The organism is Vibrio crassostreae (genome assembly GCF_041439375.1).
Taxonomy (GTDB): Bacteria; Pseudomonadota; Gammaproteobacteria; order Enterobacterales; family Vibrionaceae; genus Vibrio; species Vibrio crassostreae_D.
Genome location: NZ_JBGONY010000032.1, coordinates 1 through 57,671, shown reverse-complemented (window position 1 = coordinate 57,671; position 57,671 = coordinate 1). Strand labels below are relative to the sequence as shown.

Annotated in this window: 53 protein-coding genes, 1 pseudogene and 1 riboswitch (1 of these 55 running past the window's edge); of the genes and pseudogenes, 35 read left to right on the top strand and 19 right to left on the bottom strand. The window is 45.5% G+C overall.

The genetic code is table 11. The features are described 5' to 3' along the window. The 3 genes in view from hemG to ACED45_RS14300 are tightly spaced (at most 34 nt apart) and all read right to left on the bottom strand, a layout consistent with a single transcriptional unit that may run on beyond the window. On the bottom strand, nucleotides 1–105 hold the 5' portion of the coding sequence (hemG, locus tag ACED45_RS14310) for a menaquinone-dependent protoporphyrinogen IX dehydrogenase (RefSeq protein ID WP_060983437.1). It extends 423 nt beyond the left edge of the window; only the first 105 of its 528 coding nucleotides appear in the window; its start codon is at nucleotides 103–105; its stop codon lies beyond the left edge, outside the window. A 10-nt stretch (nucleotides 106–115) separates the two neighbouring features. Next, on the bottom strand, nucleotides 116–1,573 hold the full coding sequence (locus ACED45_RS14305; RefSeq protein WP_371714304.1) for a TrkH family potassium uptake protein: 1,458 nt from the start codon (nucleotides 1,571–1,573) through the stop codon (nucleotides 116–118). A 34-nt stretch (nucleotides 1,574–1,607) separates the two neighbouring features. Beyond that, nucleotides 1,608–2,231, bottom strand: a complete 624-nt coding sequence (locus tag ACED45_RS14300) for a YigZ family protein (RefSeq protein ID WP_210447671.1) — start codon at nucleotides 2,229–2,231, stop codon at nucleotides 1,608–1,610. 227 nt (nucleotides 2,232–2,458) lie between these two features. On the opposite strand from ACED45_RS14300, the gene fadB reads away from it, so the two are divergent. The 3 genes from fadB (at nucleotide 2,459) to acuI (ending at nucleotide 7,042) form a co-directional block, all read left to right on the top strand. Next, nucleotides 2,459–4,630 carry a fatty acid oxidation complex subunit alpha FadB gene (gene fadB, locus ACED45_RS14295; RefSeq protein ID WP_371714303.1) on the top strand — a complete coding sequence of 724 codons (2,172 nt, stop codon included), beginning with the start codon at nucleotides 2,459–2,461 and terminating at the stop codon, nucleotides 4,628–4,630. A gap of 26 nt (nucleotides 4,631–4,656) precedes the next feature. Further along, on the top strand, nucleotides 4,657–5,820 hold the full coding sequence (gene fadA, locus ACED45_RS14290) for an acetyl-CoA C-acyltransferase FadA (RefSeq protein WP_017058821.1): 1,164 nt from the start codon (nucleotides 4,657–4,659) through the stop codon (nucleotides 5,818–5,820). A 241-nt stretch (nucleotides 5,821–6,061) separates the two neighbouring features. Further along, nucleotides 6,062–7,042, top strand: a complete 981-nt coding sequence (gene acuI / locus ACED45_RS14285) for an acrylyl-CoA reductase (NADPH) (RefSeq protein ID WP_371714302.1) — start codon at nucleotides 6,062–6,064, stop codon at nucleotides 7,040–7,042. Nucleotides 7,043–7,177: 135 nt separating this feature from the next. On the opposite strand, the gene ACED45_RS14280 is transcribed toward acuI, so the two are convergent. Both ACED45_RS14280 and ACED45_RS14275 read right to left on the bottom strand, forming a co-directional pair. Next, entirely contained in the window at nucleotides 7,178–8,119 is a 942-nt protein-coding gene (locus tag ACED45_RS14280) for a LysR family transcriptional regulator (RefSeq protein ID WP_048657790.1), read from the bottom strand. A gap of 155 nt (nucleotides 8,120–8,274) precedes the next feature. After that, nucleotides 8,275–8,460, bottom strand: a complete 186-nt coding sequence (locus tag ACED45_RS14275; protein WP_048657791.1) for a hypothetical protein — start codon at nucleotides 8,458–8,460, stop codon at nucleotides 8,275–8,277. Nucleotides 8,461–8,609: 149 nt separating this feature from the next. On the opposite strand from ACED45_RS14275, the gene tusA reads away from it, so the two are divergent. After that, nucleotides 8,610–8,861, top strand: a complete 252-nt coding sequence (gene tusA, locus ACED45_RS14270; RefSeq protein WP_004736675.1) for a sulfurtransferase TusA — start codon at nucleotides 8,610–8,612, stop codon at nucleotides 8,859–8,861. Nucleotides 8,862–8,944: 83 nt separating this feature from the next. Here the strand turns inward: tusA and ACED45_RS14265 are convergent, their stop codons facing one another. Both ACED45_RS14265 and ACED45_RS14260 read right to left on the bottom strand, forming a co-directional pair. Continuing rightward, nucleotides 8,945–9,199: a hypothetical protein gene (locus ACED45_RS14265; RefSeq protein WP_017058818.1), complete on the bottom strand. Its 255-nt coding sequence runs from the start codon at nucleotides 9,197–9,199 to the stop codon at nucleotides 8,945–8,947. A 151-nt stretch (nucleotides 9,200–9,350) separates the two neighbouring features. Further along, nucleotides 9,351–9,905, bottom strand: a complete 555-nt coding sequence (locus ACED45_RS14260) for a TMEM165/GDT1 family protein (protein WP_017058817.1) — start codon at nucleotides 9,903–9,905, stop codon at nucleotides 9,351–9,353. Between the two features lie 92 nt (nucleotides 9,906–9,997). Next, a riboswitch (yybP-ykoY riboswitch) is annotated at nucleotides 9,998–10,115 on the bottom strand. A 210-nt stretch (nucleotides 10,116–10,325) separates the two neighbouring features. Between ACED45_RS14260 and glyQ the strand changes: the two genes are divergently transcribed. The 4 genes from glyQ (at nucleotide 10,326) to ACED45_RS14240 (ending at nucleotide 17,102) form a co-directional block, all read left to right on the top strand. Continuing rightward, nucleotides 10,326–11,240: a glycine--tRNA ligase subunit alpha gene (gene glyQ, locus ACED45_RS14255; protein ID WP_017632669.1), complete on the top strand. Its 915-nt coding sequence runs from the start codon at nucleotides 10,326–10,328 to the stop codon at nucleotides 11,238–11,240. 2 nt (nucleotides 11,241–11,242) lie between these two features. Next, nucleotides 11,243–13,309, top strand: a complete 2,067-nt coding sequence (glyS, locus tag ACED45_RS14250) for a glycine--tRNA ligase subunit beta (protein ID WP_371714301.1) — start codon at nucleotides 11,243–11,245, stop codon at nucleotides 13,307–13,309. Between the two features lie 201 nt (nucleotides 13,310–13,510). Continuing rightward, nucleotides 13,511–15,598 carry an alpha-amylase gene (locus tag ACED45_RS14245; RefSeq protein WP_371714300.1) on the top strand — a complete coding sequence of 696 codons (2,088 nt, stop codon included), beginning with the start codon at nucleotides 13,511–13,513 and terminating at the stop codon, nucleotides 15,596–15,598. A 250-nt stretch (nucleotides 15,599–15,848) separates the two neighbouring features. Beyond that, nucleotides 15,849–17,102 carry a valine--pyruvate transaminase gene (locus ACED45_RS14240; protein WP_057622115.1) on the top strand — a complete coding sequence of 418 codons (1,254 nt, stop codon included), beginning with the start codon at nucleotides 15,849–15,851 and terminating at the stop codon, nucleotides 17,100–17,102. A gap of 129 nt (nucleotides 17,103–17,231) precedes the next feature. On the opposite strand, the gene ACED45_RS14235 is transcribed toward ACED45_RS14240, so the two are convergent. Further along, nucleotides 17,232–17,666, bottom strand: a complete 435-nt coding sequence (locus ACED45_RS14235; RefSeq protein WP_371714299.1) for an Hsp20 family protein — start codon at nucleotides 17,664–17,666, stop codon at nucleotides 17,232–17,234. Nucleotides 17,667–17,808: 142 nt separating this feature from the next. Here ACED45_RS14235 and ACED45_RS14230 point away from each other — a divergent pair, with 142 nt between their 5' ends. After that, nucleotides 17,809–17,931, top strand: a complete 123-nt coding sequence (locus ACED45_RS14230; RefSeq protein ID WP_277814230.1) for a hypothetical protein — start codon at nucleotides 17,809–17,811, stop codon at nucleotides 17,929–17,931. A 238-nt stretch (nucleotides 17,932–18,169) separates the two neighbouring features. Here ACED45_RS14230 and gyrB read toward each other — a convergent pair whose 3' ends face one another. From gyrB to dnaA, 4 genes are all read right to left on the bottom strand, one after another. Then, complete coding sequence (gene gyrB, locus ACED45_RS14225) at nucleotides 18,170–20,587, bottom strand: DNA topoisomerase (ATP-hydrolyzing) subunit B (RefSeq protein WP_371714298.1); 2,418 nt, start codon at nucleotides 20,585–20,587, stop codon at nucleotides 18,170–18,172. Between the two features lie 17 nt (nucleotides 20,588–20,604). Further along, entirely contained in the window at nucleotides 20,605–21,684 is a 1,080-nt protein-coding gene (recF, locus tag ACED45_RS14220) for a DNA replication/repair protein RecF (protein ID WP_371714297.1), read from the bottom strand. Nucleotides 21,685–21,737: 53 nt separating this feature from the next. Beyond that, a complete protein-coding gene (gene dnaN / locus ACED45_RS14215) occupies nucleotides 21,738–22,838 on the bottom strand; it encodes a DNA polymerase III subunit beta (RefSeq protein ID WP_017058809.1) in 1,101 nt (366 codons plus the stop codon). A gap of 81 nt (nucleotides 22,839–22,919) precedes the next feature. Further along, on the bottom strand, nucleotides 22,920–24,341 hold the full coding sequence (gene dnaA, locus ACED45_RS14210) for a chromosomal replication initiator protein DnaA (protein WP_086712393.1): 1,422 nt from the start codon (nucleotides 24,339–24,341) through the stop codon (nucleotides 22,920–22,922). Between the two features lie 310 nt (nucleotides 24,342–24,651). On the opposite strand from dnaA, the gene ACED45_RS14205 reads away from it, so the two are divergent. The 24 genes from ACED45_RS14205 (at nucleotide 24,652) to ACED45_RS14090 (ending at nucleotide 46,692) form a co-directional block, all read left to right on the top strand. After that, nucleotides 24,652–25,401, top strand: coding sequence for an amino acid ABC transporter substrate-binding protein (locus ACED45_RS14205; RefSeq protein ID WP_146492798.1), 750 nt, complete (start codon nucleotides 24,652–24,654; stop codon nucleotides 25,399–25,401). Nucleotides 25,402–25,536: 135 nt separating this feature from the next. Continuing rightward, nucleotides 25,537–26,208: an amino acid ABC transporter permease gene (locus ACED45_RS14200; RefSeq protein WP_009848134.1), complete on the top strand. Its 672-nt coding sequence runs from the start codon at nucleotides 25,537–25,539 to the stop codon at nucleotides 26,206–26,208. Further along, nucleotides 26,205–26,942 (top strand): amino acid ABC transporter ATP-binding protein, encoded by a 738-nt coding sequence (locus tag ACED45_RS14195; protein ID WP_060983465.1) that lies wholly within the window; start codon nucleotides 26,205–26,207, stop codon nucleotides 26,940–26,942. The genes ACED45_RS14200 and ACED45_RS14195 overlap by 4 nt, the downstream gene beginning before the upstream one ends. A gap of 206 nt (nucleotides 26,943–27,148) precedes the next feature. Beyond that, nucleotides 27,149–27,283, top strand: coding sequence for a 50S ribosomal protein L34 (gene rpmH / locus ACED45_RS14190; protein WP_004735800.1), 135 nt, complete (start codon nucleotides 27,149–27,151; stop codon nucleotides 27,281–27,283). Nucleotides 27,284–27,328: 45 nt separating this feature from the next. Further along, nucleotides 27,329–27,652 (top strand): ribonuclease P protein component, encoded by a 324-nt coding sequence (rnpA, locus tag ACED45_RS14185; RefSeq protein ID WP_017055478.1) that lies wholly within the window; start codon nucleotides 27,329–27,331, stop codon nucleotides 27,650–27,652. Continuing rightward, complete coding sequence (gene yidD, locus ACED45_RS14180; RefSeq protein WP_004735802.1) at nucleotides 27,619–27,876, top strand: membrane protein insertion efficiency factor YidD; 258 nt, start codon at nucleotides 27,619–27,621, stop codon at nucleotides 27,874–27,876. Before rnpA ends, yidD begins: the two co-directional genes overlap by 34 nt. A 2-nt stretch (nucleotides 27,877–27,878) precedes the next feature. Further along, nucleotides 27,879–29,501 carry a membrane protein insertase YidC gene (gene yidC, locus ACED45_RS14175; protein ID WP_060983466.1) on the top strand — a complete coding sequence of 541 codons (1,623 nt, stop codon included), beginning with the start codon at nucleotides 27,879–27,881 and terminating at the stop codon, nucleotides 29,499–29,501. Nucleotides 29,502–29,631: 130 nt separating this feature from the next. Next, nucleotides 29,632–30,993 (top strand): tRNA uridine-5-carboxymethylaminomethyl(34) synthesis GTPase MnmE, encoded by a 1,362-nt coding sequence (gene mnmE / locus ACED45_RS14170; RefSeq protein ID WP_029235098.1) that lies wholly within the window; start codon nucleotides 29,632–29,634, stop codon nucleotides 30,991–30,993. A gap of 50 nt (nucleotides 30,994–31,043) precedes the next feature. Beyond that, entirely contained in the window at nucleotides 31,044–31,478 is a 435-nt protein-coding gene (mioC, locus tag ACED45_RS14165; RefSeq protein ID WP_146492797.1) for an FMN-binding protein MioC, read from the top strand. Nucleotides 31,479–31,960: 482 nt separating this feature from the next. Continuing rightward, nucleotides 31,961–33,856 carry a tRNA uridine-5-carboxymethylaminomethyl(34) synthesis enzyme MnmG gene (mnmG, locus tag ACED45_RS14160; RefSeq protein WP_146492795.1) on the top strand — a complete coding sequence of 632 codons (1,896 nt, stop codon included), beginning with the start codon at nucleotides 31,961–31,963 and terminating at the stop codon, nucleotides 33,854–33,856. Next, nucleotides 33,856–34,488, top strand: a complete 633-nt coding sequence (gene rsmG, locus ACED45_RS14155; RefSeq protein WP_371714296.1) for a 16S rRNA (guanine(527)-N(7))-methyltransferase RsmG — start codon at nucleotides 33,856–33,858, stop codon at nucleotides 34,486–34,488. Before mnmG ends, rsmG begins: the two co-directional genes overlap by 1 nt. Before the next feature lie 14 nt (nucleotides 34,489–34,502). Continuing rightward, nucleotides 34,503–35,276 carry a ParA family protein gene (locus ACED45_RS14150; RefSeq protein ID WP_019825554.1) on the top strand — a complete coding sequence of 258 codons (774 nt, stop codon included), beginning with the start codon at nucleotides 34,503–34,505 and terminating at the stop codon, nucleotides 35,274–35,276. A gap of 23 nt (nucleotides 35,277–35,299) precedes the next feature. Continuing rightward, nucleotides 35,300–36,181 (top strand): ParB/RepB/Spo0J family partition protein, encoded by an 882-nt coding sequence (locus tag ACED45_RS14145; protein WP_371714295.1) that lies wholly within the window; start codon nucleotides 35,300–35,302, stop codon nucleotides 36,179–36,181. Between the two features lie 192 nt (nucleotides 36,182–36,373). Further along, complete coding sequence (locus ACED45_RS14140) at nucleotides 36,374–36,763, top strand: F0F1 ATP synthase subunit I (RefSeq protein WP_060983471.1); 390 nt, start codon at nucleotides 36,374–36,376, stop codon at nucleotides 36,761–36,763. Nucleotides 36,764–36,771: 8 nt separating this feature from the next. Beyond that, nucleotides 36,772–37,569 carry a F0F1 ATP synthase subunit A gene (gene atpB, locus ACED45_RS14135; RefSeq protein ID WP_009848124.1) on the top strand — a complete coding sequence of 266 codons (798 nt, stop codon included), beginning with the start codon at nucleotides 36,772–36,774 and terminating at the stop codon, nucleotides 37,567–37,569. A gap of 50 nt (nucleotides 37,570–37,619) precedes the next feature. Then, a complete protein-coding gene (gene atpE, locus ACED45_RS14130) occupies nucleotides 37,620–37,877 on the top strand; it encodes a F0F1 ATP synthase subunit C (RefSeq protein WP_004411110.1) in 258 nt (85 codons plus the stop codon). Between the two features lie 58 nt (nucleotides 37,878–37,935). Next, the gene (atpF, locus tag ACED45_RS14125; RefSeq protein WP_010433231.1) at nucleotides 37,936–38,406 is read left to right on the top strand and encodes a F0F1 ATP synthase subunit B; all 471 of its coding nucleotides are present in this window, start codon (nucleotides 37,936–37,938) and stop codon (nucleotides 38,404–38,406) included. Nucleotides 38,407–38,421: 15 nt separating this feature from the next. After that, nucleotides 38,422–38,955 carry a F0F1 ATP synthase subunit delta gene (gene atpH / locus ACED45_RS14120; RefSeq protein ID WP_048618352.1) on the top strand — a complete coding sequence of 178 codons (534 nt, stop codon included), beginning with the start codon at nucleotides 38,422–38,424 and terminating at the stop codon, nucleotides 38,953–38,955. Nucleotides 38,956–38,968: 13 nt separating this feature from the next. Next, nucleotides 38,969–40,510 (top strand): F0F1 ATP synthase subunit alpha, encoded by a 1,542-nt coding sequence (gene atpA / locus ACED45_RS14115; protein WP_010433235.1) that lies wholly within the window; start codon nucleotides 38,969–38,971, stop codon nucleotides 40,508–40,510. A 48-nt stretch (nucleotides 40,511–40,558) separates the two neighbouring features. Next, nucleotides 40,559–41,425 carry a F0F1 ATP synthase subunit gamma gene (gene atpG, locus ACED45_RS14110; RefSeq protein WP_016794171.1) on the top strand — a complete coding sequence of 289 codons (867 nt, stop codon included), beginning with the start codon at nucleotides 40,559–40,561 and terminating at the stop codon, nucleotides 41,423–41,425. Between the two features lie 34 nt (nucleotides 41,426–41,459). After that, nucleotides 41,460–42,863, top strand: coding sequence for a F0F1 ATP synthase subunit beta (gene atpD / locus ACED45_RS14105; RefSeq protein WP_048610850.1), 1,404 nt, complete (start codon nucleotides 41,460–41,462; stop codon nucleotides 42,861–42,863). An 18-nt stretch (nucleotides 42,864–42,881) separates the two neighbouring features. Further along, complete coding sequence (locus ACED45_RS14100) at nucleotides 42,882–43,304, top strand: F0F1 ATP synthase subunit epsilon (protein WP_004735742.1); 423 nt, start codon at nucleotides 42,882–42,884, stop codon at nucleotides 43,302–43,304. A 183-nt stretch (nucleotides 43,305–43,487) separates the two neighbouring features. Beyond that, nucleotides 43,488–44,846 carry a bifunctional UDP-N-acetylglucosamine diphosphorylase/glucosamine-1-phosphate N-acetyltransferase GlmU gene (gene glmU / locus ACED45_RS14095; protein WP_017631548.1) on the top strand — a complete coding sequence of 453 codons (1,359 nt, stop codon included), beginning with the start codon at nucleotides 43,488–43,490 and terminating at the stop codon, nucleotides 44,844–44,846. A 220-nt stretch (nucleotides 44,847–45,066) separates the two neighbouring features. After that, nucleotides 45,067–46,692: a sensor domain-containing diguanylate cyclase gene (locus tag ACED45_RS14090; RefSeq protein WP_371714294.1), complete on the top strand. Its 1,626-nt coding sequence runs from the start codon at nucleotides 45,067–45,069 to the stop codon at nucleotides 46,690–46,692. 71 nt (nucleotides 46,693–46,763) lie between these two features. Here ACED45_RS14090 and punC read toward each other — a convergent pair whose 3' ends face one another. Continuing rightward, the gene (gene punC, locus ACED45_RS14085; RefSeq protein WP_146492792.1) at nucleotides 46,764–47,975 is read right to left on the bottom strand and encodes a purine nucleoside transporter PunC; all 1,212 of its coding nucleotides are present in this window, start codon (nucleotides 47,973–47,975) and stop codon (nucleotides 46,764–46,766) included. Between the two features lie 163 nt (nucleotides 47,976–48,138). Between punC and punR the strand changes: the two genes are divergently transcribed. Next, nucleotides 48,139–49,053 carry a DNA-binding transcriptional activator PunR gene (punR, locus tag ACED45_RS14080; RefSeq protein ID WP_017058788.1) on the top strand — a complete coding sequence of 305 codons (915 nt, stop codon included), beginning with the start codon at nucleotides 48,139–48,141 and terminating at the stop codon, nucleotides 49,051–49,053. Between the two features lie 97 nt (nucleotides 49,054–49,150). On the opposite strand, the gene ilvA is transcribed toward punR, so the two are convergent. Genes ilvA through ilvG form a run of 5 tightly spaced genes read right to left on the bottom strand, consistent with a single transcriptional unit; the run spans nucleotide 49,151 to nucleotide 55,486 of the window. After that, nucleotides 49,151–50,695 carry a threonine ammonia-lyase, biosynthetic gene (gene ilvA / locus ACED45_RS14075; RefSeq protein ID WP_146492791.1) on the bottom strand — a complete coding sequence of 515 codons (1,545 nt, stop codon included), beginning with the start codon at nucleotides 50,693–50,695 and terminating at the stop codon, nucleotides 49,151–49,153. 2 nt (nucleotides 50,696–50,697) lie between these two features. Further along, nucleotides 50,698–52,539 carry a dihydroxy-acid dehydratase gene (ilvD, locus tag ACED45_RS14070; protein ID WP_017071778.1) on the bottom strand — a complete coding sequence of 614 codons (1,842 nt, stop codon included), beginning with the start codon at nucleotides 52,537–52,539 and terminating at the stop codon, nucleotides 50,698–50,700. Nucleotides 52,540–52,572: 33 nt separating this feature from the next. Next, complete coding sequence (locus ACED45_RS14065) at nucleotides 52,573–53,541, bottom strand: branched-chain amino acid transaminase (protein ID WP_371714293.1); 969 nt, start codon at nucleotides 53,539–53,541, stop codon at nucleotides 52,573–52,575. Nucleotides 53,542–53,553: 12 nt separating this feature from the next. Next, on the bottom strand, nucleotides 53,554–53,838 hold the full coding sequence (gene ilvM / locus ACED45_RS14060; protein ID WP_017055442.1) for an acetolactate synthase 2 small subunit: 285 nt from the start codon (nucleotides 53,836–53,838) through the stop codon (nucleotides 53,554–53,556). Between the two features lies 1 nt (nucleotide 53,839). Next, entirely contained in the window at nucleotides 53,840–55,486 is a 1,647-nt protein-coding gene (ilvG, locus tag ACED45_RS14055; RefSeq protein ID WP_146492788.1) for an acetolactate synthase 2 catalytic subunit, read from the bottom strand. Nucleotides 55,487–55,958: 472 nt separating this feature from the next. Here ilvG and ACED45_RS14050 point away from each other — a divergent pair, with 472 nt between their 5' ends. Then, nucleotides 55,959–57,482, top strand: coding sequence for a YifB family Mg chelatase-like AAA ATPase (locus tag ACED45_RS14050; RefSeq protein WP_019825526.1), 1,524 nt, complete (start codon nucleotides 55,959–55,961; stop codon nucleotides 57,480–57,482). A 64-nt stretch (nucleotides 57,483–57,546) separates the two neighbouring features. On the opposite strand, the pseudogene ACED45_RS14045 reads toward ACED45_RS14050, so the two are convergent. Continuing rightward, a pseudogene (locus ACED45_RS14045) lies at nucleotides 57,547–57,618 on the bottom strand (DUF2860 family protein); the annotation flags it as partial. Between the last annotated feature and the right edge of the window lie 53 nt (nucleotides 57,619–57,671).

Sequence of the window (57,671 nt, the reverse complement as noted above, 5' to 3'; positions counted from 1 at the left end):
ATCTTGAAGCTCACATTCAAACTCATTCATTTCTTCTTTTATATAGTTCAAGATTTTCTTGGTCTGCCCTTCACGGCTTGAATACAAAAATAGAGCTTTTGCCAAAATGTTGTCCTTAGCTACGCCAAAACGTAGGGGTCAATAAAATTAATAAGGTGAATATCTCTAAACGACCAAACAGCATAGATACGATCAACACCCACTTAGCCTTGTCATTCACATCGCCGAAGTGCATTGCCACTTCACCTAAGCCCGGGCCAAGGTTATTCAATGTTGCCGCTACGGCAGAGAAAGCACTCAGCTCATCCATACCGGTTGCAATCAGAGCCAACATACAAACCACAAAAACCAATGCGTATGCAGAGAAGAAGCCCCACACCGCATCCACGACACGCTGTGGTAGTGCCGAACCGCCAACCTTGATGGTATAGACAGCTCGCGGGTGGACAAGGCGCTTCATTTCACGAGCACCTTGCAAGGTAAGCAGTAATATTCGAATGACTTTCATACCGCCACCCGTTGAACCTGCACAGCCCCCTATAAAAGAAGAGAACAGAAGCAGCACAGGTAAGAATAACGGCCACTCAGAGAAACCTGTGGTGGTGAAGCCTGCGGTTGTTGAAATAGACACCGTTTGGAACAAGGCTTGATCAAAAGCATCGTAATACGAGTCATAAGAGTGGTGATTAAGCAGTAATAAGAAACAAACTAAGAACAAGACTGCTTGAATAAAGATAAAGGCGCGGAATTCAGGATCTTTCCAATAATACTTAGGATGCACACCACCAGAAGCAAATGCAGCAAAGTGAAGCGAATAGTTACACGCAGAGATAAGAAGGAACACGACCGTAATCATGTTGATAGCCGGGCTGTTGAAATAGCCCATACTCGTATCGTGAGTCGAGAAGCCACCAATCGCAATAGTAGAGAAGCTATGACTTATAGCATCAAAGAAGCTCATCCCTGCAAGCCAAAACGCCACCGCACAAGCAATCGTTAGACTCAGATAGATGTACCAAAGCGCTTTTGCCGTTTCAGCAATACGTGGAGTCATCTTACTGTCTTTTACAGGGCCCGGGATTTCTGCACGATATAGCTGCATACCACCGATGCCCAGAACCGGAAGGATGGCTACCGCCAATACGATGATACCCATACCACCAAACCATTGCAGGAACTGGCGGTAAAACAGAATCGCCTTAGGCAGATCATCGAGGCCGACAATAACGGTCGCGCCCGTGGTTGTTAATGCAGAAAAGGATTCGAAGAAAGCATCGGTTACCGACACATTAGGGTTATCGGCGATCAAAAACGGCAGCGCACCAGCACTACCGATTACCGTCCAGAATAAAACAACAATCAAGAAGCCATCACGCGCTTTCAATTCATGCTTATAACGTCGGTTTGGAAACCAGCAGGTTGCTCCACAGAATAAGAGAACAAAAAAGGTCGTCACAAATGGCACACCCGCACCATCTCGATAGATCAGTGCGACGAGCGCAGGCGCGAGCATTGATACACTAAAAAGTGCTAATAATAATCCGACGATTCGAATAATTGAGCGAAATTGCATGAGCTATTGAACGAAGCGAAATGCTTCACACTTCCTAGTTGTCTTTGACTTTCGTTACCAGTGCCTTAGCACCGCTTTTATTGATCATGGTTTGGGTAAACGAATCTACCTGAAGGAGCTCTATTTCAATAATAAGCTCAACTTGAACACCATAATCCGCTTGGACTTCAACAGCCTGATGCTGAGCCATGATGGATTGTGCAATCGGCACAAAGCCATAGTCTAACTCTAGCCGTAATTTTGTGGTTATTTTTTTCTCGATAGTTTGAAGCAGCTTGAGAGCTTGTTGTACTCCACCACCATAAGCCTTAACTAAACCACCAGTACCAAGCTTAATTCCACCTGAATAGCGAGTGACTACAGCCGTTAACTCGCCAACACCCGAACCAGACAGTTGCGCCAAGATAGGCTTTCCAGCAGTACCCGAGGGTTCGCCATCATCACTAAAGCCCCACTTCATCGAGTCTTCAGGTCGCCCTGCAGCAAAGCCCCAACAGTTATGTCGCGCTGAAGAGTGCTCTTTTTTTACCTGCTCTACGAATTGTTTAGCAGTTTCTATACTTGGTGTATGAGCAAGGTGCGTAATAAAGACGCTCTTTTTTATCTCTTCTTCAAACAGAGCTGACGCTGACGGTATTAAATAGGGCTGTTCATTCATATCGTTAACTTAGTAAATAAGAGCGGAGAAGTGTATCACGCGTGAATAATAAGGGTTAGAGGATCTGTGCTATCGCACAATGTTAAACAATTGTTTAAAAAATGTATTGAAATTAATCAACCACAGGTACAGACTAAGATAACTGGTCTTACCAGGTATTCTACAATAATAGAAAGATAACAAGATTCTCTCAAACAATCGTGGATTGTATGTCATGGAGATAGACAATGATTTACCAAGCTAACACCCTACAGGTAAAGGAATTACAAGATGGTATTGCGGAATTAAGCTTCTGTGCACCAGCCTCTGTAAACAAACTCGACCTTGCTACTTTAGAATCACTAGATAAAGCGTTAGATGCTCTTAATGCTCATGCAGGATTACGTGGTTTAATCTTAACTTCAAACAAAGACGCGTTCATTGTAGGCGCAGACATCACAGAATTCCTTGGCTTATTTGCTAAGCCAGAAGCAGAACTTGATGAATGGTTAAGATTCGCTAATTCAATCTTCAGCAAGCTAGAAGACCTTCCTGTCCCAACTCTTTCAATGATGCGTGGCCATGCCCTTGGCGGCGGCTGTGAATGTGTACTCGCTACCGATTTCCGTATAGGTGACAAGACCACCAGCATAGGTCTGCCTGAAACCAAACTCGGTATCATGCCTGGTTTTGGTGGTTGTGTGCGCCTGCCTCGTGTTATCGGTGCTGACAGCGCAATGGAAATTATCACTCAAGGCAAAGCATGCCGTGCTGATGAAGCGCTAAAAGTTGGCTTGTTAGATGCGATTGTAGAAACAGACCAGCTGCTAGAGTCGGCAATCAACACCGTATCTCTGGCTGCCAATGAAAAACTAGACTGGCAGTTACGCCGCAAACAGAAAACATCAGCATTGTCGCTTAGCAAACTAGAAGCGATGATGAGCTTTACCATGGCTAAGGGCTTAGTCGCTCAAAAAGCCGGACCTCATTATCCAGCGCCAATCACTTCTGTGATTGCAATTGAAGAAGCGGCACGAAGCGATCGTGATGCTGCACTCGATATCGAACGTAAGCACTTCGTCAAGCTAGCGAAATCAGAAGAAGCTAAAGCACTAGTCGGCTTATTCCTAAATGACCAATACATCAAAGGCCTAGCGAAGCAAGCGGGTAAGTCTGCAAACAAAGCAACTGAGCGTGCAGCCGTACTCGGCGCAGGCATCATGGGCGGCGGTATTGCTTACCAATCAGCGTTAAAAGGCGTGCCCGTGATGATGAAAGACATCGCACAAGCGTCTCTTGACCTTGGTATGAACGAAGCTTCTAAGCTGTTGAATAAACGCTTATCACGCGGTCGCCTAGATGGATTCAAGATGGCAGGCATTCTGTCTTCTATTACTCCAAGTCTGCATTATGCAGGTGTTGAACAATCAGATGTGATTGTGGAAGCGGTTGTAGAAAATCCTAAAGTAAAAGCAGCAGTGCTGAGTGAAGTTGAAGGTCTCGTGGGTGAAGACACAGTTCTTACATCAAACACCTCAACGATTCCGATCAACCTGTTAGCGAAATCTTTGAAGCGCCCAGAAAACTTCTGTGGCATGCACTTCTTTAACCCAGTACATCGCATGCCTTTGGTTGAGATCATCCGTGGCGAGCATACTTCAGAAGAAACCATTAATCGCGTAGTCGCTTACGCAGCGAAGATGGGTAAATCCCCTATCGTTGTTAACGACTGCCCAGGCTTCTTCGTAAACCGTGTACTTTTCCCTTACTTTGGCGGTTTCAGCATGTTGCTACGTGACGGTGCTGATTTCACTAAGATCGATAAAGTGATGGAGCGTAAGTTCGGTTGGCCAATGGGCCCAGCTTACTTGCTAGACGTTGTGGGTCTAGACACAGCACACCACGCACAAGCTGTAATGGCACAAGGTTTCCCTGAGCGTATGGGTAAAGAAGGTCGTGATGCGATCGACGCACTTTACGTTGCTGAAAAATACGGTCAGAAGAACGGCAGCGGTTTCTACACATACAGCTTAGACAAACGCGGTCGTCCTAAGAAGACCTTCTCTGAAGACATTCTTCCTATCTTGGCTGACGTATGCCAACAACCGCAAGACTTTGATGACCAAACAATTATCCAGCGCGTGATGATTCCAATGATCAACGAAGTGGTGCTTTGTCTAGAAGAAGGCATTATCGCGACACCGCAAGAAGCGGATATGGCACTGGTTTACGGTTTAGGCTTCCCTCCATTCAGAGGCGGCGTATTCCGCTACTTAGACAGTGTGGGCATTGGTAACTTCGTTGAAATGGCGAAAGGCTACCAAGACTTAGGTGCAATGTACCAAGTACCTCAGCTATTGCTTGATATGGCAGCGAAGGGCGAAAGCTTTTACGACAGCCAACAAGCCAGTTCTCTGTAACCCACATTTGGAAAAGGAATAGCAAAATGAAAAATGTAGTTGTTGTTGATTGCCTTCGTACCCCAATGGGACGTTCCAAAGGTGGAGCTTTCCGTCACACTCGTGCTGAAGATCTGTCGGCACATTTGATGAAAGGCATTTTAGAGCGCAACCCAGAAGTAAACCCTGTCGAAATTGAAGATATTTACTGGGGTTGTGTACAACAAACGCTAGAGCAAGGCTTCAACGTTGCACGTAACGCTGCCTTGCTTGCTGGTCTACCGATTGAGATTGGTGCGGTGACGGTCAACCGTTTATGTGGTTCATCTATGCAAGCTCTGCATGATGCAACTCGCTCTATCATGGTTGGTGATGCTGAAATCTGCCTGATCGGTGGTGTGGAGCACATGGGGCACGTACCAATGAACCACGGTGTTGATTTTCACCCTGGCATGTCGAAACACGTAGCGAAAGCTGCCGGTATGATGGGCCTAACCGCTGAGATGCTAGGTAAAATGCACGGTATTAGCCGTGAAGACCAAGATGCATTCGCAGCACGCTCACATGCTCGCGCTCAAGCAGCAACAGTTGAAGGTCGTTTCAAAAATGAAATCCTGCCAACCGAAGCTCACGCAGCAGATGGTTCTCTATTTACCCTAGACTACGACGAAGTGATTCGTCCTGAAACCACGGTTGAAGGCCTATCCCAACTGCGTCCTGTATTTGACCCAGCAAACGGTACGGTAACAGCAGGTACTTCATCAGCATTGTCTGATGGTGCTTCTGCAATGCTTATCATGAGCGAAGAGAAAGCCAACGCACTTGGCCTTAAGATTCGTGCTCGCGTGAAGTCGATGGCTATCGCAGGCTGTGATCCTTCAATCATGGGTTACGGCCCAGTACCAGCAACCCAAAAAGCACTAAAACGTGCGGGCCTAACCATTGAAGATATGGGTGTGATTGAGCTAAACGAAGCGTTTGCCGCTCAATCTCTTCCGTGTGCGAAAGACCTAGGTCTACTGGATGTGGTTGATGAGAAAGTAAACCTTAACGGCGGTGCGATTGCTCTTGGTCACCCACTAGGCTGTTCTGGTTCTCGTATCTCGACGACCCTAATCAACCTAATGGAAGCACAAGATGTGAAATACGGCTTAGCGACCATGTGTATTGGTTTAGGTCAAGGTATTGCAACGGTATTTGAACGCCCATAGCGATCACTGACGGTAATACTTGAAGAGTAATCTTTTGTGCAGCTATATTTATATGGCTGCACTTTTTATTATTCGGCATCCAATAATCTATCAATTCGTTCAGCAAACCTAGCGAGAGAAAATCACCACTTATATCTATGCACAGAACGCATAGATTCAATGTTGATGTTTCATTATTTTTTCTCCAACGATTCAACTACAGTTACTTCAGTTTCCTAATATTTCTCCCATGGAGCAGATCATGTTTAAAGCACTTGTACTAAACCAAGAAGACAAAAAAACTATCGCATCAGTTTCTCAAATTGAAGAGTCTCAATTACCAGAAGGCAACGTGAAGATCGATGTAAGCTACTCTTCTTTGAACTACAAAGATGGTTTGGCGATTACAGGTAAAGGGCGCATTGTTCGCAACTTCCCGATGGTTCCTGGTATCGACCTTTCTGGTGTGGTTTCACAATCTGATGACCCACGCTACAAAGCGGGCGACGAAGTTGTTCTAACGGGTTGGGGTGTTGGTGAAGGTCACTGGGGCGGCATGGCTGAGAAAGCAAGCCTAAACGGTGATTGGTTAGTACCAATGCCTGCAGGTCTTGACGCTAAGAAAGTAATGGCGATTGGCACAGCTGGTTTCACTGCGATGCTTTGTGTGCAAGCTATCGTAGATGCAGGCATCAAACCTGAAGACGGTGAAATCCTAGTAACAGGCGCAAGTGGCGGTGTAGGCAGTGTATCTATCACTCTACTAAACCAACTGGGTTACAAAGTCGCAGCAGTTACTGGCCGTGCTTCTGTAAACGGTGAACTACTTAAATCATTAGGCGCGACACGTATTGTAGAGCGTGCTGAACTAGAAGAACCAGCGAAACCACTAGAGAAACAACTGTGGGCTGGCGCTATCGATACCGTAGGCAGCAAAGTGCTTGCGAAGGTATTGGCGCAAATTGATTACAACGGTGCAGTTGCGATGTGTGGTCTAGCAGGCGGTTTTGACTTACCAACAACGGTAATGCCATTCATTCTGCGTAACGTTCGCCTACAAGGTGTGGATTCAGTAATGTGCCCTCGTGAAAAACGTATTAAAGCGTGGGAGCAACTGGCTGAGCTACTACCAGAATCTTTCTACACTCAAGCAACCAAAGAAGTGCATTTAGACGGTGCAATTCAAGCCGCAGAAGACATCACTAACGGTCAAATCACTGGTCGCGTAGTCATTAAACTATAGATTCTCAATCACAAAGTTATCAAACCTTAAGCGCCAGCGTTAGGCTTGGATAACCAAAAACAACAAAGGGCTGATTTATATCAGCCCTTTTGCGTTTTTGTCATTTGGGTCGAGTGAATCTAAACCAAGTCTTAGCTAACCCAAGCCGACATCCGCAATCCGTTTTTGAATCAACTCACCACATTCCTCTTTGACCACTCTTCTCAACCATTGTTGTGAAGCAGAAGAGTCGCAACGCGAGTGCCAGATCAGTGAGTAATCAAACGGCATAAACTCGAATGGCAGCGGCTTGACGACTAAGTCATAACGCTCAGCGACCAAATAAGCCAAATCAGCAGGTACAGTGATCACCAACGGCATTCTATCAACAATCGCCAATGCGGCTTCAAGGTGATAAGCACGCAACACCATTTTTCGAGGCTGTTGATTAGCTAACGCGTTGTCTAATAAAGCCTTAACACCATCACTGATCGCAATCATCGCATGCGGGAGTGATACATAGTCTTCAAGGCTTAAAGGCTGGTCCGCCAATGGATGGTTTTTAGATAACAGACACGACACACCAACCGGCCCCAAGACCTCTTGATGAAGTGGTGCAATGCTGCCACTCGGACGACAGATCGCCATATCAACGCGTTCGGTGCTGAGTTGCTTAAACAAATGTTCATGCTGCAGCGGTGCAAACTCCAAAGAGATGTTCGGCGCTTGCTCATAAATCTTCGGTAGTGCATAAGGTAGGATGGTTTGCATCGCGTAGTCAGTGGTCGCAATCAGGAAGCGCTCACTGCAGTAGTAGGGGTCAAAATCACTCGGGCTAAGTAATTGGCGGAATGATTCTAAAGGCTGATCAATGCGTTGGCTGATCTCAAGTGCTTTTTTGGTGGGGATAAGGTGCTGACCTTGTCGCGTAAACAAGGGATCGTTGAGTAACTCTCTTAAGCGCCCTAATACTCGGCTGGTTGCCGACTGACTTAAGTTAAGACGAATCGCGGCCTGGCTAACACTGCCCTCTTCAATCAATACCTTTAAAGCGACCAATAAATTCAGGTCTCTACGATAGATGTCTTCTAATTCCACACCACTTACCTAGCTGTATACGATTGTCATTGATCACTAAGTTGTTTATAGCATGCTTTAGATAAAAAAATCCCGCAATTACGCGGGGAAGCCCAAGAAAATCTGGGGATAGTGTCGGAATGTTGTCGTATCGGAATTTGCTTGTTGTATTCGGGTTAGTGCTCTCGCTCTTCGGCTATACCTTGCCAACGGCGCATCTCCACCCAAATACCAATAATCGTTGCTACTATGCCAAAAATAGGCATCAGTGAGGTCTCTGTCGATGAACGTAGTACTAACGCACAAAAAGAAATAAAACAGAGAACCGAATAAATTGTTAATCTATCTAATCCTGTCAACATCGCCACTCCTTAGCTAGTTGCCTTTGCTTTAAGTTGTTATCAACTTGTTAACTAAGTTATAGGAAATGATTCTGTTTGCCAAGCACTTATTGCATATTTTTTCTGCAGACGTATTATTCACTCGTTAGATAGATATAGAGATACAAACCATGACATTCAAACCTGAACTGGCAACCCATACTTTAGAAGCTGAAGGCCTGCGTTGCCCAGAGCCAGTAATGATGGTCAGGAAGACAATTAGAAACATGCAGGATGGCGATGTGTTACTGGTAAAAGCTGACGACCCTTCGACAACTCGAGATATTCCGAGCTTTTGTCGATTCATGGATCACCAGTTGGTAGGCCAAGCAACAGAAACGTTGCCTTACCAGTATTTGATCAGAAAGGGATTGGAGGCGTAGCGCCCCACCGACTATCAAGTATCAAAAAAGCCGCTGGTACCTTATGTTCTTAAACAGAACTCAGAGTACCAGCGGCTTTTTGTTTATTCGCTTCTAGACTTGTTTTGCAGATGCTCTAGCTGATGCTGAATTTCTCGGATATCTTTGCGCATCGGAATAATATGCGCGACCCGAATCCAAGCCTCTACCGCAAGCGCAGTCATGATGATGGCACCCGCGACCATTGGCAGCCACATGTCCGTCAACACCATGCCTAATAATGTAAGTGCAAGACCAAAGGTAAATAGATAACTTTGGCTTTGTGGAGTAATACCCATATAACGCGTCAACATAATCATGCCCTCGTGTTCTTAACTCACAAGATTAAAATATCATGACAAGTATGACAGTTATATGTCCGTTCGCTCGATAAACCCCACAATACTGTAAGAGTATGACCTACAACACATTACTCTACTGATTGAGTATAATAAGACTCAATACCACCTATCAATAGAAAGCCGCAGCGATAGCTAAACCCACGAATAACAAGGCTGTGATCTTACGAATCAGATCAAGAGGCATCTTATCAGCAGACAGCTTACCGATGATCACCACAGGCACATTTGCCAGCAACATACCAATGGTTGTACCCAGAATCACCCACGCTAATGCATCCGCATATTGAGCCCCTAGGATAGAGGTCGCAATTTGGGTTTTATCGCCGATCTCAGCAATAAAGAAAGCGATAAAACTGGCGACAAACGGTCCTCGGTTTGAGATCTGTTCATCGTCATCTAACTTATCGGGAATCAAAATCCAGCCAGCCATCGCAATGAAACTGACCACCAGCACCCACTTTAATACTTCAGGTGAAAGATAATCAGCAACCACGACCCCGAGCCATGCTGCAAGGGCATGATTGGCAATGGTGGCAAAGAAGATAGCTGCGATGATAGGTATCGGCTTGCGATATCGACTGGCTAATAAAAGAGATAGCAACTGAGTCTTATCACCGATCTCGGCTAAGGCGACAGTTGTAATTGAAATTGCTAAAACGCTCACGACATGCTCATTTGGGATGGGGATTATTATATTTAACCAAAGACAAACCTCGCGCCCCATCCCGGTTCACGATGCTTGTCTATGGTCTTGCTAAGCACCACCAAGGTGGTGGTTGCCTCGAACGCCATGATGATTTTGCATCAATTATGTTGACGAACGAACTCATTCAATAGGATATGAATAAGTAAGCTACTCCCCAAAGACCGCGAGATTTTAATAGCCCATGCTTTCAAACACAAGTGTCAAAGTTATCAAAATATCCACTTGTGCCGAAAAACAAACATTAAAGGCACAAAAATCCACTAAACGACATTTTAGACCACTAATTAAACAAGATTACCCCTACTCGCTTTACAAATATCTCGGTATACTCAGAGGTTATTTTTCTCATTCATTTAAAAGAATCGCGCGAACCTGACTATGCAAAAATACGATATCAAAACCTTCCAGGGAATGATCCTCGCGCTGCAGGATTACTGGGCTCAAAACGGTTGTACCATTGTTCAACCTCTAGATATGGAAGTTGGTGCAGGCACCTCTCACCCAATGACATGTCTACGAGCACTTGGCCCAGAGCCAATGTCTACAGCTTACGTACAACCTTCACGTCGTCCTACTGATGGCCGTTACGGTGAAAACCCTAACCGTCTGCAGCACTACTACCAATTCCAAGTAGCGCTAAAACCATCGCCAGACAATATCCAAGAGTTGTACCTAGGCTCCCTAGAGGTTCTTGGTGTTGACCCACTTGTTCACGACATTCGCTTCGTTGAAGATAACTGGGAAAACCCAACACTAGGTGCATGGGGCCTTGGTTGGGAAGTATGGCTAAACGGCATGGAAGTAACTCAGTTTACTTACTTCCAACAGGTTGGCGGCCTTGAGTGTAAGCCAGTAACCGGCGAGATTACATACGGTATCGAGCGTCTAGCAATGTACATCCAGGAAGTAGATTCTGTTTACGACCTAGTATGGAACGTAGCACCAGACGGTTCTAACGTGACTTACGGTGACATCTTCCACCAAAACGAAGTTGAGCAATCAACGTACAACTTCGAGCACGCAGACGTAGATTTCCTATTCACTTTCTTCGATCAGTGCGAGAAAGAATGTAAAGAGCTACTTGAGCTTGAGAAGCCACTTCCGCTTCCAGCTTACGAGCGCATTCTAAAAGCAGGTCACGCATTCAACATCCTTGATGCGCGCAAAGCTATCTCTGTAACAGAGCGTCAACGTTACATCCTTCGAATCCGCAACCTGACTAAATCAGTTGCAGAGGCGTACTACGCGTCACGTGAAGCGCTTGGCTTCCCAATGTGTAAGAAGGATAAATAATCATGGCGAAGAATTTTCTAATTGAACTGGGTACGGAAGAGCTTCCACCAACAGCACTTCGTTATCTAGCAGAAGCCTTTGCTTCTAACTTTGAAGCGGGTCTTAAAACTGCTGAGCTTTCTCACGAAGGCATCAAGTGGTACGCAGCACCTCGCCGTCTAGCACTTAAAGTAACTGCACTGGCTGAAGGTCAAGCAGATAAAGTGGTTGAGAAGCGTGGTCCTGCTATTTCTGTAGCATTCGATGCAGAAGGTAACGCAACTAAAGCTGCACAAGGTTGGGCTCGTGGTAACGGTATTACTGTTGAGCAAGCTGACCGTCTGAAAACAGACAAAGGCGAGTGGCTTCTTTTCAAACAAGAAGTGGCTGGTAAACCAGTTCAAGAATTGGTGATGGACATTGCTGCGAAAGCACTAGCTGGTCTACCGATTCCTAAAGCAATGCGCTGGGGTAACTCAGACATTCAATTTATCCGTCCAGTGAAAACACTGACAGTACTATTAGGTGATGAGCTTGTTGAAGGCGAAATCCTAGGTGTAGCTTCTGCTCGTACTATCCGTGGTCACCGTTTCATGGGCGAACAAGAGTTCACAATCGACTCTGCTGACCAATACCCTGCGATCTTAGAAGAGCGCGGTAAAGTAATGGCAGATTACGAAGCGCGTAAAGCAATCATTCTTGCTGATGCTAAAAAAGCAGCAGACGCGGTTGGCGGTATTGCTGACCTAGAAGATGACCTTGTTGAAGAAGTCACCTCTTTGGTTGAATGGCCTGTTGTTCTTACTGCTAAGTTTGAGCAAGAGTTCCTAAAAGTGCCTTCTGAAGCTTTGGTTTACACCATGAAAGGTGACCAGAAGTACTTCCCAGTGTATGACGCTGATAAGAACCTTCTACCAAACTTCATCTTCGTTTCGAACATCGAGTCTAAAGAGCCTCGCCACGTTATCGAAGGTAACGAGAAAGTTGTACGCCCGCGTCTAGCGGATGCTGAATTCTTCTTCAACACAGACCGTAAGCGTCCGCTTATCGACCGTCTTGCTGAACTAGACCAAGCTATCTTCCAGAAGCAGCTGGGTACTATCAAAGACAAGACAGACCGCATCACAGAACTAGCTGGCTACATTGCCGAGCAAATCGATGCTGACGTTGAGAAATCTAAGCGTGCTGGCCTACTGGCTAAGTGTGACCTAATGACATCAATGGTATTCGAATTTACGGATACTCAAGGTGTGATGGGCATGCACTACGCAACTCACGATGGTGAAGACGAGCAAGTTGCACTAGCACTTTACGAGCAGTATATGCCTCGTTTCGCTGGTGACACACTACCAAGCACAGGTATCTCTTCTGCAGTCGCAATGGCAGACAAGCTAGACACTATCGTAGGTATCTTCGGTATTGGCCAAGCACCAAAAGGTTCTGACCCATTCGCACTACGTCGTGCATCACTAGGTGTGCTACGTATCATCGTTGAAAACGGCTACAACCTAGACCTAACCGATCTTATCGGTAAAGCGAAAGAGCTACTAGGCGACAAGCTGACTAACGAAAACGTAGAAGCTGACGTTATCGACTTTATGCTAGGTCGTTTCCGCGCATGGTACCACGATGCTGGTTTCAGCGTTGATATCATCCAAGCAGTACTAGCACGTCGTCCAACTAAGCCAGCTGACTTTGACCAACGTGTTAAAGCGGTTTCTCACTTCCGCGAACTGGAAGCAGCAGAAGCACTAGCAGCAGCGAACAAGCGTGTAGGTAACATCCTTGCGAAATTCGACGGCGAACTACCAGCAGAAATCGACCTAACTCTTCTTCAAGAAGACGCAGAGAAAGCACTGGCTGAGAACGTTGAAGTAATGACGGAAGCACTAGAACCAGCATTCGCAACAGGCAACTACCAAGAAGCCCTAAGCAAGCTTGCTGATCTACGTGAACCAGTAGATGCATTCTTCGATAACGTAATGGTTATGGCGGATGACGAAGCGCTTAAGAAGAACCGTCTAACGCTACTGAACAACCTACGTAACCTGTTCCTACAGATTGCTGATATCTCTCTACTGCAAAAGTAAGCACGAAAGAGACCGTTGATCGAAGCTATGCTTTAAGCAACTAAAGATAAACACCCAAAGGGAAGCGAAAGCTTCCCTTTTTGTTTTTGTGAACTGAGTAATTATTTGTAGAGGTAATATTAGATAACCGAATGAATTAGCACTCAGACTGTAGGTCCCCTTATTTGTTATAAATGTCCTGTTTATTCGGGGAAGGACACAATGAAAAAAACAACACTCGCGCTTTCAATTCTCGCACTCAGCGCATGCAGCCAAACCACAGACAACAACTTATTACTCACCATAGATAACGAGACTCTTACCTTTCAGTCGACAGGGCAAGGCACGTTATTAGCAGAACATGAGCTAGCAAAAGGCAGTTATGCTTTTTCTATCGGTGATGCTCAGCAAACCTGTGGTACCAACTACTCTCTAGCTGAAGAAAGTCGCATCAAGTTCAATAAACCCCTTCGCTTAGACGATTGCGCCGAAAAATCTGAAATCAACATAAAAGTATTTCGTCCTAATACCTACCAGTTCACATTAAACCCACAAACGAATGAACTCACGATTAAGATCAAACCAAAACAGAAAGAAGTCCAAAGCTTCACATGCCCCGTTCCAAGTGATTCACCCACCACTATCAATGTGGCAAAAACCTTTGATGACGGCACCCTAGTGAGAGACGCACTTTCTGGTACACAAGCTACTGTAACCAATGGTAGCGTCACCATGCAGCCAGCAGAAGACAGTCAAGGTGTATTACTACTAGAAAAAGTAGAAACCAAAACCAAGCCGGATTTTAGTTGGGATAATGCTACGGTTTACTTTGTCATGACCGACCGTTTCCACAACGGCAATCCAGACAACGACAACAGCTATGGTCGCAGCCAAGATGCTCAAGATGAAATAGGTACTTTTCATGGTGGTGACTTAGCTGGTTTAACAGAAAAGCTCGACTACATAGAATCACTTGGTGCAAACGCTATTTGGATAACCTCTCCTTTAGAACAAATTCACGGCTGGGTCGGCGGTGGTGACAAAGGTGACTTCAAACACTATGGTTATCACGGCTACTACCATCAAGATTGGACCAAACTTGATGACAACATGGGCACTGAAGACGAGCTAAAAACTTTCATCGATACTGCGCATAGCAAAGGCATTCGTGTCGTTTGGGACGTGGTAATGAACCACACTGGCTATGCGACACTTGCTGATATGCAAGAGTTCGACTTTGGTAAGCTCAACCTCACCGATGAACAAGCCAAAAAAACACTTGGCGAAAACTGGACAGACTGGCAACCCGCTAAAGGCCAGAACTGGCACTACTTCAATAACTACATCTCATACAGCGATAAAGAAGCGTGGGAAAAATGGTGGGGCAAGGCATGGCTACGCAGCGATATCGGCGCTTATGACTCTCCGGGTTACAACAACCTAACCATGTCTTTGGCGCACCTGCCCGATTTCAAAACAGAATCGACAGAAACCACCGGGCTACCGAACTTCTACCGCAATAAGTCCACCAGCGCGATTGATGAACTCAAAACACCTCGCGACCACCTAATCACTTGGTTATCTGATTGGGTGCGTGAATACGGCGTTGATGGCTTTAGGGTTGATACCGCCAAGCACGTTGAACTGGACGCTTGGGCAGAGCTTAAAGAGAGCACCAATCAAGCGCTTGCAGAATGGAAGCAAAACAACCCAGACAAAGCCTTGGATGACCTACCATTTTGGATGACAGGTGAAGTATGGGCACACAGCGTGGTTAAATCCGATTACTTCGCTAACGGCTTTGATTCGATCATCAACTTTGAATTCCAGAGCGACATCGCCCCTAAGGCGCTTAAGTGCCTATCTGATCTTGATGCTGATTACCTTCGCTACGCTGAGAAGATCAACAATGACAGCGAGTTCAACGTGTTGAGTTACCTATCGTCTCACGACACCTCGCTATTCTGGACGCAGCACGGCAGTGACTTTGCCAAACAGACCAAAGCAGCGAATGCATTAATGCTGGCTCCCGGCGCAGTGCAGATCTATTACGGGGATGAGATTGCGCGCGGTTTCGGCCCAACAGGATCGGACCCAATGCAAGGTACTCGTTCAGATATGCCTTGGGATAAAATTATAGGCGAACGAGCGGAGTTGCTGGAACACTGGCAAGCGCTTGGTCAATTCCGCCAACGCCACCCAGCGGTTGCTCAAGGCAAGCACATCATCCGCAATAGTAAGGGCTACTATGCGTTCGAACGCCAATACCAAGATGACAAGGTGTTGGTTGTGTATACTGGATCGAAATAAGCCCACGGATTTGAACAGTCAAAATTTATGGAGAAGCTTCGGCTTCTCCTTTTTGATCTCAAAAACCAGTGCAATAAGCAAGCAGTCACTCATTAGCCAAACTTTATAGAAGTTTTTTCCGTGTTAGAGCATTTGGCGCTATGCGTCGCAAAAACATTGCGGTATGTTCAAGGAATACACTGATGGCAGACATAAGGTCTGCCTTAATGACACGTAACAAGCAATCACAATGAATTAGGTAAAATAAGTAATGCAGTTCTCTAAGTTTGGTGAAAAGTTTAATCGTTACTCTGGAATCACTCGTTTAATGGATGATTTGAATGATGGCCTGCGCACTCCTGGCGCAATCATGCTTGGTGGTGGCAACCCAGCCGCTATCCCTGCCATGCTCGATTACTTTAACCAAGCCAGTGCAGACATGCTCGCCAGTGGAGAACTCATCGCCGCCCTCGCCAACTACGATGGCCCACAGGGCAAAGACAGCTTCATTAAGTCATTAGCTGCAATGCTAAAAGAGACCTATGGCTGGGACATCAGCGAGAAGAACATCAGCCTGACTAACGGCAGCCAAAGTGGCTTCTTCTACCTATTCAACCTGCTAGCTGGCCAACAACCTGATGGTTCACACAAGAAAATCTTGCTGCCGATCGCTCCTGAATACATCGGCTACGGTGACGCAGGGATTGATGACGACATCTTTATCTCTTACCACCCAGAGATCGAGCTGCTAGAAAACCGACAGTTCAAATACCACGTCGATTTCGAACAGCTAAAAGTCGATGACTCAGTAGCTGCTATCTGTGCGTCTCGCCCAACCAACCCAACCGGTAACGTACTGACCGACGAAGAAGTACGTAAACTAGATAAGCTGGCGCGTGAGAACAATATCCCACTGCTGATCGATAACGCGTACGGCCTGCCATTTCCAAACATCATCTTTGAAGACGTTGAACCGTTCTGGAATGAAAATACAATTCTGTGCATGAGCCTATCTAAGCTTGGTTTGCCAGGCGTACGCTGCGGTATCGTGATTGCGAGCGAAGAGGTTACCCAAGCGCTAACTAACATGAATGGCATTATCAGCTTAGCGCCAAGCAGTGTTGGGCCTGCTATCGCAAACCACATGATTGAGAACGGTGACTTACTACGCTTAAGCAGCGAAGTGATTAAGCCTTTCTATAAAGAGAAGTCTTTGCGCGCCGTTGAACTACTGCAAGATGCTATCGATGACCCGCGTTTCCGTATCCACAAGCCTGAAGGCGCTATCTTCTTATGGCTATGGTTTGATGAACTGCCAATCACCACAATGGAACTGTACGACAGATTGAAAGCTCGCGGTGTATTGATTGTTCCGGGTGAATACTTCTTTATCGGCCAGGAAGACGAGTGGGATCATGCTCATCAATGCCTACGTATGAACTACGTACAAGACGATGAAGCAATGCAGAAAGGTATTGCGATCATTGCTGAAGAAGTGAAAAAGGCTTACAGCGAAAGCAAATAGAGATTCCCTACTCGGTCGTTCCTCCCTCTATGGAATGACGCTAACAGGACAAACAAAAAAGAGCACCTCATAAGGTGCTCTTTCACTTTTACTTCCCGATAGTTTTTAGCTCTAAGGAGCTAACAGTAATTAACCTTCTAGTAGGCTATTACTATTAATAGCAATCTTACGTGGTTGCATCGCTTCTGGGATTTCGCGTTCTAGGTCGATGTGAAGAAGACCATTTTCCATGCTTGCACCTACCACTTTTACGTAGTCAGCCAGTTGGAATTTGCGCTCAAAATCGCGCTCTGCAATACCTTGATATACGAAGGTTTTCTCTGCTTCTGCTTTACGCTCACCTTTCACAATTAGCATGTTCTCTTTTTGAGTTAGATCTAATTGGTCATCAGCAAAACCAGCAACGGCCATAGTAATACGGTAGTTGTTCTCGTTTTTTTGCTCGATGTTGTATGGAGGGTAACCGCCAGAAGAGTTCTTCGATGTGTTCGCTTCCATCATGTTGAATAGACGATCGAAGCCGATTGCGTTGCGGTAAAGTGGAGTGAAATCTACAGTTCTCATAATGCTATCCTTTTAGTAAGCAATAGTCTTAGCTGTGAATTTTACTTAGATCGAACCTGTGTATGACCCAGTAAACAGCTAAGAGATTCAATTCGCATTCCTCGGGTTTCACCTCTATTGGCGACAACACTGGGACATGGCAATGAATCAATTTTTAAGTTGTGTGCTGCCAAAGTTATCCTCTATTGAGCGACACTCTAGCAACGGTTATGAAGGTTCTGTTTCTTCTCTTGTAGAGCAAGACAGTCATCCTCTTCACAACTAGATATGTGGATTGAGCAAAATAGTTTCAAGGGATTATTTTCAATTATTTTTCCAATCCAATATTTTTCAATACCTTACAAATACAAAAAAGCACTATCCAAAGGACAGTGCTTTTTAAAATTTTAGTTTTTTGAGACGAAGCTATTTCGTTTTAGTTCAAGGAAGAGGCGCGGAGCATACGAATGTATGTGAGCACCTCTGACACAGAAATTAAGCGAAAGAGCGAAGTATCAAAGATACTAAACGTCTAGGTTAGCTACTTTCAGTGCGTTCTCTTCGATGAAGTTACGACGAGGCTCAACTTGATCACCCATTAGCGTCGTAAACAACAGATCAGCACCAACAGCGTCTTCGATCGTTACTTGCATCATACGGCGAGTTTCAGGATCCATTGTGGTTTCCCAAAGTTGATCTGGGTTCATCTCACCTAGACCTTTGTATCGCTGTAGGCTTAGACCACGACGAGACTCTTTCACTAACCAGTTCAGAGCTTCAACGAAGCTAGACACTTCTTGAGTACGCTCACCACGCTTAATGTAAGCGCCTTCTTCAATCAAGCCATCAAGAGCTTCAGACAAATCAGCTAACTTCGCAAACTCTTTAGAGTTAATCAGGTCAATGCTCAGTACGTGTTCATGAGTCACACCATGAGTACGAACCACAATCTTAGGAACGCTTAAACCTAATTCTTCGTGTTTTTCAACTTCAAGGCTGTATTGGCTTGCACCTACTTCTTTCGCATTTAGCTGCTCAACAAGCTGCTTACCCCAAGCTTCAACTGCCGCGTCATCATGACACTGCTCAGCAGTTAGACGAGGAACGTAAATCAGTTCGTGAACCAATGCGCGTGGGTAACGGCGGCTCATACGATCAACTAGCTTGATGCCTGCATTGTATTGCTGAACAAGCTTCTCTAAACCTTCACCTGCAAATGCTGGCGCTTCAGGGTTTACGTGCAGTTCTGCATTGTCTAAAGCTAAAGATACTTGATACTGGTTCATCGCATCTTCATCTTTAATGTACTGCTCTTGCTTACCTTTCTTCACTTTGTAAAGTGGTGGTTGAGCAATGTAGATGTAGCCGCGTTCAATCAGCTCTGGCATTTGACGGTAGAAGAACGTCAATAGCAGAGTACGGATGTGAGAACCATCGACATCGGCATCGGTCATGATGATGATGTTGTGGTAACGCAGTTTATCTGGGGTGTATTCGTCACGGCCAATACCACAACCAAGGGCTGTGATTAGCGTTGCTACTTCTTGAGAAGACAGCATTTTATCGAAACGTGCTTTCTCTACGTTAAGAATTTTACCTTTCAGCGGTAGGATTGCTTGGTTCTTACGGTTACGCCCCTGCTTAGCTGAACCGCCAGCAGAGTCTCCTTCCACAATGTATAGTTCAGACAGTGCAGGGTCTTTTTCCTGACAGTCAGCAAGCTTACCTGGAAGACCCGCTAAATCTAATGCGCCTTTACGACGTGTCATCTCACGAGCTTTACGCGCCGCATCACGAGCACGTGCTGCATCGATAATTTTAGAACAAACGATTTTAGCTTCACCTGGGTTCTCAATTAGGAACTCAGACAGTTTCTCACCCATCGTAGACTCAACGGCAGACTTCACTTCTGAAGAAACCAGCTTGTCTTTAGTTTGGCTTGAGAATTTAGGATCTGGCACTTTCACCGAAACAATCGCTGTCAAACCTTCACGAGCATCATCACCTGATGTTGAAGTCTTCGCTTTCTTCGAGAAGCCTTCTTTGTCCATGAAGCTATTTAATGTACGTGTTAGTGCACCACGGAAACCCGCTAAGTGAGCACCACCATCACGTTGAGGGATGTTGTTGGTGAAACAATAAATGTTTTCTTGGTAACCGTCATTCCATTGCATAGCAACTTCAACGGTAATACCGTCTTCACGCTCATGATCGAAATGGAATATTTTCTGAATAATCGGTGTTTTGTTGGTGTTTAAGTGCTCAACAAACGCTTGGATACCGCCTTCGTATTCGAAGTGATCCATTTTGTCTTCTTCGCGCTTATCAATTAGCTTAATTGACACGCCTGAGTTCAAGAATGATAGCTCACGTAGACGCTTAGCTAAAATGTCGTAATGGAACTCGATGTTAGTGAAGGTTTCTTCACTTGGCCAGAAACGAATCTCTGTACCTGTTTTATCCGTGTCACCGATAACTGCTAGTGGCGCTTGAGGCTCACCGTGGCTGTAGGTTTGAGTGTGGATTTTACCACCACGGTGGATAGTAAGAGTAACTTGCTTAGAAAGTGCGTTAACTACTGAAACACCAACACCGTGCAGACCACCAGATACTTTGTACGAGTTATCATCGAACTTACCACCAGCGTGAAGAACCGTCATGATTACTTCTGCTGCTGATACGTTTTCTTCTGGGTGCAATTCTGTTGGAATACCACGGCCGTCATCGCTCACAGACACAGAACTATCTTCATGGATAGTTACAATGATGTCATTACAGTGACCAGCTAGCGCTTCATCAATAGAGTTATCTACCACCTCAAAAACCATGTGGTGCAGACCGGTACCATCATCCGTGTCGCCAATGTACATTCCAGGACGCTTACGTACCGCATCCAGACCCTTCAGTACTTTAATACTCGATGAATCGTAATTATCTGACATAGTTACTCTCTGACTAATTATCCTTGCTCTATTTTGCCATGTTCCACATGAAACATCCTGCTATTTTCGTCATGCATATCTGCAATCTGATCAGCGGTAATAGAGCTTACAAAAACTTGAGCCTCGGTCGCCTTTAAGCACTCAGCAAGACGTGCGCGGCGTTGGCTATCTAATTCGGAAGCGAAGTCATCTATTAAATAGATACACTGCTTACCTGTCATTTGAGTGAGGTGTTGCCCTTGTGCTACTCGTAGCGCACACACCATCAACTTCAATTGACCTCGTGACAAGACATCTTCCACTGGAGTGCCGTTCACTTTTATCTTCAGATCCGCTTTGTTTGGCCCACTAAAGGTGTAACCAAGCTGCTGATCCCTTTCAAAATTCTTTTCTAATATCTCAGCGTATGGGGTGTCTTTGTCCCAGCCACGATAATAGTTAATCTTTATCTCAAACTCAGGAAGGAAGGTCGCACAGATTTCTTCGGCGACTTCTTTGAGCTGATCAACGTAGGTGGCACGCCACTGACTGATGCTTTCGGCTAAACGGGCCAGTTCTTGGTCCCAATAGCTCAGCTCTCGATAGTGCGTTGCCGTTTTCAATAAGGCGTTTCGCTGCTTATTGAGGCGCTTTACCCTACCCCAAGCATCATAGAAGCCCGACTCACTGTGGAAAACTCCCCAGTCAATGAATGCTCGGCGATGCTTAGGCCCATCTGTCAGTAAATCAAACCCTTCGGGGTGAATCAACTGCAAAGGTAAGACTTGAGCTAACTGAGCCAACTTTTGCCCAGTTTGACCGCTTATTTTAACCTTTGTCGTGCCATCGCGCTGCTTATTAATGCCAATTGGCAGCTCAAATTGATCCGAGGTCATAAAACGGCCATGCACAAACAGCTCACTACACTCATTTTGTATAATACGACCGGTGAGTGAACTCTTGAATGAGCGACCGTGTCCGAGCAAATACACCGCTTCAAGGACACTGGTTTTGCCGCTTCCGTTAGCCCCTATAAGAAAGTTAAAGCCTGATGACGGTTGAATGTCACAGGCTTCAATATTTCTAAACTGCTTAACGATTAAGCGCGATAAAGGCATAACGTCTTCATATTAATCTTCAATCACGACTCGATAGGTCAACATTTGGCAGCTTATAAGCGAATAGGCATAACAACGTACATCGCGCTGTCATCTTGTGCGTTTTCGATAAGAGCACTCGCATTTGCGTCTGACATTGAGATGCGAACCTGTTCACAACGCAGTGTGTTCAGAACATCCAATACGTAACTTACGTTGAAGCCAATCTCTAGTGCGTCGCCGTCGAAGTTAACATCGAGTACTTCTTCTGCTTCTTCTTGCTCTGGGTTGTTCGCTGTAATACGCATCTCACTATCAGCAAGGTTAACGCGAACACCACGGAATTTTTCATTGGATAGAATCGCAGCACGAGAAAATGCTGAACGTAATTCATCACAACCCGCTTCAAGCGTCTTGGTGGTATTTTGCGGCATTACGCGGCGATAATCAGGGAAACGACCATCAACCAACTTAGAAGTGAAGACATAGTTGTTCACTTCAGCACGCACGTTAGAGTTACCAATTTGCAGCGTTACTGGTTGTTCAGGTGCATCCAATAACTTCACTAGCTCTTGAACACCTTTACGAGGAACAATGATCTGCTTCTGAGCAAAATCTGCCCCTAGCTGTGCTTGAGATACTGCCATACGGTGGCCATCGGTCGCCACGCTGCGCAAGATAGAACCTTCAATCTCAAACAACATACCGTTGAGGTAGTAACGAACATCTTGGTTCGCCATTGAGAATTGTGTTTTCTCGATAAGACCGCGAAGTTCAGCTTGTGTCACTGACACTTCAACTTCGCTGCTCCAGTCTTCAATATTTGGAAAATCTGCCGCAGGTAATGTTGCTAATGAGAAGCGGCTACGACCAGAGCGAACCTGAATGCGGTCACCATCCAATACCACAGTAATCACTGAGTTATCTGGCAATCCACGACAGATATCCAGAAACTTACGTGAAGGTACGGTGATACTGCCCGCTTCGAAATCACCTTCAAGCGTTACACGGCTGATCAGTTCAACTTCTAGATCCGTCGCTGTCATCGACAACACGTTATCTTCTACTTTAATCAGTAGGTTTCCTAGAATTGGAAGCGTTGGCCTGCCACCGAGTGCGCCAGATACTTGTTGTAATGGCTTAATCAGATGACTACGTTCAATGGTAAATTTCATATCTTGCTCTTACGGTCTAAATGGCACTGCGTAATAGTACGTGGCCAAGATTCTGCTTATTAAGGTTAAGAATACTGTGTATTAAGAAGAAAGGGTACGAATCAAGTTCGAATAATCTTCTTTAATGTCGTGACTCTCTTCACGCAGCTGAGCAATCTTACGACAAGCATGCAGCACAGTTGTGTGGTCACGACCACCGAATGCATCGCCAATCTCAGGCAAACTGTGGTTTGTTAGCTCTTTAGCCAATGCCATCGCCAATTGACGTGGACGAGCAACTGAACGAGAGCGACGTTTAGACAATAGATCAGCGACTTTGATTTTATAGTACTCGGCTACTGTCTTCTGAATGTTATCAATGGTGACCAGCTTCTCTTGCAGTGCAAGTAGATCACGCAGTGCTTCACGCACAAAATCAATCGTGATCGGGCGGCCAGTGAAGTTTGCATTTGCAATAACACGGTTCAATGCGCCTTCCAGTTCACGAACATTAGAGCGTAAACGCTTGGCAATAAAGAACGCCACTTCATCCGCAAGGTGAATTTGGTGGTCTTCTGCTTTCTTCATCAAGATCGCAACACGAGTCTCAAGCTCTGGTGGCTCAATCGCTACCGTCAAACCCCAACCGAAGCGAGATTTAAGACGATCTTCTACCCCATTGATCTCTTTTGGATAACGGTCTGAAGTGAGGATGATCTGTTGGTTGCCTTCAAGCAGCGCATTAAAGGTATGGAAAAACTCTTCTTGAGAACGCTCTTTATTAGCAAAGAATTGGATGTCATCGATAAGCAATGCATCAACACTACGGTAGTAGCGCTTAAATTCTTCGATCGCGTTGTTTTGCAGTGCCTTTACCATATCCTGAACAAAACGCTCTGAGTGCATGTAAACCACTTTCGCATTCGGCTTATTATCAACAATGGCGTTACCCACCGCATGCAACAAGTGCGTTTTACCTAGACCAGTGCCGCCGTATAAGAACAACGGGTTGTAGGCTGTTCCTGGATTATCAGAAACCTGACGTGCCGCAGCCAAACCTAGTTGGTTAGACTTACCTTCAACAAAGTTGTTGAACTTATGTTTTGGGTTCACGTTTGAGCGGTGGTTAAGGTCAACCGCTACAGGCTCTTCATCACGCCAGTTATTATGGACAGGCTTGCGAGCTTGTAATTGCGCAGGTGCCGAAGACTCAGCGGCCACGTCGGCTGCAGTGCGAGTACGAGTCGGGGCCGGTGTCGCAGGCTTTGGTGCAATCACACGCTTGCTTCCCACTTCAAAATGAAGATGTGGGATATCGTTACCGCAATATTCTTGCAGTAAGCGGTTAATGCTATTTAGATACTTATCACGAACCCAATCGAGTACGAAACGGTTCGGGGCAAATAGAGTTAGAGTATTGTCATTGAGTTCCGCTTGTAACGGACGAACCCACATACTGAATTCTGTAGCTGGTAACTCTTCTTGAAGCTGTTGCAAACACTGCAACCAAAGCGAAGATGACACGGTGCCCTCACTCTATTTAAGTAATATGAAATGACTGCTAATTTTACCTGTTGATAAGTCAGATCACCAGCAATTGATCACAGTTCCAGTGAATAAGATCCAAGTTATTCACAATAAATTTGTAATTTATCGGTGGATCCACACATCTTGCCCCTAATTTACTCACACAATGATCCACTTATGCCCGGATCCTTGCTAGTTATCCCCAAATCGGGAATTCAATCTGGTTATGGTTAATAACATCTGGTTATTTATTCTATTGAGCATTTTCCCAGTAACATCCAATCCCATAAATATAAGGAGTTACCAAATGAATAACTGGATTAAGGCTGCAATTGCGGCTATCGCACTCTCTGCTGCTACTGTTCAAGCTGCGACTGAAGTTAAAGTCGGCATGTCTGGTCGCTACTTCCCATTTACTTTCGTTAAGCAAGACCAGCTACAAGGTTTTGAAGTGGATTTATGGGATGAGATCGGTAAACGTAACGACTACAAAGTTGAATACGTAACAGCTAACTTCTCTGGTCTGTTTGGTCTTCTTGAAACGGGTCGCATCGACACCATTTCAAACCAAATTACAATGACGGATGCACGTAAAGCGAAATACCTATTCGCAGACCCATACGTAGTAGACGGCGCACAAATTACCGTTCGTAAAGGTAATGACAGCATTAAGGGGATCGAAGACCTTGAAGGCAAGACGGTTGCAGTAAACCTAGGCTCAAACTTTGAACAACTGCTTCGCAGCTACGACAAAGATGGCAAGATCAATGTAAAAACCTACGATACAGGTATTGAGCATGATGTCGCACTGGGCCGTGCCGATGCATTCGTAATGGATCGCTTATCAGCACTAGAGCTTATCAAGAAGACTGGTCTACCATTACAACTAGCAGGACAGCCATTCGAAACCATTGAAAACGCTTGGCCTTTCGTGGACAACGATAACGGCAAAAAACTGCAAGCCGAAGTAAACAAAGCATTAGCAGCAATGCGCGCAGATGGTACGTTAGAAAGTATCTCTCAGAAATGGTTTGGTGCAGACATTACTCAGAAGTAATCACTCACTTTCACCATTCAAGGCCCACTGCTTTATACAGCGGTGGGCTTTTTGCTTTTGTGCACTGATTAAAAAACCTGATAGAACAGTACTTCCAAATAGAACAACACTTCCAATAAAAATACGAGATAGATTATGGGATTTGACTTTAATTACATGCTAGAGCTGTTGCCGATACTACTGAAGTATTTAGGCACCACGATGGAGATGGCGACTTGGGGCTTGTTCTTTGCTCTGATCCTGTCTCTGATACTGGCGAATATTCGTGTATTCAAAATCCCAGTACTTGACCAATTGAGCCAGCTGTACATTAGCTTCTTCCGAGGTACACCATTGTTGGTACAGCTGTTCCTCCTTTATTATGGCTTACCACAAGTATTCCCGTGGATGGTTGGGTTGGATGCATTCAGCGCCGCTGTGATTGGCTTAACCCTGCACTTTGCCGCGTATATGGCAGAAAGTATTCGTGCCGCGATTATCGGTATTGATCGCAGCCAAATGGAAGCCAGTCTTTCGGTAGGTATGACCACCAGTCAAGCCATGCGTCGCGTGATCTTGCCACAAGCAACTCGCGTGGCACTGCCATCATTGATGAACTACTTCATCGACATGATTAAATCGACTTCACTTGCATTCACCCTAGGTGTCGCCGAAATCATGGCTAAAGCTCAGATGGAGGCTTCTTCAAGTTTCCGCTTCTTCGAGGCTTTCTTAGCGGTGGCGCTGATTTACTGGGGCGTGGTGGTTATCCTCACTCGTATTCAAATCTGGGCCGAAGTGAAACTGAATAAGGCATATGTACGATGATCAAATTACAAAATATCCACAAGCAGTTTGGTGACACCGAAGTTTTGAAAGGGATCGACCTAGAAATCAAACAAGGTGAGATTATTGTCATCATAGGCTCAAGTGGTACTGGTAAGTCTACCCTGCTGCGTTGTGTGAATTTTCTAGAGCAAGCCGATCAAGGCACGATTTCGATTGATGACATCAAGGTAGATGCTCAGAAACACACTAAGGCGGAGGTGCTTGCACTGCGTCGTAAGACCGGTTTTGTATTCCAAAACTATGCACTGTTCGCTCACCAAACCGCGAGACAGAATATTGCTGAAGGTTTAATTACCGTTCGTGGTTGGAAAAAGCAGCAAGCCCATGAAAAAGCACAACAAATACTTGATGATATTGGCTTAGGTGATAAAGGTGATAGCTACCCAGCCGCGCTCTCAGGTGGCCAACAACAACGGGTGGGTATTGGCCGTGCAATGGCACTACAACCAGAGCTTTTACTGTTTGATGAGCCGACTTCAGCGCTCGATCCTGAGTGGGTTGGCGAAGTGCTTAACCTAATGAAAAAACTGGCAAATCAGCATCAAACTATGCTGGTGGTTACCCATGAAATGCAGTTCGCTAGAGAGGTCGCAGACCGAGTGATCTTCATGGCTGACGGTCATATTGTCGAGCAGGGATCTCCACAGGATATTTTTGGTAATCCACAGGATCCTAAATTAAAAAAATTCTTAAATAAGGTTGGGATCGACTAAGGATCCTTGTGATTTTAGTTATTCTACGTATAATCCCCCGACCGGAATTTTAGTTAACCCAATCATTGACACTTTTTGTGACAGTGATTACAATTCCGCCTCTTTGTTGAGAGGCGTCGGTTTTCCTTTCTTATATAAAGAAGAGAAAAAATGCCCACGCCGGGTTTAACAAAAACCTAAAACTACTGATCAGTAAGGTAATTACAATGAAACGCACTTTTCAACCTACAGTTCTAAAGCGTAAGCGTACTCACGGTTTCCGTGCTCGCATGGCTACTAAGAACGGTCGCGCAACAATCAATGCACGTCGTGCAAAAGGCCGTAAGCGTCTTTCTAAGTAATCTTTGATTATTTTGAATAAGCTAGCCTTCGGTCGGGAGTTACGCTTGTTAACTCCCGAACATTATCAAAATGTCTTCAAGCAAGCTCATCGAGCAGGCTCCCCTCATTTCACCATCATTGCCCGAAATAACTCTCTTTCAAATCCTCGTCTTGGATTAGCCGTTCCGAAAAAGCAGATTAAAACCGCCGTGGGTCGTAACCGATTCAAGCGTCTTACTCGTGAAAGCTTTCGTAACACTCAACACAAACTTCCTAACAAAGATTTTGTTGTAATCGCTAAGAAGAGCGCGCAAGATTTAAGCAATGAAGAAATGTTCAAGCTACTCGACAAATTATGGCTTCGCCTGTCTCGCCCTTCGCGTGGATAGCGCTAATACCCATCTATTTTTATAGATGGTTTATTAGTCCACTCATCGGCCCACGCTGCCGATTTACTCCAACCTGCTCTTTATATGCGATAGAAGCGTTGAAAGCTCACGGTTTTGTAAAAGGGTGTTGGTTATCAGGCAAACGTCTATTAAAATGCCATCCTTTGAACGAAGGGGGCTTTGACCCCGTTCCACCAGTCCAAAAACAAGACAGAGATAAATAACGATGGATTCTCAACGTAATATCCTGTTAATCGCATTGGCTTTGGTTTCTTTCCTACTGTTCCAACAATGGAACGTAGCTCAGAATCCAGCACCACAAGCGGTTGAGCAGGCACAATCTGGCAGCACCCTACCAGCGCCATCTTATGCAGATGATCTAGACCCGGCTCCTGGTCAAGTTGCTTCTTCTGCTAAAACTATCACAGTAACAACTGATGTACTGACTCTGTCAATTGATACGGTTGGTGGTGATGTCGTTAAAGCAAACCTAAACGATTACTCTGCTGAGTTCGATTCTGAAGATACGTTTGTTCTTCTTAAAAATGAACCAGGTCACCAATTTATCGCTCAAAGCGGTCTAGTGGGTCCTCAAGGTATCGATTTAAGCAGCACTAACCGCCCTAGCTACACGGTTTCAGCAGATAGCTTTACGCTAGCTGAAGGTCAAGATGAACTACGCATCCCAATGACTTACCAAGCGAACGGCCTTGATTACACAAAAACATTCGTACTTAAACGCGGCAGCTACGCGATTGACGTTGAATACGATGTAATCAACAACTCTGGCAATAACGCAACATTCGGCATGTACGCTCACCTACGTCAAAACGTTATGGATGACGGTGGTAGCCTAACAATGCCAACTTACCGTGGTGGTGCTTACTCTACGGAAGATACGCGTTACAAAAAATACAGCTTCGACGATATGCAAGATCGCAACCTGTCTCTTAACCTAGCAAACGGTCAAGGTTGGGCAGCGATGATTCAGCACTACTTTGCAAGTGCTTGGATTCCACGCGACGAAGCAGGCAGCAACCTTTACACTCGTGTCATTGGTAACCTTGGCGATATCGGTGTTCGCATGCCGAACAAGACCATTGCTACTGGCGACGAAGCAAGCTTCAAAGCAACGCTTTGGGTTGGTCCTAAACTTCAAGACCAAATGGCTGCTGTTGCACCAAACCTAGACCTAGTAGTTGACTACGGTTGGTTATGGTTTATTGCTAAACCACTTCATACTCTGCTTTCATTCATTCAAGGCATCGTTGTGAACTGGGGTCTGGCAATCATCTGTCTAACTTTCATCGTTCGTGGTGCTATGTACCCACTAACGAAAGCTCAGTACACGTCTATGGCGAAAATGCGTATGCTTCAGCCTAAGCTGACTGCAATGCGTGAGCGTATTGGCGACGACCGTCAACGCATGAGCCAAGAAATGATGGAGCTTTATAAGAAAGAGAAAGTAAACCCACTAGGTGGCTGTTTACCTATCCTTCTACAAATGCCTATCTTCATTTCGCTATACTGGGCACTAATGGAGTCTGTTGAACTGCGTCACTCACCGTTCTTCGGTTGGATTACTGACCTTTCAGCACAAGACCCATACTACATCTTGCCACTTCTGATGGGTGCTTCAATGTTCCTAATCCAGAAGATGAGCCCGACAACTGTAACGGATCCAATGCAGCAGAAGATCATGACCTTTATGCCGGTTATGTTCACATTCTTCTTCCTGTTCTTCCCTTCAGGTCTGGTTCTTTACTGGCTAGTATCGAACATCGTAACTCTGATTCAGCAAACGCTTATCTACCGCGCGCTGGAAAAGAAAGGCTTACATTCTAAGTAAGTTCGATAATAGAAAGAGATAAAGAAAGGCGACCAAAAGGTCGCCTTTTTGTTTTTAGCTGATTACAATTCAGCTAATTGATTAATCGTGAGCGCCCCTTTTTGGCTTTCACATGCTAGCAGGCACAACTATGACTACAGATACGATTGTTGCTCAAGCGACTGCACCCGGCCGTGGCGGCGTCGGTATTATTCGCGTTTCAGGCCCACAAGCAGCCCAAGTTGCGCTTGAAGTTACCGGCAAAGTGCTGAAACCACGTTACGCTGAGTACACCCCTTTTAAATCTCACGATGGTTTAGAGCTAGACCAGGGCATCGCGCTTTACTTCCCTAACCCGCACTCGTTTACCGGTGAAGACGTATTAGAGCTACAAGGCCACGGTGGCCCTGTGGTAATGGATATGCTCATCAAACGCATCCTCGCGATTCCAGGGCTACGCGCAGCACGCCCAGGTGAATTTTCGGAGCGTGCCTTCTTGAACGACAAGATGGATTTAACCCAAGCAGAAGCCATTGCCGACCTCATTGATGCCAGTTCAGAAGAAGCGGCGAAATCAGCCCTGCAATCGCTGCAAGGTGAGTTCTCAAAACGCATTAATACGCTGGTGGATTCTCTGATTCACTTACGCATCTATGTTGAAGCCGCTATCGACTTCCCAGAAGAAGAGATTGATTTCCTTGCTGACGGTAAAGTAAGTGCTGACTTACAAGCTATCATCGACAACCTCGAAGCGGTTCGCCAAGAAGCCAATCAAGGTGCCATCATGCGCGAAGGCATGAAGGTGGTGATTGCAGGTCGTCCTAATGCCGGTAAGTCGAGCTTACTGAATGCATTATCGGGTAAAGACTCCGCGATTGTGACTGATATTGCTGGTACCACGCGTGATGTACTGCGTGAACATATACATATTGATGGTATGCCACTGCACATTATTGATACCGCAGGCCTGCGTGAAGCCTCGGATGAAGTAGAAAAAATCGGTATTGAACGCGCTTGGGAAGAAATTGCCCAAGCCGATCGCGTTTTATTTATGGTCGATGGTACCACTACCGATGCAACCGACCCGAAAGATATCTGGCCCGATTTCGTTGATCGTCTACCGAATAATATCGGAATGACCGTGATTCGTAACAAAGCCGATCAAACAGGTGAAGATCTTGGAATTTGCCATGTTAATGATCCAACTCTGATTCGACTGTCAGCAAAAACGGGACAAGGCGTTGATGCACTACGTAATCACTTAAAAGATTGCATGGGCTTTGCTGGCGGTAATGAAGGTGGCTTCATGGCACGTCGTCGCCACTTAGATGCCCTAGAACGCGCATCTGAGCACCTAGATATTGGTCAGCAACAGCTCGAAGGCTATATGGCAGGTGAAATCTTGGCAGAAGAGCTACGTATAACGCAGCAACACCTTAACGAGATTACTGGTGAGTTCAGCTCCGATGACCTACTCGGCCGTATCTTCACCTCTTTCTGTATTGGTAAATAACCTTTAAAGGCTAGCTCATGCTGGCCTTTTTCTTTAGTAAGGACAGCTTAATGATCCACATTATTACAGGTAGCACCTTAGGTGGTGCTGAGTACGTTGGCGATCACCTTAATGATCTTCTTGAAGAACAAGGTCATGAGATAAGCCTTCATAATCAACCTGAATACAATGACATCCCCCAACAAGGTTTTTGGTTGCTGGTGACTTCTACTCATGGTGCTGGCGAATTTCCAGATAATATTAAGCCATTTATCGACGGACTGACCCAGCAATCTCCAGATTTAAGCCAGGTTCGCTTTGCTGTCGTAGCGCTTGGAGATTCGAGTTACGATACCTTCTGCTTGGCGGGTAAATCAGCCCACAGCCAGATGAAAGAGCTCGGTGCTCAACCTATTTGTGACTGTTTTACCATCGATGTATTGGAAACTCCGGTACCAGAAGACGCTGCAGAAGCGTGGTTTAACGATCATAGCGACCAGTTTTAACCTCTACCTTCTCTAAAAAAGCGGCTTATGCCGCTTTTTTTGTCTCTGAACAACGCGATTGTGAATAACTTTTTTTCAAAAACATCGAAAATTAGCGATCTATTTTCAATTTCTTCTGTGGATAAGATCATACATATACGGTGATTAACCTATAGTTATCCAAATAACAAGTTTTAGGTTAATTTCCTCCTGTGAATAAGTAGCTATTTTGATCCCAGCTAATCCTCATCCTGATCAAAGTTAGATCACATCATTTGATCCAAAAAAGATCCATGATCTCGTTGATCATTTTCGAGTTATCCACAGATGACCTCGATCCTAATAATAGATCTAATAAAAGATCTCCTTAAAGATCTTATCTATATTAATTAAAAACAGCTTTTTCGAAAAATCCCAAAAACGTTTTCTCAGGCTATGAAAACAGGTAGAATATCGCTCCTTTTTATCAATCTAGAAAACGTTTGAATACCTGAGGTCGGTTCATGCTTTATCACGAAAAATTTGACGTCATCGTTGTTGGTGGTGGCCATGCAGGAACGGAAGCCGCACTCGCATCTGCACGTACTGGTCAAAGTACGTTATTACTTACTCATAATATCGATACATTAGGACAAATGTCTTGTAACCCAGCTATTGGCGGGATCGGTAAGGGCCACTTGGTAAAAGAGGTCGATGCAATGGGTGGATTAATGGCGCAAGCTATTGATCATGCAGGTATTCAGTTCAGAACATTGAACGCATCAAAAGGCCCAGCAGTTCGTGCTACTCGTGCACAAGCTGACCGCGCACTTTACAAAGCTTTTGTTCGTAACGTTCTTGAAAACACGCCAAACCTGACTTTGTTCCAACAGTCGGTTGATGACTTGATCGTTGAACAGGATCAAGTGGTGGGTGTGGTAACACAGATGGGTCTTAAGTTCCGCGCAAGAGCTGTGGTTCTGACTGTGGGCACATTCCTAGGTGGAAAGATCCATATAGGTATGGAAAGTTCTTCTGGTGGTCGTGCTGGCGATCCACCATCGATCGCACTGGCTGACCGTCTTCGTGATCTTCCATTCCGAGTTGATCGCCTGAAAACAGGTACACCTCCTCGTATCGATGCGCGTAGCGTTGATTTTTCTGAGCTTGAGGTTCAGCACGGTGATAATCCGACGCCTGTTTTCTCGTTCATGGGTAGCCGAGCTCAACAACCTCGTCAAATTCCATGTTACATCACGCATACCAATGAAAATACGCATGACGTAATTCGCGCTAATCTCGATCGTAGCCCAATGTATGCGGGTGTTATTGAAGGTATTGGCCCTCGCTACTGTCCTTCAATTGAAGACAAAGTGATGCGTTTTGCTGACAAGAACAGCCACCAGATTTTTATTGAGCCTGAAGGTCTAACGACTCATGAGCTATACCCGAATGGTATCTCTACCAGTCTGCCTTTTGATGTACAGGTTCAAATTGTTCGTTCGATGAAGGGTTTTGAAAATGCTCATATCGTTCGCCCTGGCTATGCGATTGAGTACGATTTCTTTGATCCTCGCGACCTTAAGCTGACTTACGAAACTAAGTTTATCAAAGGTCTATTCTTTGCGGGTCAAATCAACGGTACCACTGGCTACGAAGAAGCAGCTGCACAAGGCTTAATGGCGGGTCTGAACGCGAGTTTGTTTACTCAAGGCAAAGAAGGCTGGAGTCCGCGTCGTGACCAAGCTTACATGGGCGTGCTTATTGACGACCTATCGACCATGGGTACCAAAGAACCTTACCGCATGTTTACGTCTCGTGCGGAATACCGTTTGCTGCTTCGTGAAGACAATGCTGATATCCGTTTGACTGAAAAGTCGCGTGAACTTGGCCTTGTCGATGACGCTCGTTGGTCTCGTTTCAACGAGAAGATGGAAAACATGGAGAAGGAGCGTCAACGTCTGAAAGAAACATGGATTAATCCAAAATCTGAAGATATTGATCAACTGAACCAAATTCTGAAAACACCGATGTCTCGTGAAGCGAGTGGTGAAGATCTTCTTCGTCGCCCGGAAATGACTTATTCACAGCTAACCGCACTGGATCGTTTTGGTCCTGCATTGGAAGATCAACAAGCGTCTGAGCAAGTTGAGATCCAAGTGAAGTACGATGGTTACATTCAGCGTCAACAAGACGAAATTGAAAAATCACTGCGTCATGAAAACACCAAACTGCCTGCTGATATCGATTACAGCAAGGTGAAAGGACTTTCTAACGAAGTGGTTCTTAAACTAACGACAGCTAAGCCTGACTCAATTGGTATTGCTTCGCGAATTTCAGGCATTACACCTGCAGCAATCTCAATTCTGTTGGTCTACTTGAAAAAACACGGCCTGTTGAAAAAGGGTGAGGAAGCATAATGAACGCATTACGCGAAAAACTGGATCACCTGATTGGCCAGACTGAACTTGAAGTATCTGAAAAACAACGTGGCCAATTGGTTGGCTACGTTGAGTTACTGAACAAGTGGAACAAAGCTTATAACCTAACATCTGTTCGTGACCCGCAAGAAATGATGGTGAAACATATCTTAGATAGCATCATTGTTAGCACTCACTTACAAGGTAAGCGCTTTATCGACGTTGGCACGGGACCTGGTCTTCCTGGGATTCCGCTCTCAATCATGAATCCAGACTGCGAGTTTTACTTGCTAGACAGCCTAGGTAAGCGTATTCGTTTTATCAAACAGGTGATTCATGAATTGGGTATCGACAACGTGGTACCGGTTCAAAGTCGCGTTGAGGAGTTTCAACCAGAAGAAAAGTTTGATGCAGTGCTCAGTCGCGCATTTGCGTCAATGACAGACATGGTAGAGTGGTGTCACCATTTACCTAAAGAGCAATCCGGTGTATTTTTGGCTCTTAAGGGACAACATCCTAGAGATGAAATCGACCTGTTACCTGAATGGTGTTCAGTGACAGACATTAAAGCTTTGCAAGTGCCAGAGCTTGATGGAGAGCGTCATCTAGTTACTTTATCGCGTCAGGGATAATCAGCGAGGCCATAGTGGGTAGAATCGTAGCAATTGCCAACCAAAAGGGTGGCGTAGGAAAAACAACAACTTGCATTAATTTGGCAGCATCAATGGCGGCAACAAAACGCAAGATATTGGTTGTTGACCTCGATCCTCAAGGTAATGCCACTATGGCGAGCGGTGTCGACAAGTATCAAGTTGAAGCAACTGCTTACGATTTGTTGGTTGAAGACACCCCATTTGATGAGGTAGTTTGCCGGAGTACATCTGGCAATTATGACCTCATCGCCGCTAACGGTGATGTTACTGCGGCAGAAATCAAGCTGATGGAAGTGTTTGCTCGTGAAGTTCGTTTAAAAAATGCACTCGAATCCATTCGCAATAACTATGATTTCATCTTTATTGATTGCCCACCTTCATTAAACCTTCTTACAATCAACGCGATGGCTGCGGCCGACTCCGTATTGGTTCCTATGCAATGTGAATACTTTGCTTTGGAAGGTTTGACTGCATTGATGGATACCATCAGTAAGCTAGCGGCTGTTGTAAACGAGAACCTGAAGATCGAAGGTCTTCTGCGTACTATGTACGATCCTCGCAACCGCTTATCGAACGAAGTATCTGATCAACTCAAAAAACACTTTGGTAGCAAAGTCTACCGAACTGTGATCCCTAGAAATGTGCGTCTGGCAGAAGCCCCGAGTCACGGCAAGCCAGCAATGTACTACGACAAATATTCCGCAGGAGCTAAGGCTTACCTTGCTCTTGCTGGCGAAATGTTGCGTCGTGAAGAAGTCCCAGTATAGGTCCAACCAAAGGAATTCGCTCAATGTCTAAGCGTGGTTTAGGAAAAGGGCTAGATGCATTGCTTGCAACTAGCTCATTGGCTCGTGAAAAACAGCAAGTTGCTTCTCATAGTCAGGCGTTGTCGGCTGATGGTGAGCTTATTGAACTGGCTGTTGGTTGCTTGAAGCCTGGTGTATATCAACCGCGTAAGGATATTGCGCCTGAAGCGCTAGAAGAGCTGGCAGCATCAATTCAATCTCAAGGCATTATCCAACCGATCGTAGTTCGCCCATTGGCGCACGACCAGTTCGAGATTATTGCTGGTGAACGTCGTTGGAGAGCGGCTCGTCAAGCTGGCCTTAAACAAGTGCCATGTTTGGTCAAGAGAGTCGAAGACAAAGCCGCTATCGCGATGGCGTTGATTGAGAATATTCAGCGTGAAGATCTGAATGTTATCGAAGAAGCACAAGCGCTAGAGCGCCTACAGAACGAATTTGAGCTGACACACCAACAAGTCGCTGATGTGATCGGTAAATCGAGAGCAACGGTGAGTAACTTATTACGTCTAAATCAGCTCGAAAATGAAGTGAAAGGTTTAGTTTCCAATAAACAACTGGAAATGGGGCATGCTCGAGCACTGCTTGCGCTTGAAGGTGATACCCAGGTTGAAGCTGCAAATACTGCGGCAACCAAAAAAATGACCGTGCGTCAAACTGAGCAACTTGTCAAAAAGTGTTTAAAACCAGACGTTGAAGCTGAATCGAAGTCTGAAGACACAGAAGCTATCGAACTTTCACGAAGACTCACGGAAAAATTGCAAGCAAACGTTTCAGTTACTCGTTCTGTTAGTGGTAAGTCAAAAGTAATAATTACTCTTGATGAGCCTCACAAATTAGAGCAACTTATTGCTAAACTAGAGTACTAAATGAGATAATTGATTTAGGTCAATTATGTAATAAAAAAGTGATTTCGTACAAAAGTTGTCGGTTTGTATGCAAAAATGTAAATGATTGCTGCGTTGTTGTTGCAATCAATTTGGCTGAACGTATAATTTTCGCCAATTTCTCGGCACGCTTTTAAGCGAGTGGTAAAGTGGGCTTAAAAGAGGAACGAATACATGGTAGCGGCGTTAGCAAGACCAGGACGAGTGCTTGCAAAGCAAATGTTATTGATCGAGCTTAGCGCGGTTATATTAGTGGCGGTAGGGTTAGGTTTAGCTGTTAATCCTGATTGGGGTTTTGCTGCATTAATCGGTGGCGGTATTTTTGTCATCGCGAATGTAGTGTTTTGTGTGTGTGCTTTCCTATTTTGTGGAGCTCGTGCAACTAAGTTAGTTGCGGCGTCGTTCTATGCAGGCGAAGCGCTAAAAATTCTAATCACAGTTCTACTATTCTCTATTGTCTACATGTATATGCAGGTGGAATTAATTCCCCTCAAACTGACCTATTTACTGGTTCTAGGTATTAATATCTTTGCGCCAGTGCTTTTCATTAACAATAAAAAATAGGATGAGTTATGGCTGCGCCAACAGCATCCGGATACATTGAACACCATTTACAAAACCTTTCTTTAGCTAAGTTTGGTCTTGTAGAGGAGACAAGTTTCTGGAACGTACATATAGACAGTCTGTTTTTTTCGGTGTTGACAGGGATGTTATTCCTTTGGGTTTTTCGCTCAGTCGCTAAGAAAGCAACAGTAGGTGTACCTGGTAAGCTTCAGTGTTTTGTTGAAATGGTAGTGGAATTCGTTGGTGACAACGTTAAAGAAACTTTCCATGGCCGCAACCCTCTGATTGCCCCACTAGCACTGACTATATTCTGCTGGATTATCATTATGAACTTGATGGACTTAGTGCCTATTGATTTCTTACCATATCCTGCAGAGCATTGGCTAGGTATCCCTTACTTGAAAGTGGTTCCTACAGCTGATGTAAATATAACAATGGCAATGGCTTTAGGTGTTTTTGCTCTGATGATCTACTACAGCATCAAAGTGAAAGGTCTAGGCGGATTTGCTAAAGAATTGGCACTGCATCCATTTAATCACCCAATCATGATTCCATTTAACTTGGTACTTGAGGTAATTTCGTTATTAGCGAAGCCACTATCTCTAGGTATGCGTTTATTTGGTAATATGTTTGCGGGTGAGGTGGTGTTTATTCTTATCGCGGCAATGCTACCGTGGTACTTACAATGGGTAGGTGCACTACCTTGGGCTATCTTCCATATCTTGGTTATTTTGATTCAAGCGTTTGTTTTCATGATGTTGACAATCGTTTACTTATCAATGGCTCATGAAGATAGTGATCACTAAAAAAAATTTTAAGCTTTATTCTAACTATTAATGTTAATCGGAGAACGTAAATGGAAACTGTACTAAGTTTTTCAGCAATCGCTGTTGCTATTATTGTTGGTCTTTGTGCCGTAGGTACTGCAATTGGTTTTGCTATTCTTGGTGGTAAATTCCTAGAAGGCGCTGCGCGTCAACCTGAAATGGCTCCAATGCTACAAGTTAAGATGTTCATCATCGCTGGTCTACTGGATGCTGTTCCAATGATCGGTATCGTAATCGCACTACTATTCACGTTTGCTAACCCATTTGTTGGTCAACTAGCAGGCTAATTAACTCTCAATAGTTAATTAAATTTTTGTAGTTGATTCTTAACGAGGGGTAGCTGTTGTGAATATGAACGCAACTCTGTTAGGTCAAGCAATTGCTTTTTCATTGTTTGTTTGGTTCTGCATGAAATATGTATGGCCACCAATCATGCAAGCAATTGAAGAACGTCAGAAAAAAATTGCTGACGGTCTAGTAGCCGCTGAACGCGCTGCTAAAGACTTGAACCTGGCACAAGCCAACGCTTCTGAGCAAATGAAAGAAGCAAAGCGCACTGCAACTGAGGTTATTGATCAGGCAAACAAACGTAAAGCTCAAATTATTGATGAAGCACGCGAAGAAGCTCAGGCAGAACGCCAGAAAATCTTAGCGCAAGCTGAAGCAGAAATTGAAGCAGAGCGTACACGTGCCCGTGATGACCTGCGCAAACAAGTCGCAACTCTGGCTATAGCTGGTGCTGAGAAAATCCTTGAGCGTACAATCGATAAAGATGTACACGATGATCTTCTTAACAACATTACTGCAAAACTTTAAAGCAAGGGGCTGTATATGTCTGATTTGACTACAATCGCACGCCCCTATGCTAAAGCAGCGTTTGACTTTGCGGTAGATAAAGGTGAGCTAGACCAATGGGGTCAGATGCTTACTTTTGCTGCCGAAGTGGCACAAAATGATGATGTTCATAATTTATTAAGCGGTTCTATGACTGCTGAAAAATTAGCTGAAGTATTCATTGTAATTTGTGGCGAACAATTTGATGAATTCGGTCAGAACTTAATTAAAGTGATGGCAGAGAATGGCCGCTTAATGGCTTTTCCTGATGTTTGTAAAGAGTTCTTTATACTCAAAAAAGAGTATGAGAAAGAGATCGACGTTGAAGTAACTTCAGCGGTTGAACTTTCTGAAGAACAATGCGCAGAGATCAGCAGCAAATTGGAACAGCGCTTAGCGCGCAAAGTTCAGCTGAATTGCAGTATAGATGAGACTCTACTTAGTGGAGTTATTATTCGAGCCGGAGACCTAGTCATCGATAACTCAGCGCGCAGTCGTTTAGACCGCCTGAGCGATGCATTGCAGTCTTAATGGGGATTGGAGCATGCAACTTAATTCCACTGAAATTAGCGATCTAATTAAACAACGTATTGAATCTTTCGACGTTGTTAGTGAAGCTCGCAATGAAGGTACTATCGTTTCTGTAAGCGATGGCATCCTTAGCATCCACGGCCTAGCGGACGTGATGCAAGGTGAAATGATCGAACTACCGGGTGGCCGTTACGCTCTAGCACTAAACTTGAACCGTGATTCGGTTGGTGCTGTTGTAATGGGCCCGTATGCTGACCTACAGGAAGGCATGAAAGTTACAGGTACTGGTCGTATTCTAGAAGTACCAGTAGGTCCTGAAATGCTTGGTCGTGTTGTAAACACGCTAGGTGAGCCAATTGATGGTAAAGGTCCAATCGAAGCTAAATTGACTTCGCCTGTAGAAATTATCGCACCAGGTGTAATCGACCGTAAATCGGTAGATCAACCTGTTCAAACTGGTTACAAGTCAGTTGACTCAATGATCCCTATCGGTCGTGGTCAACGTGAACTAGTAATCGGTGACCGTCAGACTGGTAAAACAGCAATGGCGATCGATGCGATTATTAACCAAAAAGATTCTGGTATTTTCTCTATCTACGTAGCTATCGGCCAAAAAGCGTCGACTATTGCTAACGTAGTTCGCAAACTAGAAGAGCACGGCGCACTAGCAAACACTGTTGTTGTTGTTGCATCTGCTTCTGAATCTGCAGCGCTGCAATACCTTGCACCGTATGCTGGTTGTGCGATGGGCGAATACTTCCGTGATCGCGGTGAAGATGCACTGATTGTTTATGATGATCTATCTAAGCAAGCTGTAGCTTACCGTCAAATCTCGCTACTACTTAAGCGTCCACCAGGTCGTGAAGCGTTCCCAGGTGATGTTTTCTACCTTCACTCTCGTCTACTAGAGCGTGCTGCTCGTGTAAGCGAAGCATACGTAGAAAAATTCACTAACGGTGAAGTGACAGGCAAGACTGGTTCTTTAACTGCTCTACCTATCATCGAAACGCAAGCTGGTGACGTATCTGCATTCGTACCAACGAACGTAATCTCGATTACTGATGGTCAGATCTTCCTACAAACTGAGCTATTCAACGCGGGCGTACGTCCAGCTGTTGACCCAGGTATCTCAGTTTCTCGTGTAGGTGGTTCGGCGCAGACTAAAATCATCAAGAAGCTATCTGGCGGTATCCGTACTGCTCTAGCTCAATACCGTGAACTTGCAGCATTTGCTCAGTTCTCTTCGGATCTTGATGAAGCGACTAAGAAGCAGCTAGACCACGGTCAAAAAGTTACAGAACTGATGAAGCAGAAGCAATACGCTCCTATGTCTGTATTTGACCAAGCTCTAGTAATCTTCGCTGCAGAGCGTGGATACCTTCAAGACGTTGAACTTTCTAAAGTTCTAGACTTTGAAGCTGCTTTACTGTCGTTTGCTCGTGGTCAATATGCCGATCTAGCAACACAGATCGACACAACGGGTGCTTTCAATAAAGAAATCGAAGCTGAGCTGAAGAAGCTTGTTGACGATTTCAAGGCAACCCAGACCTGGTAATTGGTAGGTGGTCTTAGGGCCACCTCATACCATTAACGGAGAGTAACGATGGCCGGCGCAAAAGAGATACGTAATAAAATCGGTAGTGTTAAAAGCACACAGAAGATTACGAAAGCAATGGAAATGGTAGCAGCTTCAAAAATGCGTCGTTCTCAAGACGCAATGGAAGCTACTCGTCCATATGCAGAAACAATGCGTAAAGTGATCGGTCATTTGGCTAATGGTAGCCTCGAGTATAAGCATCCTTATCTTGAGGAACGTGAAGCCAAACGTGTTGGTTACATCATCGTTTCTACAGACCGTGGTCTTTGTGGTGGTTTGAACATTAACTTGTTCAAAAAAGCCATGAACGACATGAAAGATTGGTCTGAGAAAGGTGCTGACGTTGAACTTGCAATTGTAGGTTCAAAAGCGACAGCATTTTTCAACAACAGCGGCGCGAAAGTAGCAGCTCAAGTTTCTGGTCTGGGCGATCGTCCAAGCCTTGAAGACTTGATTGGCTCTGTAAGCGTTATGCTGAAGAAATATGATGAAGGCGAATTAGATCGCCTGTTCGTAGTGTTCAACAAGTTTGAAAACACTATGGTTCAAGAACCAACGATCGATCAATTACTTCCTTTGCCTAAATCAGACAGCGAAGAAATGAAACGCAGTCATTCTTGGGACTACATTTATGAGCCCGAGCCAAAACCACTACTAGATGCACTATTGGTTCGCTATGTCGAATCTCAAGTGTACCAAGGTGTGGTTGAGAACCTTGCTTGTGAGCAAGCGGCTCGAATGATTGCAATGAAATCAGCAACAGATAACGCTGGTGACATTATTGATGACTTAGAACTTGTGTATAACAAAGCGCGTCAAGCGGCGATTACACAAGAACTTTCTGAGATCGTTTCAGGCGCAGCTGCGGTTTAAGCTTAGGTAAAACTAAATAGTTAGAGGATTAACGATGGCTACAGGTAAGATCGTACAGATCATCGGTGCGGTAGTCGACGTAGAGTTCCCACAGGGTGAAGTACCTCGTGTATACGACGCTCTGAATGTTAATGAAGTACAAGAACGTCTAGTTCTTGAAGTTCAGCAACAACTTGGCGGTGGCGTAGTTCGCGCAATCGTAATGGGTAGCTCTGATGGTTTACGTCGTGGTTTGACAGTTGAAAATACTGGCGCTCCAATCTCAGTACCAGTAGGTACTAAGACATTGGGTCGTATCATGAACGTCCTAGGTGACGCGATTGATGAGTGTGGTGAAATCGGTGCTGAAGAGCATTACGCAATTCACCGTGAAGCTCCAAGCTACGAAGAGCAGTCTAACGAGACAGCTCTTCTAGAAACTGGTGTTAAAGTAATCGACTTGATTTGTCCATTCGCTAAGGGTGGTAAAATCGGTCTATTCGGTGGTGCTGGTGTAGGTAAGACCGTTAACATGATGGAACTTATCAACAACATCGCACTTCAACACTCAGGCCTATCTGTATTTGCAGGTGTAGGTGAGCGTACTCGTGAAGGTAACGATTTCTACTTTGAGATGCAGGAAGCAGGTGTTGTAAACATCGAAAAACCTGAAGAATCAAAAGTAGCGATGGTTTACGGTCAGATGAACGAGCCACCAGGTAACCGTCTACGTGTTGCACTGACTGGTCTAACAATGGCAGAGCGCTTCCGTGACGAAGGTCGTGACGTTCTACTGTTCGTTGATAACATCTACCGTTACACACTAGCAGGTACTGAAGTATCAGCACTTCTAGGTCGTATGCCTTCTGCGGTAGGTTACCAACCTACACTAGCTGAAGAAATGGGTGTTCTACAAGAGCGTATCACGTCAACTAAATCTGGTTCTATCACGTCTGTACAGGCGGTATACGTACCAGCGGATGACTTGACTGACCCGTCTCCAGCAACAACGTTCGCTCACTTGGATGCAACGGTTGTACTTAACCGTAACATCGCATCTATGGGTCTATACCCAGCGATCGACCCGCTAGATTCTACTTCACGTCAACTGGATCCATTGGTAGTTGGACAAGAGCACTACGACATCGCTCGTGGCGTTCAGTCTACTCTTCAGCGCTATAAAGAGCTGAAAGATATCATTGCTATCCTAGGTATGGACGAGCTATCTGAAGAAGATAAGCAAGTTGTATCTCGTGCTCGTAAGATTGAGAAGTTCCTAACTCAGCCTTACCACGTAGCGGAAGTATTTACAGGTGACCCAGGCGTTTACGTACCTCTTAAAGAGACTCTACGTGGCTTCCAAGGTCTTCTATCTGGTGAATACGATGACATTCCAGAGCAAGCGTTCATGTACTGTGGTGCAATTGACGAAGCTATCGAGAATGCTAAGAAGCTATAAGGCTAACTAGGAGGCGATATGGCAGCAATAACCTTTCACCTAGACGTTGTAAGCGCAGAGAAACAAATTTTCTCAGGCCTTGTTGAGACGTTTCAGGTGACCGGTAGTGAGGGTGAGCTTGGTATTTTCCATGGTCATACTCCACTGCTGACCGCTATCAAGCCTGGTATGGTGCGTATTGTTAAGCAGCACGGCCACGAAGAAATCATTTATGTTTCTGGTGGTATGGTAGAAGTTCAGCCTGGTACAGCGACTGTACTGGCTGATACAGCTATCCGTGGTGAAGAGCTAGACGCAGCAAAGGCGGAAGAAGCTAAACGCAAGGCTGTGGAGAATATCCAAAATCAGCATGGCGACATAGACTTCGCACAAGCGGCCGGTGAACTGGCTAAAGCCATTGCTCAGTTACGAGTTATCGAACTGACAAAACAGCGTCGCTAATCTTTTATAAGATTATAGACTCTGAGATAAAGGCGACCTAAGGGTCGCCTTTTTGCATTTCTAGATTCTCAAAAATGCTTCTTTTACGTATCACTACTGGTTAAATGGTTATTGCGATTTAATTTTTTGGCCAAAAACGGTTACAATATCAGCTTAATAAAAATAACGTTGGATAGGTTTACAATGAAGTTTAGCGCGGTAATTCTCGCGGCGGGCAAAGGCACTCGCATGTATTCAAACACGCCAAAGGTTCTGCACACGCTTGCAGGTAAGCCTATGGTGAAGCATGTTATCGATACATGTAATGGTTTAGGCGCTCAAAATATCAACCTGGTTTACGGCCACGGTGGTGATCAGATGAAGGCTACTCTAGCTGAAGAATCTGTAAATTGGGCACTGCAAGCTGAGCAGCTGGGTACAGGCCACGCTGTGGATCAAGCATCTGCACATTTCGCTGATGATGAAAAAGTATTGGTGCTATACGGTGATGTTCCACTGATTTCACCTGAAACCATTGAAAACCTATTAGACGCTCAACCAAACGGTGGTATCGCGCTACTTACGGTCGTGCTAGACAACCCAATGGGATACGGTCGCATTATTCGTCGTAATGGCCCTGTTGTGGCTATCGTTGAGCAGAAAGATGCAACGGATGAGCAGAAGCTTATCAAAGAGATCAACACTGGTGTTATGGTTGCGACAGGTGGCGATCTTAAGCGTTGGTTGTCTGGTTTAAGCAACGACAACGCACAGGGTGAATACTACCTGACTGACGTTATCGCAGCCGCTCACGATGAAGGTCGTGCGGTTGAAGCTGTGCACCCAGTAAGCCCAATTGAAGTAGAAGGTGTTAACGACCGCTCTCAACTGGCTCGTCTAGAGCGTGCTTACCAAGCAGAACAAGCTGACAAATTATTGAAGCAGGGCGTTATGTTACGTGATCCTAGCCGCTTTGATCTACGTGGCGAACTGCAATGTGGTATGGACGTTGAAATCGACACCAACGTTATCATCGAAGGCAGCGTAAGCATTGGTGATAACGTGGTTATCGGTACCGGCTGCGTGTTGAAAGACTGTGAGATTGATGATAACACCATCATTCGCCCATACAGCGTAATTGAAGGTGCAACGGTCGGTGAAGACTGTACGGTTGGTCCATTTACTCGCCTACGTCCAGGTGCAGACATGCGTAACGATTCGCACGTTGGTAACTTTGTTGAAGTGAAGAACACTCGCCTTGGTGAAGGTTCTAAAGCGAATCATTTAACGTATTTAGGCGATGCTGAAATTGGTCAGCGTGTAAACGTGGGTGCGGGTGCAATTACTTGTAACTACGATGGTGCGAATAAGTTTAAGACCATCATTGGCGACGACGTATTCGTTGGTTCAGATAGTCAATTAATCGCGCCTGTTACGATTGGTAATGGTGCAACTGTTGGTGCTGGCTCTACAGTAACACGTGATGTTTCTGAAAATGAGTTGGTTATCAGCCGTGCGAAAGAACGTAAGATTGCTGATTGGAAACGTCCAACTAAGAAGTAAACTCTAACGTTCAAAATATATTTTTATGAAAGCCAGTAGCATCGCTACTGGCTTTTTTGTATCGGCTACTCACTGCTAACAAAATAATCAATTTGGCAATTGTATTTTTTTAATAGATTGTTAATATTCGGGCTGTGGTTCGGTATAAATAGGTTGATGTACGGTGATATTGGTTGAAAAGAAATGGCAAACATTGCCGATCATTATTTTGTCTTTTTCAATGTTAATAGGTCTCTATGGCTTTTATGTAACGCTGGAAAAGTTGGTTGTTGAAAATGAGCGTGATCATCTTGTCTCTTTGATGTCAGATGTCGTGTTCGAGGTCCGTGAAGATAGTCGTTTATTCTCGGAAGGCGTAGATGTTGATGATTATATTGGTAATCTTACCCAAGCTAGTACACGATTAAGAATTCAGGTTATTAATCCTGATGGTGTTGTGATTGGGGATACGGACCTTTCTGATCATGCGCTTGCAGGCGTTGAAAACCACAGCGATCGACCTGAATTTCAACAAGCTCTAAAAACAGGCTTCGGCAGTGACGTGCGTTTTAGTACGGTCACTTCGGTTGATCGTATCTATTACTCCCATAAAGAATCCATGAACGGTAGCAGTTTCGTTATCGTTATCTCTTCACCGATGCATCAACTGAAACAGATGAACTTCCAATTGATGGGGATTCTGGTTGGTATGGTTGTGTTGAGTTTGAGCTTCTTGATTGGCACCTCTTACATGAGTAATCGCCAAATTGTTCATCGAGTGGAAGAAGAACAGAAAAAGCAAGACGAGCGCATTCGCCAACGAACCCATGAAATCGAGTTGATGCACCGCCTCGCGAATATGCTTGCCGCATGTAATAACATGGTCGAGGCACAACAGATCGTTTCGGATATCTTGCCGCGAATTCTCGGTAACGTGAACGGCAGTGTTTCTTTGATGCGTGCATCGCGTAACCAGTTGATCACTCAGCTCGATTGGGGAGAGACTTGGCCGGGAAGCGCGAGCTTTGCTCCAGAAGAGTGTTGGTCACTGCGTAAAGGACGTGCACATCAATCGAATGATGATTTCCACTCGTTAACCTGTGGTCACATGCATGAGATGGAAAACAACCAAACCTTGTGTATTCCGTTGACGGCACATGGCAACACCATCGGCATCATGCACCTTTATTTCGGTGTTGGTGACATCAAGATTGATCCCATTACCGAGCAATTAGCCTTCAGTGTTTCAGAGCATTTAGGCTTAGCATTAGCTAACTTGAGCTTACAAGAGAAGCTTCGCTCACAAGCATTGAGCGACCCTCTTACTAGCTTATTCAACCGTCGTTTCTTTGAGCAGAAACTGGAAGAGCACTCAATGAATTCGGCCACCAGCGAACAGCCATTATCGCTATTGATGCTCGATTTGGATCACTTCAAACGTTTTAATGACAACTTTGGTCATGATGCAGGTGATTTCGTATTAAAAGAGATCAGTGCGCTACTTAAACAGAGCGTCAGTGAAGATGAGATTGCTTGCCGATTAGGTGGTGAGGAGTTGGCGGTACTGCTTCCACATTATTCAATGCAAGAAGCGACTGAGTTTGGTCAAACCTTGTGTGATGCTGTGCGTTCGATGCACCTTGAACATAAAGGTTTGTCATTAGGTCAGTTGGGTGTTTCGATAGGTGTAGCTACTTACCCTAAGCCAGCCTCTGATACCGAGTCTTTGGTTAAGATGGCCGATAACGCTTTGTACATGGCGAAAGACATGGGCCGCAGCCGAGTGGTTAACTATGATGAATATAGCCGCCATAAAGCGCCAGCGTTAGAAATTGTCGACGGTGAAGCTGCTTCGAAATTGTCTTAAACTGAGACTGAATTTAGATATAAAAAAAGAGCGAGTAACCTCGCTCTTTTTTGTTTTCGTTAAACGAGGAACTAGTCTTGTTTCTCGTCTGCTACTACTCGAGAGTTGTCTGGCGTAGCGAAGTGTTCTGAAAGCTCTTTGTTCGAAACAATGTAGCCAACCCACAATGCACCCAAACAAATCACAACTGCGATACCTGTTGCGCTTAATGCTTGGCTAGCCATTGCCGCTACCAATGCACTTGATAAGCCACTGATGCTGATTTGCAGGCTGTTTTGTAGACCAGCAGCTGTTGCTGGGCTCTGTTTAGCGCTTGATAGGGCACGGTTAACTACGATTGGGTAAAGTGCACCATTTGCTACAGCAATCAAACAGAAAGGCGCAAGTAGAGGCCAGATGGAAGTCAGTTCCCACTGTGATGCGATAAAGATAAGCATCGCTGCTACGCTGAACAAACCAATAAGGTTTCTTAGTACAATACTATCGCCATACTTCTTCACCGCTTGCTTACCGAAGTAACCACCCGCCATGAATGCGATTGTTTGTGGGATGAAACTTAGGCCGATGTCTTTTGCTTCATAACCTAGTTGAGCCATGATCTCTGGCATACCCGTTAGGTAAGCGAAGAACGCTGCAGATGCCGAAGCAAACATTAAAACATTACCCATGTAAGGTTTTGATTTAAGCAACATCTTGATGTCTGTCTTAATCGATGTCTGCTTTACTTCAGGCGCTTCTTTTGGCTGAGCCATTGTTGTCGCCACTAGCAGTGCACCCATCAAGGTTAATGTGATGAAGATACTATGCCAGCCAAAGCTATCCGCAAGTAAAACACCTAGCTGAGGTGCTAGTGCAGGAGATAGTGCGACCAAAGGCATGATGGTTGCAAAAATTTGCTGGCTACTGCTTTGTGAGTAACGCTTGATAACCATGGCTTGCCAGATTACCGCCGGAGCACATACACCGATTGCTTGAATGAATCGTAGTGTCAGTAGGTGCCATACCTCGGTGCTGAATGCTAAGCCGAATGAAGCTGCCGTAAAGATTACAAGACCAACCGCCAGCGTATTGCGGTGACCATACTTGTCACTTGCCAGACCCCAAAGAAGCTGACCCATTGCCATACCGCCAAGGAATACGGTTAGAGATAGAGCAATCTGCTCCGGGCCGGTTGCGAAATCAACTTCCATTGCCTTAAATGCAGGAAGGTACATATCGGTCGCAATAAAGCCAAGCATTGAAAGAACTGCAAGGTAGACCAATTGAAATTTAGAAATATTCATAAGATGCCATTAAGCTAAAGGTAGTGATGTTTTTATCATCAAAAAAATTGTTTGATATACAGAAGTTAAAGCCCCTGTTTATTTATGCTGACATTCTATTTTTCAGACCTGATAAAATAAAACGCTAAAATATGTAGTTATCAATCAAAAAATTTGAAGGCTTATGTTCTCTAAATCCTCTTTAGAAATGCTCGATACTGTCGCTCGCTTGGGTAGTTTTACCGCAGCTGCTGAACAGTTGCACAAAGTACCGTCTGCGATCAGCTACGGTGTTAGACAGGTTGAGCAAGAACTGGATGTTCTACTTTTCAGACGGTTACCGAGAAAGGTTGAGCTGACACCTGCTGGTGAGTTGTTCATTGAAGAGGCTCGTGCGTTGTTGAGACAGATGGAAGAGGTCAGTGCCCAGACTCGCCGCGCGGCTCGTGGTTGGAAGAAAACCTTGCGCCTAACGCTCGATAACGTGGTTAAGCTCGATAAGATGAAGCCGATGATTGAAGAGTTCTACCAAACCTTTGAGTTTGCAGAGCTCCAGATCAACATGGAGGTGTTCAACGGCTCTTGGGAAGCGATAGCACAGGGCAGAGCGGATATCGTGATTGGCGCAACCTCTGCGATTCCGGTTGGTGGCGACTTTGAGGTTAAAGATATGGGACGGTTAGATTGGGCGTTTGTAATGTCGCCAAGTCATCCGTGTGTGCGAGAGCAAAACCTCAATGAAGAGTTTGTTAGCCAATATCCCGCGATATGTTTGGACGATACCTCTAGTGTGCTCCCTAAGCGACACACTGGCCACTACTCAAATCAAAGACGCCTGTTGTTACCCAACTGGTATAGTGCGATTGAATGTCTTAAAAATGGAGTAGGGGTGGGTTATATGCCAAGACACATTGCTGCACCTATTATCGAGCAAGGCTTGCTGGTGGAGAAAATACTGCCTGAACCGAGCCCGCAGAGTCATTGTTGTTTAGTGTGGCGAAAAGACGATAACCATAAGCTGATCGAATGGATGGTCAAGTACCTAGGATCGAGTGAACAACTTCATCAAGATTGGCTGGATCATCGCAAGGCGATCTAATGATCTTAGCGAGAAGATCCTTTTCAAGTTTGAGCTGAATCTTCACCCACAAAAAGAGCGAGTAAATACTCGCTCTTTTTGATTCGGTCGTTAACTCTTAAGACAAGAAGAACTTGTAGGAAGGGTTATCGGTTTCATCTTTACACTGATAGCCAAGCTCTCGTAGATGTGTTGAGAACTGAGCTAAATCATCATCACCAAGTTCGAAGCCACACAATACGCGACCGTAATCGGCACCGTGGTTACGATAGTTGAACAGGCTGATATTCCAGTGAGTACCTAAGGTATCAAGGAATTTAATCAATGCACCTGGGTATTCTGGAAACTCGAAGCTGTACAGACGTTCTTTCAGTGGTTTCGATGGTTTACCGCCAATCATGTAGCGAATGTGCAGTTTTGCCATCTCATCATCAGACAGATCGACAACCGGGTAGCCACCGTCACGTAGGTCATTGATGATGTGCTCGAGTTCTTCTTGTCCACCTTGTAGACGTACACCAACGAAGATATTCGCTAGGCTTTCGTCGTTTTGGCGGTAGTTAAACTCAGTCACCGCTCGACCACCAATAATATTACAGAACTCTAGGAATGCCCCTTGTCGCTCAGGGATAGTGACCGCAAGTAGGCCTTCGCGCTTCTCACCCAACTCACAACGTTCAGACACATACCGCAGGCCATGGAAGTTGGTGTTAGCACCTGACAGTACCGTTGCTAATTGTTTGTCTTGCAGTTGGTTCTGCTCAGCAAACTTCTTCAAGCCAGCCAGAGCAAGCGCTCCTGAAGGTTCGGCAATCGCACGAGTGTCTTCAAAGATGTCTTTTACCGCCGAGCAGATCTCATCACTAGACACGGCAATGTGACCGTCGATGTACTGCTGACACAGACGGAATGTCTCTTCACCAATGCGTTTAACCGCCACACCATCAGCAAACATGCTGACCTGATCCAGTACTACTGGTTCACCAGCATCAAGAGCTGCCTTCAAGCAAGCCGAATCTTCTGGTTCTACTGCAATGACTTTAATCTCTGGCATCAGCTGTTTTACTAACACAGCAACACCTGCCGCTAAGCCACCACCACCAACAGGCACAAAGATATAATCCATGTGACCGTTTTGCTGCAGCATCTCCATGCCCATCGTACCTTGCCCTGCGATCACCAATGGGTGATCGAAGGGAGGAACAAAGGTATAGCCGTGCTCAGCGGAAAGTCGTTCTGCTTCGGCTTTCGCTTCATCAAAGTTGCTGCCATGTAGAACCACGTTACCACCAAAGCCACGCACCGCATCAACCTTGATGTCTGGTGTGGTTTTTGGCATCACAATTGTGGTTTGAATACCAAGCTTTGAACCGGACAGCGCCATACCTTGAGCATGATTACCCGCCGATGCAGCAATCACACCTGCGGCTTTTTGCTGCTCAGAAAGGCTTGATACCATGTTGTAGGCGCCACGTAGCTTGAACGAGTGCACCGGCTGGCGGTCTTCTCGCTTAAGCTGCACCTGATTTCCAATGCGCGCGCTTAAACGTGGCATATCCTGTAGAGGTGTCACGATTGCCGCTTCGTAAACCGGCGCTCTCAGGATCTGACGCAGATAATCTGCGCCAGTTTGTTTTTGGGGACTGGAGGTGTCATCACTCATAGTTAGCCCTCAAGCTTAGACTTATCGCGCACTGCGCCTTTGTCGGCACTGGTCGCCATGCTTGCGTAAGCTTTCAGTGCGAAAGATACTTCACGCTGACGGTTTTCTGGTTTCCAGCCTAGTGCATCTTGTTTAACACGACGCGCTTCTAGCTCTGCTTCTGGCACATCAAGTGTGATTGAGCGGCTAGGGATATCGATAGTGATGATGTCGCCAGTGTTTACTAGACCAATCACACCGCCACTTGCTGCTTCTGGAGAAGCGTGACCGATAGATAGACCTGATGTACCACCAGAGAAACGTCCGTCAGTTAGAAGAGCACAAGACTTACCTAGCCCCATAGATTTTAGGTAAGTGGTTGGGTAAAGCATTTCTTGCATACCCGGACCACCCTTAGGTCCTTCGTAACGAATAACAACTACTTCGCCCGCTTTCACTTTGCCACCTAAGATGCCATCAACAGCACTGTCTTGGCTTTCAAATACGATAGCAGGGCCTTGGAATTTAAGGTTTTCTTCATCAACACCCGCGGTCTTAACGATACAACCATCAACCGCGATGTTACCTGAAAGTACCGCTAGGCCACCTTCTTGGCTGAATGCATTCTCTTTAGTACGGATACAACCTTCTTTGCGGTCGTCATCAAGACGATCCCAACGGCAATCTTGCGAGAAGGCTTTAGTAGTACGAATGCCTGCTGGGCCAGCGCGGAAGAACTTAAGTACCGCTTCGTCTTCTGTCTGCATGATGTCGTATTGAGCAAGCTGCTCTTGCATGCTCAGGCCAAGTACTGTACGAGTTTGGTTGTTCAGTAGGCCAGCACGGTCTAGTTCACCTAGGATAGCCATTACACCACCAGCGCGGTGAACGTCTTCCATGTGATATTTCGGTGTTGAAGGAGCCACTTTACATAGGTGTGGAACGCGGCGAGACATCTCGTCGATATCACCCATATCAAAGTCAATTTCACCTTCTTGAGCTGCCGCTAAAAGGTGAAGAACGGTGTTACTTGAACCACCCATCGCGATATCTAACGCCATTGCATTATCAAAGGCTGCGCGATTTGCGATGTTGCGTGGCAGTGCTGATTCGTCGTCTTGCTCGTAGTAACGCTTGGTTAGATCAACGATGCGCTTACCGGCATTGATGAATAGTTCTTCGCGGTCTGCGTGTGTCGCCAGCATAGAACCGTTACCAGGCTGAGATAGACCCAGAGCTTCTGTTAGACAGTTCATTGAGTTGGCAGTAAACATACCTGAACATGAACCACAGGTTGGACATGCAGAACGCTCTACTTGCTCACTTTGCTCATCAGAAATAGTTGGATCGGCACCCTGAATCATCGCGTCAACAAGGTCGAGCTTGATGATTTGATCTGAAAGCTTGGTTTTACCTGCTTCCATTGGGCCGCCTGATACAAAGATCACAGGGATGTTAAGGCGCATTGCAGCCATCATCATTCCCGGAGTGATTTTGTCACAGTTAGAGATACACACCATCGCATCTGCACAGTGTGCATTGACCATGTATTCTACTGAGTCTGCGATAAGCTCACGTGATGGCAGTGAGTACAGCATGCCGCCGTGACCCATTGCGATACCGTCATCGACTGCGATGGTGTTGAATTCTTTAGCGATACCGCCCGCTTTCTCGATTTCACCCGCAACCAATTGACCCATGTCTTTAAGGTGAACGTGGCCTGGAACGAATTGAGTGAAAGAGTTTACAACTGCGATGATTGGCTTACCGAAGTCATCATCTTTAACACCAGTTGCACGCCATAAAGCGCGCGCACCAGCCATGTTGCGTCCGTGGGTAGTCGTTGCTGAACGATAGATTGGCATTGCTTAAATCCTTATAAAATATTTGGCTGTTGCTTACTTAGTTGTTTGTGTTTGGTTTTCTGAAGTTTGGTATGCTGGGTACACATAGTCTAACCAGCCCCACTTATCTTCAGTGGTGCCATTGAATAGACCAAAGTAAGCCGCTTGAACCTTTTCAGTGATAGGGCCGCGTTTGCCTTCACCTACTGTAATTTTGTCTACACTGCGAACCGGAACGATCTCTGCAGCTGTGCCTGTCATGAATACTTCATCGGCAAGATATAGCGCTTCGCGAGCAATGTTCTCTTCACGGATCTCATAACCCATGTCTTTTGCTAGTGTCATGATCGAATCACGAGTGATGCCCGGCAGAATTGCACTGGTCGCTGGTGGTGTAGATAGTACGCCATTGCGCACTACAAAGATGTTTTCACCAGCGCCTTCAGAAAGGTAACCATCAACACTTAGCGCGATACCTTCATCGTAACCATGACGACGTGCTTCACCACCAACCAGTAGTGAAGATAGGTAGTTACCACCCGCTTTAGCAGCGGTTGGGATGGTGTTTGGTGCCGCACGGTTCCAGCTAGAGATCATCGCGTCTACGCCATTCTCTAGCGCTTCTTCACCTAGATAAGAGCCCCAAGGGAAAGCAGCGATGATCAGTTCCATCTCAGTGTTTTCTGGTGGACATACACCTAAACCAACGTTCCCGACAAAGCCGAGAGGGCGAATGTACGCTGACTCTAGCGTATTTTGACGTAGCGTTTCGCGAGTCGCTTCCATAATTTCTTCCTCAGTGTAAGGAATCGGGAAGCGGTAGATTTTTGCTGAGTCTTTTAGGCGCTTAGCGTGTTCAGGGTGACGGAAAATCACCGGACCCTTTGGTGTGTTGTAGCAACGAACACCTTCAAACACAGAAGTACCGTAGTGCATTGCGTGAGTCAGGACGTGAACGTTCGCCTCTGCCCAAGGAACCATCTCACCGTTAAACCAAATATAGTCTGCCGTTTTAGCTGTCATGTTTGCGGTCCCTTATGCGTTTATCTTTTGTTGTAAGTTATTGTTTGGCAATTCATTACGACTGATAGAGATAACGTCAACGGTACGCACATCCCACAGCTTTTCGATTTGATTGACCAAGAAAGAGATCGGACGGTCACTGTCGACAATGATCTCAACACTCGCCACTTTGCTTTCGTGATTTTGAGTGCCTGCGACTTGCTTAACAATAAAGCCACGGTGGCGGATAACACGAAGAACACGCTCTAGTAGTACAGGCTTATCATCGGCTTTGATGTCTAATAGGTATCTTTTCATGTTATGTGTTCTCCAACATCTCACTGTTTGAAGCACCTGGCGGTACTAGTGGCCATACGTTCTCTTCTTCATCGATAAGAACATGAAGTAGGTAAGCGGTTTTGCTCTCAAGCATCTCTTTCAATGCTGGTTCTACTTCTTCTTTACGCGTGATGGTTTTACCCGGGATATCGAAGGCTTTCGCTAGCATCACGAAGTCTGGGTTGTCATCTAGGATGGTTTCACTGTGGCGGCCATCGAAGAACAACGATTGCCATTGGCGAACCATACCCAAGCGAGAGTTATTTAGAAGCACCATCTTCACTGGGATTTGGCGGCGTTTCAGCGTGCCAAGTTCTTGCACGTTCATCATGAACGACCCATCACCAGAGATAAGTATAGATTGGTCATCAGGACGCCCAACCGACGCCCCCATAGCGGCTGGTAAGCCAAAGCCCATGGTGCCTAAACCGGCAGAGGTGATGAAGTTCTGTGGATCGCGAGGTTGAATGTGTTGAGCTGCCCACATTTGGTGTTGGCCAACATCGGTCGAAACAATAGAGCTTGCTGGCATCATGTCTGACAGTTGCTTCAACAGTAGCGGAGCAAAGATCAGATCACCTGGGTGGTCGTAGCGCCATTTGAATGAGCTACGAAGTCCTTCAGAGTGGTGAACCCAAGATGAGATGTCTTGGCTTAGTTCCAACTGAGGCATGATCTTGTTGATGTCACCACGAATTGGCGCATTAGCAAGACGCAGTTTGCTGAACTCAGCGGCATCAATATCGATATGGATAACTTTCGCGTGTGGTGCAAAGGTATCAAGCTTACCGGTTACTCGGTCATCGAAACGAGCGCCAACAACAATCAGCAGGTCACTCTCTTGAACCACTAGGTTAGCGGCTTTGGTGCCGTGCATGCCCAACATGCCAAGGTAGTGTGGGTCGTCACGTTCGATAGTACCCAAGCCTTTCAATGTACTTACTGCAGGCATCGGGTTAAGGCGTAAGAACTCACGAACAGCATCGGTCGCTTTAGCGAGTTGAACACCACCACCTACGTATAAAACAGGGCGGGTAGCTTGAGACAAAAAGTACTGTGCCTGCTCAATAGCATCGGTTGTTGCAACAGGAATCGCTGGTGGAGTAAATTCTGGGAGAGTTTTAACAGGAGCTTCTGCTAGTTGAACATCTTTAGCAATATCGACGATAACTGGACCTGGGCGGCCAGACTTCGCTACTACAAAGGCTTCAGCTAGGGTTGGAGCCAATTCTTCAATGTCGGTAACTAGGTAACTGTGCTTGGTACATGACAGAGACATACCAATCACATCCATCTCTTGGAATGCATCGGTACCAATGTGGGAACTTGCAACCTGACCTGTGATAGCAACCAATGGGATTGAATCCATAAAGGCATCTGCAAGGCCAGTGACTAGGTTCGTTGCACCTGGTCCCGAGGTTGCCATACAAACAGCGACATCTTGTGTTGCACGAGCCATACCGATCGCGGCCATTGCAGCGCCTTGCTCATGACGACATAGGATATGCTCAACCCCGCCATCATAAAGTGCATCGTAGATTGGCATGATGGCACCGCCTGGGTAACCAAATACGGTCTCAATTCCTTGTTGCTTGAGTGCGGATACGACTAGTTCTGCGCCTTTCATCGGAATTCTCCCGTATTACCTTTATTTTGGTAACTGTTTCCTTTGTCTCTGCACATCTTGTGCTCCCATTCTTCCTGTAAATCGGCAAAGCCGAAAATGCTCAAAAATATAAAAATCGAATGTTTAAATTAGAAAAAACCCCCGGACTTGTCAGTGCGGGGGTTTTTTCTAATTCGTGGTTACTTTCTTCCCACTCGCCCCCGCGCAGTCTTAATAATGACTACGATAATCAGGTTAATCAGTGCGTAAATGCGAGCGTTAAAAATCATAATATTCGAGTTTTCTCGTTTATTGTCTTCAGTAAAAGTCTATATCTCTAGTGTTATCACACAAATCTGCCGCATGACAAGGAAAATGTCATTCTTTTTTCACATTAAAACACCATTCCATCAAGCTATATAACAACCTTATAGCTTTGGTGAGCAACGAATATCCAGAGCGAATACTTTTAAATCAAAGACAAAGGAAAGTTATGGGACTCGCGATAATTCATAGTCGAGCTAGTGTTGGTGTAGAGGCGCCAGAAGTGACTGTTGAGGTGCATATAAGCAATGGAATGCCTGGCTTTACGTTAGTGGGTCTACCTGAAACAACGGTTAAGGAATCTAAAGATCGAGTAAGAAGTGCGATCATCAATTCTCGCTTTGAATTTCCATCAAAAAGAATCACGGTCAACCTCGCTCCTGCCGATTTACCCAAAGAAGGAGGTCGTTTCGATTTGCCAATCGCGCTTGGGATTTTAGTGGCATCTGATCAGCTTCCGACATCAAAGATCGCACAGCATGAATTCATCGGTGAGTTGGCGCTGTCTGGAGAGCTGCGTTCAGTAAAGGGCGTGTTGCCTGCGACGTTAGCTGCCGATAGCGTCGAACGATGCTTAGTTGTTCCACACCATAACGGTGATCAGGCTGCGCTAGTGGGCAAGGGAGCCCATAAATCTGCGCAAACCTTGTTGGAGGTTTGTGCTGACATGTGTGGACAGACTCAGCTTGGCCTATATAGAACGGAACATCATCAGGCTGATGTTTCAGTGCTTCGCGACCTACAAGATATTATCGGCCAACAACAAGGCAAGCGAGCTCTGGAGATAGCAGCCGCTGGAAATCACAACTTACTTTTCCTTGGCCCTCCAGGAACTGGCAAGACTATGTTGGCGTCTCGTCTGCGTGATTTGTTACCTGAAATGAGTGATGACGAGGCGATGGAAACTGCATCGGTCGCTTCGTTAACGCAGCAAGAGATCAATCAGTACAACTGGAAGCAACGACCTTTTCGATCCCCTCACCATTCAAGCTCAATGGCGGCATTAGTGGGAGGAGGCTCAGTGCCTCGCCCCGGAGAGATCTCTTTGGCGCATAACGGCTTATTGTTCTTGGATGAGATGCCAGAGTTTGAGCGTAAGGTGCTCGATTCATTACGTGAGCCACTAGAGTCGGGCGAGATTATTATCTCCCGTGCAGCGGGCAAGACGCGTTTCCCTGCGCGCTTTCAGTTGGTCGGTGCACTCAACCCAAGTCCAACAGGTTACTACGAAGGTAATCAAGCGCGGGCTAACCCACAGATAATCTTGCGCTATCTCAACCGTTTATCTGGCCCCTTGCTAGATAGGTTCGATATGTCATTGGAGATACCTCTATTGCCCAAGGGAATGTTGGCCGAAGGAGGTGACCGAGGTGAAACCACCCAAGTCGTAAAGCACAGGGTCAAACAGGCTCGTCAAACCATGTTATCTCGCAACCATAAATCAAATGCTTTACTCGGTAGTCGAGAAATTGAGAAGTATTGCCCACTGCGACGTGAAGATGCGGAGTTTCTTGAGACAGCACTCCATCGATTGGGGCTGTCGATTCGTGCCTATCACCGAATCATTAAGGTAGCGCGAACCATTGCTGACCTTGACGGTAACGAGCAGATAGAAAAGAAACACCTATCGGAAGCGCTGGGCTATCGAGCGATGGACCGATTGTTGAAGCAACTCACGGCTCAAGCTGTGTAGTAGTAAATAGAAAGCCTGCTTGTGTGCAGGCTTTAGTTTGATAATTTATTGGCGCTGGCTGGAGTTAGAACTTGTAGTTCAGACCGAGTGATACGATGTATTGAGACTCATCATAGAAGGTAATGTTCGAGTCACTAGGGCGTGTTGATCTTTGCTGTACATTTCGCGTTCAACAATACATCGGTAGCC

Coding starts and splice junctions, on each gene's coding strand:
- ACED45_RS14305 (WP_371714304.1), bottom strand. CDS start 1,573: ATGCAATTTCGCTCAATTATTCGAATCGTCGGATTATTATTAGCACTT.
- ACED45_RS14300 (WP_210447671.1), bottom strand. CDS start 2,231: ATGAATGAACAGCCCTATTTAATACCGTCAGCGTCAGCTCTGTTTGAA.
- fadB (WP_371714303.1), top strand. CDS start 2,459: ATGATTTACCAAGCTAACACCCTACAGGTAAAGGAATTACAAGATGGT.
- fadA (WP_017058821.1), top strand. CDS start 4,657: ATGAAAAATGTAGTTGTTGTTGATTGCCTTCGTACCCCAATGGGACGT.
- acuI (WP_371714302.1), top strand. CDS start 6,062: ATGTTTAAAGCACTTGTACTAAACCAAGAAGACAAAAAAACTATCGCA.
- ACED45_RS14275 (WP_048657791.1), bottom strand. CDS start 8,460: ATGTTGACAGGATTAGATAGATTAACAATTTATTCGGTTCTCTGTTTT.
- tusA (WP_004736675.1), top strand. CDS start 8,610: ATGACATTCAAACCTGAACTGGCAACCCATACTTTAGAAGCTGAAGGC.
- ACED45_RS14265 (WP_017058818.1), bottom strand. CDS start 9,199: ATGATTATGTTGACGCGTTATATGGGTATTACTCCACAAAGCCAAAGT.
- glyQ (WP_017632669.1), top strand. CDS start 10,326: ATGCAAAAATACGATATCAAAACCTTCCAGGGAATGATCCTCGCGCTG.
- glyS (WP_371714301.1), top strand. CDS start 11,243: ATGGCGAAGAATTTTCTAATTGAACTGGGTACGGAAGAGCTTCCACCA.
- ACED45_RS14245 (WP_371714300.1), top strand. CDS start 13,511: ATGAAAAAAACAACACTCGCGCTTTCAATTCTCGCACTCAGCGCATGC.
- ACED45_RS14240 (WP_057622115.1), top strand. CDS start 15,849: ATGCAGTTCTCTAAGTTTGGTGAAAAGTTTAATCGTTACTCTGGAATC.
- ACED45_RS14235 (WP_371714299.1), bottom strand. CDS start 17,666: ATGAGAACTGTAGATTTCACTCCACTTTACCGCAACGCAATCGGCTTC.
- ACED45_RS14230 (WP_277814230.1), top strand. CDS start 17,809: ATGAATCAATTTTTAAGTTGTGTGCTGCCAAAGTTATCCTCTATTGAG.
- gyrB (WP_371714298.1), bottom strand. CDS start 20,587: ATGTCAGATAATTACGATTCATCGAGTATTAAAGTACTGAAGGGTCTG.
- recF (WP_371714297.1), bottom strand. CDS start 21,684: ATGCCTTTATCGCGCTTAATCGTTAAGCAGTTTAGAAATATTGAAGCC.
- dnaN (WP_017058809.1), bottom strand. CDS start 22,838: ATGAAATTTACCATTGAACGTAGTCATCTGATTAAGCCATTACAACAA.
- ACED45_RS14205 (WP_146492798.1), top strand. CDS start 24,652: ATGAATAACTGGATTAAGGCTGCAATTGCGGCTATCGCACTCTCTGCT.
- ACED45_RS14200 (WP_009848134.1), top strand. CDS start 25,537: ATGGGATTTGACTTTAATTACATGCTAGAGCTGTTGCCGATACTACTG.
- ACED45_RS14195 (WP_060983465.1), top strand. CDS start 26,205: ATGATCAAATTACAAAATATCCACAAGCAGTTTGGTGACACCGAAGTT.
- rpmH (WP_004735800.1), top strand. CDS start 27,149: ATGAAACGCACTTTTCAACCTACAGTTCTAAAGCGTAAGCGTACTCAC.
- yidD (WP_004735802.1), top strand. CDS start 27,619: ATGGCTTCGCCTGTCTCGCCCTTCGCGTGGATAGCGCTAATACCCATC.
- yidC (WP_060983466.1), top strand. CDS start 27,879: ATGGATTCTCAACGTAATATCCTGTTAATCGCATTGGCTTTGGTTTCT.
- mnmE (WP_029235098.1), top strand. CDS start 29,632: ATGACTACAGATACGATTGTTGCTCAAGCGACTGCACCCGGCCGTGGC.
- mioC (WP_146492797.1), top strand. CDS start 31,044: ATGATCCACATTATTACAGGTAGCACCTTAGGTGGTGCTGAGTACGTT.
- mnmG (WP_146492795.1), top strand. CDS start 31,961: ATGCTTTATCACGAAAAATTTGACGTCATCGTTGTTGGTGGTGGCCAT.
- rsmG (WP_371714296.1), top strand. CDS start 33,856: ATGAACGCATTACGCGAAAAACTGGATCACCTGATTGGCCAGACTGAA.
- ACED45_RS14145 (WP_371714295.1), top strand. CDS start 35,300: ATGTCTAAGCGTGGTTTAGGAAAAGGGCTAGATGCATTGCTTGCAACT.
- ACED45_RS14140 (WP_060983471.1), top strand. CDS start 36,374: ATGGTAGCGGCGTTAGCAAGACCAGGACGAGTGCTTGCAAAGCAAATG.
- atpB (WP_009848124.1), top strand. CDS start 36,772: ATGGCTGCGCCAACAGCATCCGGATACATTGAACACCATTTACAAAAC.
- atpE (WP_004411110.1), top strand. CDS start 37,620: ATGGAAACTGTACTAAGTTTTTCAGCAATCGCTGTTGCTATTATTGTT.
- atpH (WP_048618352.1), top strand. CDS start 38,422: ATGTCTGATTTGACTACAATCGCACGCCCCTATGCTAAAGCAGCGTTT.
- atpA (WP_010433235.1), top strand. CDS start 38,969: ATGCAACTTAATTCCACTGAAATTAGCGATCTAATTAAACAACGTATT.
- atpG (WP_016794171.1), top strand. CDS start 40,559: ATGGCCGGCGCAAAAGAGATACGTAATAAAATCGGTAGTGTTAAAAGC.
- atpD (WP_048610850.1), top strand. CDS start 41,460: ATGGCTACAGGTAAGATCGTACAGATCATCGGTGCGGTAGTCGACGTA.
- ACED45_RS14100 (WP_004735742.1), top strand. CDS start 42,882: ATGGCAGCAATAACCTTTCACCTAGACGTTGTAAGCGCAGAGAAACAA.
- glmU (WP_017631548.1), top strand. CDS start 43,488: ATGAAGTTTAGCGCGGTAATTCTCGCGGCGGGCAAAGGCACTCGCATG.
- ACED45_RS14090 (WP_371714294.1), top strand. CDS start 45,067: ATGTTAATAGGTCTCTATGGCTTTTATGTAACGCTGGAAAAGTTGGTT.
- punC (WP_146492792.1), bottom strand. CDS start 47,975: ATGAATATTTCTAAATTTCAATTGGTCTACCTTGCAGTTCTTTCAATG.
- punR (WP_017058788.1), top strand. CDS start 48,139: ATGTTCTCTAAATCCTCTTTAGAAATGCTCGATACTGTCGCTCGCTTG.
- ilvA (WP_146492791.1), bottom strand. CDS start 50,695: ATGAGTGATGACACCTCCAGTCCCCAAAAACAAACTGGCGCAGATTAT.
- ilvD (WP_017071778.1), bottom strand. CDS start 52,539: ATGCCAATCTATCGTTCAGCAACGACTACCCACGGACGCAACATGGCT.
- ACED45_RS14065 (WP_371714293.1), bottom strand. CDS start 53,541: ATGACAGCTAAAACGGCAGACTATATTTGGTTTAACGGTGAGATGGTT.
- ilvM (WP_017055442.1), bottom strand. CDS start 53,838: ATGAAAAGATACCTATTAGACATCAAAGCCGATGATAAGCCTGTACTA.
- ilvG (WP_146492788.1), bottom strand. CDS start 55,486: ATGAAAGGCGCAGAACTAGTCGTATCCGCACTCAAGCAACAAGGAATT.
- ACED45_RS14050 (WP_019825526.1), top strand. CDS start 55,959: ATGGGACTCGCGATAATTCATAGTCGAGCTAGTGTTGGTGTAGAGGCG.